Raw genomic sequence first — 47,584 nt, 5'->3', positions numbered from 1 at the left:
GCCCCCCCCCCCCCCCCCCCCCCCCCCCCCCCCCCCCCCCCCCCCCCCCGCGGGGCCCCCCCCCCCCCCCCCCCCCCCCCCCCGCTACGCAGAACCGGGGCTGCGCACCTGCTCCCAATCCAGGCCGAACTTCGCCAGGTACTTGCGCAGGCGGTCGGCGTCGTTGGTACTGGCGCGCTGGGTGCGCGACACCGCGAACAGCTCGCGGCCGGCGGCGGATAGCGACTTGGAGCGTGCGCAGACCCGCACCACTTCTTCCAGCTGCACGCGGTCGAAGCGGTCCAGCTGGTCGGCGGCGTCGCCCAGCAGGGCCTGCAGCGGTGAGGGCGCTTCGCCGCCGCGCCACTGCCGGCGCAGGCGGGCAATCTCCTCGTCCACGCCCTCGGTCTGGATGCGCCCGGCATTGGCCAGCGTGGCCAGGCGCATGATCGATGCGCCCAGGTCGCGGAAATTGCCGCGCCAGGCCGCCTCGGCGCTGGTAGCGAAGGCCAGATAGCGCGCACGTGCTTCCACGTTGAAGCGCACCCGCGCGTGCTGCTGCTGTGACCAGCGCTCCAGCTCGAACTCGATGTTCGGCTCGATGTCCTCGCTGCGCTGGGCCAGGCCGGGCAGGTGGTAGGTCCACAGGTTCAGGCGTGCCAGCAGGTCTTCGCGGAAGCGGCCTTCCAGCACCGATTGCTGCAGGTCGCGGTTGGTGCCGGCAATCAGCTGGAACTCGCTTTCCACTTCGCGATCGCTGCCCACCGGCAGGAAGCGTTTCTCCTCCAGCGCACGCAGCAGCATAGCCTGTTCGTCCAGCCCCAGTTCGCCGATTTCATCCAGGAACAGCAGCCCTTGGTGCGCCGAGCGCAGCAGGCCGGCGCGGTCCGACGATGCACCGGTGTAGGCGCCCTTGGTATGGCCGAACAGTGTGCTCATCGCACCATCGCCACGCAGGGTGGCGCAGTTCACTTCAACGAAGCGACCGGGCAACTGGTGCTTGAGCTTCTTCAGTTCGAACACGCGCTTGGCCAGCTGGCTCTTGCCGGCACCGGTGGGGCCCATCAGCAGCATCGGTGCACGCGAACGCGTGGCCACCGTTTCAATCTGCTCGATCATCGCGTTGAAGGCGGCGTTGCGGGTGGCGATGCCGCTCTTCAACAGGTCGCGGTCCTGCAGCTGCTGCTGGGCGAAGCGTTGGGCGATGTGGTCGTAGCGCGACAGGTCCAGGTCGATGACGGCGTAGCTGCCGGCCGCGCCATCCTGCTTGCGCGGCGGCGAGGTCTGCAGCAGGCGGCCGGGGAAATGCCGGCTCTCGGTGAGCAGGAACCAGCAGATCTGCGCCACGTGCGTGCCGGTGGTGATGTGGACGTAGTAGTCCTCCTCCTCCGGCTGGAACGGGTAGCCGGCCAAGAAGTCGTGCAGGGTGGCGTAGACCCCTTCGAACTCCCACGGATCGGCCAGGTAGGTGTCGTGCCGGCGCACCTGCAGGCCCGGCGCGGCCTGTGCCAGGTCGTCGCACACCACCCGCGCCAGCTTGGCGTAGCGGCGTTCGTCCAGCAGCAGTTCAACCCGGTCGGGCAGGAAATCCTCGTGCATGCCCAGCGATACCGTCGGCCGCCATTTCTGCCACCGGCCCGGTCCTTCGCCCGCGTCGAGCTGGGTGCCGAGCATGCCGAAGACGACCTGTCGCCGAGACATATCCATTCCTATAAAAGACGCGCTGTAACTATATACATTATTCGAGCGCCGCGTCGGCGATTTTTGCTTGAATCCAGTAAAAATGCAGTAAAAACAACGCCTTGATCAAGTCGATCAAAAGTTGGCACGGCCATTGCTCTATTCCAGGCAAGACACGAAGCGGGCAGTTCCCGCCGAGGACACCACGATGGCCAACCTGACGCTCTTCTCCAACATGCGTGCCCCGGCGCTGCCGCCGGCCACCACCGTCAATGAAGCCGGTGGCCTGGCCTACCGCCGCGACCCGCGTGCTGCGCTGGCCCTGTATGCGGCCACCGGCTGCCTCAACAACACCTTCTACAGCAACGCCGACGCGCAGCTGCAGCAGGTGCTGGCGCTGACCGCGCAGGTCGAGCCGGACTTCGTGGCGCGCACCGCGGTGTATGCCCGCCAGGTGGCACATATGAAGGACATGCCGGCGCTGCTGCTGGCGGTGCTCAGCCTGCGCGATGCCGCGGTGTTCGCCCAGGTGTTCCCGCAGGTGATCGACAACGGTCGCCAGCTGCGCATCTTCGTGCAGATCATGCGCAGCGGCCAGGTCGGGCGCCGTTCGCTGGGCTCGCTGCCCAAGCGTCTGGTGCGTGAGTGGATCCAGCAGGCCCCGGTGGAAACGCTGGTGCGTGCAGCCATCGGCCAGCAGCCGTCGCTGGCCGATCTGATCCGCATGGTGCACCCGAAGCCGGCCGATGCCGAGCGCAAGGCGCTGTATGCGTGGGTTGTCGGTCGTCCGTATGACGCGGCGCAGCTGCCGGCGCTGGTACGGGCCTACGAGGCGTTCAAGCGTGACCCGCAGGGGCTGCCGCCGGCGCTGCCGTTCCAGTACTTCAGCACGCTGCCGCTGGATGCGGCGCAATGGTCGGCGCTTGCGCGCAGCGCGTCGTGGCAGTCGATGCGGATGAACCTCAACACGTTCGCCCGCAACGGCGTGTTCGACGATGCGGCGATGGTGGACCTGATTGCCGCGCGGCTGCGTGACCCGCAGCAGGTACGCCGTTCGCGGGTGCTGCCGTATCAGTTGCTGATGGCGTTCCACGCCGGCAAGGGCCTGCCGTTGCCGATCCTGGAGGCGCTGCAGGATGCAATGGAGATCGCCACGGCATCGGTGCCGGTGCTGCCGGGGCGGGTAGTGGTTGCGGTGGACGTGTCCGGCTCCATGCAGTGGCCGCTGACCGGCTACCGCAAGGGCGCCAGTACGTCGGTGCGCTGCGTGGACGTGGCGGCCTTGATCGCGGCCTGCGTGCTGCGCGGTCAGCCGCAGGCCACGGTGCTGCCGTTCGACACCCAGGTGCGGCCGGTGCGGTTGAACCCGCGCGACAGCGTGATGACCCTGGCCGCGCAGTTGGCGATCAACGGCGGCGGCACCTCGGTCAGCGCACCGCTGGAAGACCTCAACCGTCGCCGCGCGCAGGTCGACCTGGTGGTGCTGGTGTCGGACAACGAGAGCTGGCGCGACACCCGCCAGGGTGGTGCGACGGCCACGATGCGGGCGTGGGAGGTGCTGAAGCAGCGTTGCCCGCAGGCGCGCCTGGTCTGCATCGACCTGCAGCCGGTGGCCAGCAGCCAGACCGTGCAGCGCGAAGACGTGCTGCACATCGGCGGCTTCAGCGATGCCGCGTTCGATCTGCTGGGCCAGTACGCGCAGGCACCGGCCGATGGCAGTGGCTGGGTGCAGCGCATCCAGGACATGACGTTGTAAGGCGGCAAGGATGTCGCCAGGGACCGCCCGGCTGGCAATGGGGCCAGCCGGGCAGGGACCCGGAATTCGAGTTTTCGCGGTGAATGCTGGTGGAACTACATTGGTTGTCCCTTCGGGGTCGGGTTCAAGTCCCGCCTTTCCTGCCGGGTGTGGGGAAAGAGACGTTCCACTCCTTTTGTCACCGCACCTGTTTCAACGCCGGCACTGCGAATGCCGGAGGAACTACAGCCTTCTAAGCTCCGGGTCGCGGGTTCGAGCCCCGCCCGCTGTGGCAACACAGCGGTAGCTCAGTGGTAGAGCAGGATGTTCCTCCACCCCTCGTCGTGCTGCCGGCACCTTTGCTTTCGTTGCGCGGGGAATGCCGGCCGAACTACATCGGAAACCCTTCGGGGTCGGGTTCAAGTCCCGGCCACCTGCCACGGCAACGCGGCAGGTGGTGCGTTCGGCCACCTTTGTCACCGCATCTTCTTTGTTTTTGTATTGGATGAAAGGAAACATCACCATGACCACTTTGAACCATGACGTGATCCAGCAGCCCGGCGCTGCACCCATCAAGCTGTGGACGCGCGGCGTGCCGCTGGAAGACCAGGCACGCGAGCAGCTGCAGAACATCGCCAGGCTGCCGTTCATCCACAAGTGGATTGCGGTGATGCCCGACGTGCACCTGGGCAAGGGCGCAACAGTGGGTTCGGTGGTACCGACCGTGGGGGCTATCATTCCCGCCGCGGTGGGCGTGGACATCGGCTGCGGCATGATGGCCGTGCGTACCACGCTCGATGCCAGCGACCTGCCGGACAATCTGTCTGCAGTGCGCAGCGCGATCGAACGAGCGGTGCCGCATGGCCGCAGCGTGACCCGTGGTGGCCGTGACAAGGGCAGCTGGGATACGCCGCCGGAGCTGGCCATCGAAGGCTGGAAGCAGCTGGTGGACGACTTCGCGCTGATCTGCGAGCGCCACCCGCGCCTGAAGAACACCAACAACCTGAAGCACCTGGGCACCCTGGGTACCGGCAACCACTTCGTGGAAGTGTGCCTGGACCAGGACCAGCGCGTGTGGTTCATGCTGCACTCCGGCTCGCGTGGCGTGGGCAATGCCATCGGCACCTACTTCATCGAACTGGCCAAGGAGGAAATGCGCCGCTGGATGATCAACCTTCCTGACCAGGACCTGGCGTACCTGCCCGAGGGCAGCCAGCACTACGGCGACTACGTGTTCGCCGTGGAGTGGGCGCAGCGTTTCGCACGCATGAACCGCGAGGTGATGATGCGCAACGTGGTGGCCGCCGTGCGCACGGTCATCAGCAAGCCGTTCCAGGCCCAGGCCGAGGCGGTGAACTGCCACCACAACTACGTGAACCGCGAGACCCACTTCGGCAAGGAGGTGATGCTGACCCGCAAGGGTGCGGTCAGTGCACGCAAGGGCGAGCTGGGCATCATACCGGGCAGCATGGGCGCCAAGAGCTTCATCGTGCGCGGGCTGGGCAACGAGGACAGCTTCCACAGCTGCAGCCATGGCGCCGGCCGCGTGATGAGCCGTACCCAGGCGCGCAAGCTGATTACCGTGGATGAACACGCCAAGGCCACCGCGCACGTGGAATGCCGCAAGGATGCGGAGGTGGTGGATGAATCGCCGGCGGCCTACAAGCCGATCGAGGCGGTGATGGAGGCCCAGCGCGATCTGGTCGAGATCGTGCACACGCTGCGCCAGGTGGTGTGCGTGAAGGGATGAAGCGGGTCGCGCGCGGCGTACACTGCGCCGCGCGCGGCAGGATGGAGGAACCCATACATGGACATGATTGAACTCGATGGCGGGCAGGGCGGAGGACAGCTGCTGCGCTCGGCCCTGACCCTGAGCCTGTGCACCGGCATTGGCTTCACCCTGCAGAACATCCGCGCGATCCGCCGCAAGCCGGGGCTGATGCGCCAGCACCTGACCGCGGTGAATGCCGCTGCACGGGTGGGCAACGCCTGCACGCATGGTGCTGCGCTGGGTGCCACCTCGCTGCGCTTCGAGCCCGGCGTGGTGAGCGCGGGCGACTACCACTTCGCCACCGGCAGTGCCGGTTCGGCCACGCTGGTGCTGCAGACCGTGCTACCGGCGTTGTGGCGCGCGCAGCAACCCTCGCGTCTGCGGCTGGAAGGTGGCACCCACAACCCGCTGGCGCCCAGCGCCGATTTCATCGCCGACAGCTACCTGCCGTCACTGGGTCGCATGGGCGTGCAGGCCGAAATGCAGTTGCTGCAGCATGGCTTCCACCCGGCCGGCGGTGGCGTGATCGAAGTGCAGGTGCAGCCGTGCGCCGCGTTGCAGGCGCCGCAGCTGGAGCAGCGGCCGGCCCTGGAGTCGATGCAGGCGCAGGTGCTGATGTCCGGCTTGTCCAGCAGCATCGGCCTGCGCGAGCTGCAGGTGCTGGCCGACACCCTGGGCGTGGATCCGCACCCGCGTCACGTGCAGTCGATCCGCCCGGCCTTGGGCCCGGGCAATGTCGTCCTGGTGCGCGTGCAGCACGGCAGCCACGTGGAAGTGTTCGATGGCCACGGCGAGCGGGGGGTGAGTGCCGAACAGGTGGGCGCACGCCTGTCCGCACGCGTGCAGCAGTACCTGCAGGGCAACGCCTACGTGGGTGAATACCTGTCCGACCAGCTGCTGCTGCCGATGGCCCTGGCCGGCGGCGGCGCCTTCACCACCCACGTCATCAGCGATCACCTGGCCAGCAACGCCCGGCTGATCGAGAAGTTCCTGCCGGTGGAATTCGACTGGCAGCCACAGGATGGCGCCTGGCGGGTGACCGTCGAGGCGTAGCTGCCCAGCGCCCCGCCGTGCGATGCCCGGCGGGCGTCAATCCCACGCCGCATTGATCCTGCTCAAGGCACGGCGTGCACATCGGCTGTGTAATGGTGGTGTTCCCATTCGGCAGATCGCCACGGAGCCCCACCATGTACACGCGCATCCTGATCGCCACCGACGGTTCCGAGCTGGCCGACAAGGGCCTGGCCAAGGGTCTGGAGCTGGCCAAGGACCTCAATGCCGAGGTCGATATCGTGACGGTGTCCGAGCCGTGGGCCGTCGGCATGTACGACGCCATGGGCTGGAGCGTGGGCTACATGAACAGCCCCGAGTACAAGGCCGACCGCGAGGAAGGGGCACAGAAGGTGCTGCAGCCGGCGCTGGCCAAGGCCGCCGAACAGGGCATCAAGGCCAACCCGGTGCATGTGCTGGACCGCTACGCGGCTGACGGCATCATCGAAACCGCCGCTGATCGCAACAGCGATCTGATCGTGATGACCTCGCACGGCCGCCGTGGGGTGACCCGCGTGCTGCTGGGCAGCCAGACCGCCGAAGTGCTGGCGCGCAGCTCGCTGCCGGTGCTGGTCATCCGCTGAATTCATGCGTTCCCGGGGAGGGGACCGACGCCGGTGCGCAGGATGCGTACCGGCGTCATCTTTTGTGGCGTTCGGGCGTGATGGGGTCAGAGCCCTTTCCTGCGGAAAGGGATCCGACCCCGCACTTCATCACCAGCTGTACAGCTTCCAGTACACCGGCGACACGCCATCCTTGTCGTTGTCCATGCGGCCGTCGCCGTTCCGGTCATACATGTAGAACGGTGCGCCCCGCGACGGGGTGACCTTGACCATGCGCAGCTGGCCGGACACGCGGTACTCCTCGATGGTATCGCCGTTGTCCATGGTGCGGCTGGACACTTCGGCACCGTTCACGTCCACCGGGGGAGCGCCGGCACCGCCCATGCTGGCGCAGCCAGCAAGCAGGAGCACGGACGCCAGCATCAGGGTCTTCATCGGCAGGGCCTTTGCCTGGAACGGGTCTTGATTATGCCCCATCACCGTGTCGCCGCCGTGCAGGCGCGGGCGCGTAGAATCGCCGCATGAGCAGATTAGTCCTGATCGACGGGTCCAGTTACCTGTACCGCGCGTTCCACGCGCTGCCGCCCCTGTCCAATGCACAGGGTGAACCCACCGGCGCGCTGTTCGGCGTGGTCAACATGCTGCGGTCCACACTGAAGGAGCGCCCGGCCTACGTCGCCTTCGTGGTGGATGCGCCAGGCAAGACCTTCCGCGATGACCTGTACGATCAGTACAAGGCCAATCGCCCGCCCATGCCCGACGACCTGCGCAGCCAGGTGGAACCGATGTGCCGCATCGTCGAAGCGCTGGGCATCAGCATCCTGCGCATTCCCGGCGTGGAGGCCGACGATGTGATCGGCACGCTGGCCCTGCAGGGCGTGGCGCAGGACCTGAAGGTGACCATTTCCACCGGCGACAAGGATTTCGCCCAGCTGGTGCGCCCGGGCATCGAACTGGTGAACACCATGACCGGCAGCCGCATGGATTCGGATGCGGCCGTCATGGACAAGTTCGGTGTGCGCGCCGACCAGATCATCGACCTGCTGGCGCTGATGGGCGACACCGTGGACAACGTGCCGGGTGTGGAGAAGTGCGGGCCGAAGACCGCGGCCAAGTGGTTGGCCGAATACCAGACGCTGGACGGGGTAATGGCCGCCGCCCCGACCATGAAGGGCAAGATCGGCGAAAACCTGCGCGCGGCGCTGGACCGCCTGCCGCTGAACCGCGATCTGGTGACCATCCGCACCGACGTGGAGCTGGAGGCGAGCCCGTCCACGCTGGCGCTGCGCGAGCAGGACGTGCCGGTGCTGACCGAGCTTTACGCGCGCTACGGCTTCACCCAGGCGCTGAAGGAGCTGGGTGCGCCGCTGCCGGCCCCGACCGCCGCCAGCGAAGCCACCCCCAGCCTGCGTGGCACCGCCGCCGGTTTCGCCCGCGGCAGCGCCGAAGCGCCGGCGGCGGGTGAACTGGACCCGGCGCTGGCCGCACCGGGCGAGTACGAAACCGTGCTGACCGACGAGCAGTTGCAGGCCTGGGTGCAGCGCCTGCAGCAGGCCGAGCTGATCAGCTTCGATACCGAAACCGATGCGCTGGACGCAATGCGTGCGCGCCTGGTCGGCATCAGCCTGGCGGTGGAGCCGGGCAAGGCCGCCTACATTCCGGTCGGCCACGACTACCCCGGTGCGCCGGCGCAGCTGCCGCTGCAGCAGGTGCTGGACGCGCTGCGCCCGCTGCTGCAGGACCCGGCGAAGAAGAAGCTGGGCCAGCATGGCAAGTACGACCTGCACGTGCTGCGCCGCCACGGCGTGGAGGTGCAGGGCTACTACGACGACACCATGCTTGAGAGCTTCGTGCTCAATTCCACGGCCACCCGCCACGACATGGATTCGCTGGCCCTGCGCTATCTGGGCTACAACACCATCAAGTTCGAGGATGTGGCCGGCAAGGGCGCCAAGCAGATTCCGTTCTCGCAGGTGGGTATCGACGAAGCCAGCCGCTACGCGGCCGAGGACGCCGACATCACCCTGCGCCTGCACCACGCGCTGCGCCCGCAGCTGCTGGCCGAGCCGAGCCTGGACAGCGTGTACCGCAGCATCGAGATGCCGCTGGTGCCGGTGCTGACCACCATCGAAGCCAACGGCGTGCACATCGACACCGCCGAACTGCGCCGGCAGAGCCAGGACCTGTCCTCGCGCATGCTGGCCGCGCAGCAGAAGGCCACCGAACTGGCCGGCCGCAGCTTCAACCTGGATTCGCCCAAGCAGCTGCAGGCCGTGCTGTTCGACGAGCTGAAGCTGCCGGCGGTGGTGAAGACCCCCAAGGGCCAGCCCAGCACGAACGAGGAAGCACTGGAGGCCATTGCCGACCAGCACGAGCTGCCGCGGGTGATCCTGGAATACCGTGGCCTGGCAAAGCTGCGCAGCACCTACACCGACAAGCTGCCGGAGATGGTGAACCCGGACACCGGCCGCGTACACACCAGCTACCACCAGTCCGGTGCCGCCACCGGCCGCCTGTCCTCTTCGGACCCGAACCTGCAGAACATCCCGATCCGCACCGACGATGGCCGCCGCATCCGCCGCGCCTTCGTCGCCCCGGACGGCTGTCAGCTGCTGGCGGCTGACTATTCGCAGATCGAGCTGCGCATCATGGCCCACCTGTCCGAAGACCCGGGACTGGTGCGCGCCTTCGAGCAGGGCGCCGACGTGCACCGTGCCACCGCCGCCGAAGTGTTCGGCCGCGCGCTGGACGAGGTGACGCCCAACGAGCGCCGCGCCGCCAAGGCCATCAACTTCGGCCTGATGTACGGCATGAGCGCCTTCGGCCTGGCCCGCAACCTGGGCATCGACCGCGGCCAGGCGCAGGACTACGTGGCGCTGTACTTCAGCCGCTACCCGGGCGTGCGTGACTTCATGGAACGCATGCGCCAGCAGGCGCGCGAGCAGGGCTATGTGGAAACCCTGTTCGGCCGCCGCCTGTACCTGAATGACATCAACGCCCGCAACCAGGGCCTGCGCGCCGGCGCTGAACGGGCGGCCATCAACGCCCCCATGCAGGGCACGGCGGCGGACATCATCAAGCGGGCAATGGTGTCGGTGGACCAGTGGCTGCGCGACAGCGGGGCACCGGCGCGGATGATCCTGCAGGTGCACGATGAACTGGTCTTCGAAAGCGCGGCCGGTTTCACAGAGGAATTGCGTAAGCACGTGGTCGAACACATGTCGCAAGCGGCACAGTTGCGGGTGCCGCTGGTGGTCGATACCGGCATTGGCAGCAACTGGGACGAAGCGCACTGAGTCGCATTTCGGCCTGTAGCGACGTGAATTCATTCATTTCAGGGGATTTTCTGACTCGAAGATGAATGTTTCTGGAGGGGCGCACGATTAAATGGGCGCCCTTCACGAACCGTTAGTGTTCGGGGTGTTTCTATAACTCTCGACAGGCGCAACGCCTGTTGTGGATCTCTCCCATCCCCTGGAGCAGATCTCGGAACGGGGGCTCCTCCCCAAGCGCCCGTTCCCCGGCCCCGTTGACCTCCCCCTGGTCAGCGGGGCTTTTTATTTGTCCCCTGCTGAGCCACGCTGGGCCATCGCTCCGCAGGGGAACCGGCAATGCACGACCTGTTCGCACTGGCCATGCCGTGGTGGGAATTCATCCTGCGCGCGGTGGTGGTCTACACCGTGGTGCTGGGCATGGTGCGGCTGGGCGGCAAGCGCGCGCTGGGGCAGATCACCCCGTTCGACGTGCTGCTGATCGTGCTGCTGGGCAACGCTGTACAGAATGCCTTGCTGGGCAGTGATACGTCACTGGGCGGTGGCCTGCTGCTGGCGGCCACGCTGATCCTGCTGAACTACGCCGTGGGCTGGCTGACCACGCGCAGCCGGCGCATGGAGCGGGTGATCGAAGGCGAGCCGGTGGTGATCGGGCGCGATGGGCGCTGGTTCGACAGCGTGCTGCGCCGTGAACAGGTGACCCGCGCCGACGTGGAAGCCGCGCTGCGCCAGCAGGGCTGCCTGGGCGTGGATGAAGTGGCCCTGGCGCTGCTGGAGAACAACGGCCACATCACCATCATTCCACGGCAGAAGACGGCCGCGTGATACCGCGCGATGCAGCGCGTGCGCGACCGTGCGCCCCGCCCTCGCAACATCGCGCGTGCTCGACGCTACGCCCCGCTCCCGCAATGTCGAAAAGCTCCGCTCCGGTAGAGTCGAGCTTGCTCGACTGCGGTTGGCGCAATGCGAAAAGCAGTCGAGCAAGCTCGACGCTACGGGCATTGCGGCGTGGCGTTACACCCAGTCGCGCGGCCCCGACCGCAAGCTCCGCTCCGGTAGAGTCGAGCTTGCTCGACTGCGGTTGGCGCCATGCGAAAAGCAGTCGAGCAAGCTCGACGCTACGGGCATCGCGGCGTTGCGTTACACCCAGTCGCGCGGCCCCGACTGCAAGCTCCGCTCCGGTAGAGTCGAGCTTGCTCGACTGCGGTTGGCGCCATGCGAAAAGCAGTCGAGCAAGCTCGACGCTACGGGCATCGCGGCATGGCGTTACACCCAGTCGCGCGGTACCAGGTAATCGGCCAGGCGCGCCTCGGCGCTGCCGGCTTCGGGGCTGAACCCGTATTCCCAGCGCACGCGCGGCGGCAGGCTCATCAGGATGCTTTCGCTGCGGCCGCCGCTCTGCAGCCCGAACAGGGTGCCGCGGTCGTAGACCAGGTTGAATTCCACATAGCGGCCGCGACGGTACAGCTGGAACTCGCGCTCGCGCTCACCGTAGGCGGCATCCTTGCGCCGCTGCACGATCGGCAGGTAAGCCTGCAGGAAGCCGTCGCCCACCGCGCGCAGGTAGTCGAAATCGCGTTCGAAATCGCCGTGCAGGTCGTCGAAGAACAGCCCGCCCACGCCGCGCGTTTCGTTGCGGTGGCGCAGGAAGAAGTACTCGTCGCACCAGCGCTTGTGTGCGGCGTAGCGTTCTTCACCGAACGGCGCGCACAGGTCGCGGGCCACCCCATGCCAGTGCTGCACGTCCTCGTCCTGCGGATAGAACGGGGTCAGGTCGAAGCCGCCGCCGAACCAGCTGGCCACCACTTCGCCGTCGCGCTGTGCCTGGAAGAAGCGCACGTTGGCGTGGGTGGTGGGCACGTGCGGGTTCAGCGGATGGAACACCAGCGACACGCCCGTGGCGCGCCACGATGCGCCGGCCAGCTCCGGCCGGTTGGCCGACGCCGACGGCGGCAGGCGGCTGCCGCAGACATCGGAAAAGCCGATGCCGGCCTGTTCGAACACCGCACCGTCGCGCAGCACGCGGGTACGCCCGCCACCGCCCTCGGCGCGTTGCCACAGGTCTTCCTGGAAGCGCGCGCTGCCATCGGCGGCTTCAATGGCCGCACAGATACGGTCCTGCAGGTCGGTCAGGTAGGCGCGCACGCGCTCGAATTCGTTCATGCCGCGTACTTTACCGCAGCGGTGGCGCCCTTCAGCGGAACCGCGCGCGGATGTCCGGCCGCAGCAGGCGCCAGCCCAGCCAGCCCTGCAGGCCGGCGAACAGCACCGAGGTGCCCAGCAGCGTGAGCGTCATCAGCAGGCGCTGCACCTGCAGCTGCTGCTGCAGCTCGGCATCGTTGGCGGCCAGCCCGATGAACTGCAGCATCACCACATCCAGCCACCAGGTGATGACGAAGTTGGCCAGTGCGCTCAGGGCCAGCGCCCATACGAAGGCCCACAGGCCCCAGCGGCGCTCGCGCCACAGGCCCCAGCTGGCCAGGGTGGAGCCCAGGCACAGCAGCGCAGCGATCAGGGACGTCGCCACCGGGTGCGCGAGCATCCACAGCAGGCTGCCATCCAGCTGGTTTTCCCAGGCCAGCTTCACCAGCGCCTGCCAGAGCGCGGTCGGCGCCAGCACGGCCGCCACCACGGCCTGGCCCAGGAAGTAGACCACCATCAGCAGGCACAGCCAGAACGAGCCCTGTGCCAGCGGTTTCACCCAGCTGTTGCGCGGGGCCGCGGCCGGCGAGGGAAGATCGGGAATGGAGGAAGACATCCGGTGTCCTTGCGCTGCGATGGCGCCCGCCAGGTCAGCGGGCCGTCGCCAGGGCGGCGACCGCCGGCAGGATATGGTGTTCACTCAAGGGTGCCAAGGGTAGGCCGTGCGGCGGCTGCAGCGGCACCCAGGCCAGTTCGGCAATTTCGGCCTGCGCGCGGGGCGTGCCCGCCACCTGTACCCACCAGGCATCTGCCTGCACCCGGTGGCCGGGTTCGTTCACCGCCCAGTCCTGGAAGCGGCCCAGCGCGATGGCCGAATCACGCTGCAGCTGCACGCCCAGTTCCTCGTGCAGCTCGCGCGCCAGCGCGGTCAGCGCCGCTTCGCCGGGCTCGGGCTTGCCTCCGGGCTGGATGAAGCGCTGGGCGCCGTGCTTGCGCACCACCAGCGCCCGGCCGCGGTCATCAAGGATGACCGCGGCCACGATCTGGATCGTGGCCGCGGCGTCGCTCACTTCAGGTTCTGCTCGAACAGTTTGAGGATGCGCTTGTACTGGTCCAGCCAGGAATCGGCACGGGTGTAGCCGTGGCGCTCCAGCGGGTACGGCGCGATGGACCAGTTGTCCTTGTGCAGCTCGATCAGGCGCTGGGTCAGGTGCACCGAATCCTGGAAGAACACGTTGTCATCCATCATGCCGTGGGCGATCAGCAGGTTGTCCTGCAGGTTCTGCGCGTACTCGATGGGCGAGGACGTGCGGTACGCCTCCGGGTCGATGTCCGGGGTGTTCAGGATGTTGCTGGTGTAGGCGTGGTTGTAGTTGTTCCAGTCCACCACCGGGCGCAGCGCGGCGCCGGCCTTGAACGTGCCCGGCGAACGGAACAGCGCCATGAAGGTCATGAAGCCGCCGTAGGAACCGCCGTAGATGCCGGCGTGGTCGCGGTCACCCTGCTGGGTGTCCACCAGCCAGTCCAGGCCGTCCTTGTAGTCTTCCAGTTCCGGGTGGCCCATGTTGCGGTAGATGGCCGTGCGCCAGTCGCGGCCGTAGCCCTCGCTGCCGCGGTAATCCATGTCCAGCACGATGTAGCCCTTTTCCACCAGCAGGTTGTGGAACATCTGCTCGCGGAAATAGGCCGGGTAGCGCTGGTGCACGTTCTGCAGGTAGCCGGCGCCGTGCACGAACATCACGATCGGGTACTTCTTGCCCGGTTCCTTGTGCTCGGGTTCGTAGTACTTGGCCCAGACCACGCCGGCGCCGTGCTTGGACGGCACCGCCACCAGCTTCGGCTGCACCCACTCACGCGCCTTGTACTCGGCGGTGCGGGTGTCGGTCAGCACGCGGGCCTGGCCATCACCGGTACTCGGCACCACCGCCAGCTGCGGCGGCAGGTAGGCGCCGGAATAGCGCACCAGCAGCTGCTGGCCGTCCGGCGACAGCGAGAAGTCTTCCACGCCGTTCAGGCTGGTCAGTTCGCGCACCTGGCGGCTGCCGGTGTCGACCGCGCAGACTTCGTAGTCGTGCGGGGCCTGCTGGTTGCACAGGAAGTAGAAGCCCTTGCCGTCGGCCGACAGCACCGGCGCGGAGGTTTCCCACTTGCCGCCGGTCAGCGCCTGCGGCTTGGCCGTGCCAGCCTGGGTGTACAGGTGCGAGTAGCCCGACTCTTCCGAAAGCAGCCACAGGGTGCGGCCGTCGGCCATCCAGCCGAAATCGTTGAAGCCCCAGTTGATCCAGGCGTTGTCGGTCAGCCGGTGGCGGTTCTGCACGCGGCCATCGTTGCCCACGCTGACGATCCAGCGGTCCTTGTTGTCGTTGGCGCGCAGCATCACCGCGGCCTGCTGGCCGTCGGCGCTCCAGCGCATGCCGCCGCCCATGAAGTCGCTCATCACCTGCACGCTGCGGTCGCCCTTCAGCGCGTCCTTGCCGGCCTTGCGGCGCAGCTCGGCCAGCGGGTCGGTGCCGATGCCCGGCAGGCCCGACAGCGACAGCTTCTGAGCCTTGCCGGTACGCACGTCGACGAACCACAGGGTGTGCGGTTCAAAGCCGTTGCGGCCGACGCGGGTGCGGGTGTCCTCGGTTTCCTCGTAGCCCGATTCGGTCACGTACAGCGGCATCTTGCTGGTGCGGCCGTCGTCGAAATCCTTGGCCTTGGTGGCCACGATCAGGTGGCCCAGGTCCGGTGACAGCAGGCTGTCGACGATCTCCACGTCGGCGCCCAGGTAGATCGGAGCGGCCGCACGGGTCGGGTCGGCCTGGCGCCAGCGCTGGTCCTGGTCCTTCAGCGCTTCGCGCTGGTCACGGTCGCGGCGCAGGGTTTCCAGGGTGCGCAGCTGCTGGTCGCGCAGCAGGTCATCCTTGGGCTTGCTGGCCGGGTCCTTGTCGGCCTTCAGGCTGGCCACCTGCTGCACGCCGCTGGCGGCGGTCCAGTGGAACCAGTTCTGGCCCACGCGCCAGATCACGCCGTTGTCGGCGGCGAAGTTCACCCCGGTGGCACGCTCGTTGCTGCGGGTCAGCTGGGTCAGCGCGCCACTGCGCAGGTCGCGCACGAACACATCGCCATTGCGCACGAAGGCGCTGCGGCTGCGGGTGCGGTCGTAGACCGGATCGGCCACGTCCAGGCTGCCGCGCTGGTCATCGGCCACCTGCGCGGCGGCGCCACCGGCCAGCGGCTGGCGGAAGGTGTCGCGCACCGGGCTGCCATTGCGCTTGAGCTGGTATTCCACCTGCTGGCTGTTCCACGACCACCAGGCCTTTTCCACCGGCGGACCGATCCAGTCCGGGTCGGCCATGGCCTGTTCGATGGTGATCGGCGTGGGCGCGGCATGCGCGGCCGGTGCGGCCAGGATGGCCGACAGCAGAAGGGACAGGGGCAGCACTCGGGACATGGGCGGACGGCACCAGATGAGGAAACCGGGCAAGGGTAGCAGCCGCCCGCGCCGGGAGAGGGGGCCACAGGTCATGGCAGCGGGATCGGCAAAGCCGTGCAACCGGCAGCCGGTCCTGCGCATCCAATCTCCTGAACCCGCATCATCCACCGAACAGGAGCCCGACCATGCAGGAACTCATTCCGATCACCCTCTTCATCTGCATCGCCTATGCGATCCATGCCCTGGCCGATGCGCGCGCCCGCAGCAAGCTGGTTGCCCCGCACGTGCCGGAGGAGGTGATCCGTTCGCTGGCGGTGCTGGAAGAAGAGCGCCGCCGCCAGGGCGCGCTGCGCTGGGGCATCAGCCTGGTCAGCCTGGCCGTGGCCATGGGCCTGCTGGAGGCGATGGGCGCGCGCGAGCTGACCTTTGGCGCGGCCGCCGCACTGGCCGGCAGTGCCGGTCTGGGCCAGCTGCTGGCCTGGCACTTCACCCGTCCTGCCCTGCGCAAGGGCTGAGGCCGGCATGCCACGGGCACAGGGGGCGCCCCGCGCATGAGCCTGCTGGGCGGAGCACTGGCTGCATTGCGGGGGCGTCGCCACGACGTCCCCGCAGAGCCTCTACCGGAAGCTGACGACGACCGCGCGCTGGTGCGGGCGATCATCGATGGCTCGCAGCCGGCGTTCGCGCAGTTGGTGCAGGCTCACCAGCGCACCTGCGCGCACGTGATCGGACGCATGGTCGGCGACCGTGACCAGGTGGCCGACCTGCTGCAGGAAACTTTCCTGGCGGTATTCCGCCAGTTGCACCGTTTCCGCTTTGAATCCTCGCTGCGTACCTGGGTTTCGCGGGTGGCCTACACCACGGCGCTGCAGTACCTGCGCCGGCGGCGGCTGGAAGCGCAATGGATGGTGGCGGTGGAGGTGCCGGAGGAGCTGGGCGTGGGTGACGAAGGCCCCGGGCCGGCGGAACTGAGCGAGGCACTGCAGGCCGGGCGCCAGCTGGGCGCGGCACTGGAGCGCTTGAGTGCGCCGCAACGGCTGATCGTGGGCCTGCATTACCTGGAGGATTTCGACCTGGCCGAGATCGAGCAGGTGACCGGGTTGCCACGCGGTACCATCAAGAGCCACCTGTACCGCGCGCGGCAGACCCTGAAGCAGGAGCTGACCCGACGCGCCACCGCCGGAGAGCTGCTGTGAGCGAAGCCAACGACCCCCGCGATGCCGATGCGCGCGCGCTGTCGCGGGCGCTGCGCGAGCAGGAAGCAGCGACGCCCGACGTGAGCGAGGCGCTGCAGCAGCGGTTGCAGGCGGAAACCCGCGACAGCGGGGTGGGCTACGTGGTGGTGCAGGTGCTGCTGGTGTGTGCGCTGCTGGCCGCCGGCGCCTGGTATTTCTGGCGGTGAAGCCCCCGCCGGGCATGGCCCGGCGCTACCTCGGCCGATTCCAGGGTAGCGGCGGGGCCGGGCCCGCGCGGCGGCCCCCCCCCCCCCCGCCCGGCCCCCCCCCCGGCGCCCCCCCCCCGGGGCCCCCCCCCCCCCCCCCCCGCGAATCGGCACCAGGCCCAGCGGCAGGGCCCCGCGCATGGCGATGCGTTCGTCGGATCGGCGCCCGCAGGTCATGGGGCGCGGCCATGCCCGGCGGTGTCTGACCGCCCCTGCGACATAGTGAAGCAGCGCGTCACCCGGTCGCATCCCGCCTTAACCAAATCTTCCTAAAGTGGTCCGGTATCCCACCCGTACCCGGCAGGAGGCGTCCCTTGGACGCGTTGTTGTTGTCGCGGATCCAGTTCGGATTCGTCATCAGTTTCCATGTGCTGTTCCCCGCCTTCACCATCGGTACTGCCAGCTGGCTGGCCTTCGTTGAATGGCGCTGGCTGCGCACGAAGTTGCCCATCTGGCGCGATCTCTACTTCTTCTGGCAGAAGATCTTCGCCGTGTCCTTCGGCATGGGCGTGGTCAGCGGCATCGTCATGGCCTTCCAGTTCGGCACCAACTGGCCGCGATTGAGCGAAGTGGCCGGCACCGTGATCGGCCCGCTGCTGACCTATGAAGTGCTGACCGCCTTCTTCCTGGAAGCCAGCTTCCTGGGCGTGATGATGTTCGGCTGGGGCCGGGTCTCGCCGCGCCTTCACTTCCTGTCCACCTGCATGGTGGCGCTGGGCACGCTGTTCTCCACCTTCTGGATCCTGTCGTCCAACAGCTGGCTGCATACGCCGGCCGGCTACGAAATGATCAACGGCATCGTGCACCCGGTGGACTGGTGGCAGGTGGTGTTCAACCCCTCCTTCCCGTACCGCTTGGCGCACATGGCGCTGGGCTCGTTCATCACCACCTGTTTCGTGATTGGTGGCGTGGGCGCCTGGTACCTGCGCAAAGGCACGCACGTCGAAGCCGGGCGGCGCATGCTGATTGCCGCCGTGGCCTTCGCCGCGCTGACCGTGCCGGTGCAGATCTTTGTTGGGGACATGCATGGCCTGAACACGCTGAAGCACCAGCCGATGAAGATCGCGGCGGTGGAGGCGCACTGGCACGAAAGCAAGCAAGGCGAGGGCGTGCCGCTGGTGGTGTTCGCCCTGCCCAACGAGAAAGAGCAGCGCAACGATTTCGAAGTGGCCATTCCCAAGCTGGGCAGCGTGATCCTGACCCATTCGCTGGATGGCACTTTCGATCCGCTGACTTCCGTGCCGGCCAGCGAGCGGCCGCCGGTGACGCCGGTGTTCTTCGCCTTCCGCATCATGGTCGGGCTGGGCACGCTGATGCTGCTGCTGGCCTGGGTCTCGGCGGTGCAGCTGTGGCGGAAGAAGCTGCTGCAGTCACCCTGGCTGCTGCGCGGCTGGAACTGGATGCTGCCCAGCGGCTTCATCGCGCTGGTATCCGGCTGGTTCGTCACCGAGATGGGGCGCCAGCCGTGGGTGGTCTACGGCGTGCTGCGTACCGCCGATGCGGTGGGCCCGCAGAGTGCGTGGATGACCGCGCTGTCGCTGGCGGTGTACGTGGTCGGCTATGCCTTCGTGTTCGGCTGGGGCATCTGGTACCTGGTGAAGATCCTGCGCCACGGTCCGCAGCCGTATGAAGAGGGGCCCTCGCTGGACCATGGCAGCCACACCCCGGCGCGGCCGCTGTCGGCCGCCGACGAACCGCTGGAGGAGCGCTGACATGGACCTGATGACCTGGCTGCCGGTGGCGTGGTTCGCGGTGATCGGCTTTGGCGTGCTGATGTACGTGGTGCTGGACGGCTTCGTCCTCGGCATCGGCATCCTCGCCCCGTTCGCCGAAGACGAGGAACAGCTGGACCTGATGATGAACACCGCCGCGCCCATCTGGGACGGCAACGAGACCTGGCTGGTGCTGGGCGGTGCCGGCCTGCTGGCGGCTTTTCCCAAGGCGTATGCGGTGCTGCTGTCGGCGCTGTACCTGCCGGTGCTGCTGCTGGTGGTGGCGCTGGTGTTCCGTGGCGTGGCCTTCGAATTCCGCTTCAAGGCGCACCGCTCGCGCCGGCTGTGGAGCGTGGCCTTCGGCCTGGGCTCGCTGCTGGCGACCTTCGCCCAGGGTGTCATCCTGGGCACGCTGGTGCAGGGCATCCCGCTGGTCGATGGCCGCTTCAGCGGCGGCGCGTTCACCTGGTTCAGCCCGTTCGCGATGCTGACCGGTGCGGCGCTGGTGGCCGGCTACGCGCTGCTGGGCAGCACCTGGCTGATCCTGAAGACCGAGGGCCGCGTGCAGGCGCTGGCGCGGCAGATGACCCGGCCGCTGGTGGCGGCGGTGATCGCGGCGATGGGCCTGGTCAGCAGCTGGCTGCCGTTCCTCGATTCGCGGCTGATGGATCGCTGGTTCAGTGACGGCAACTTCTGGTGGCTGTCGCCGGTGCCGCTATTGACCTTGGCGGTGGCCGCCGCGCTGTGGCGCAGCGCCACCCATCCGCGTCGCGACCTGCCGCCGTTCCTGCTCAGCCTGGCCCTGTTCGTGCTCGGCTTCGCTGGCCTGGTGCTGGGCATGTGGCCCTACCTGCTGCCGCCGTCGATGACGCTGTGGCAGGCCGCGGCACCGGCCTCGTCGCTGGGCTTCACCCTGGTGGGCCTGGTGGTGCTGCTGCCGGTCATCCTTGGCTACACCGCCTGGTCGTACCGGGTGTTCCGCGGCAAGGTGCGCGCCGACGCCGGCTACCACTGAATCGGGTGAACGGGGAGCGGCCGGTGACCGCTCCCCGTTTCGGTTTGTGAAACATGTATTCCCTGCGCGGGACGTGCTAGCGTTCGCACCTTTCCGGCCGCCAGGGGGGCTGCCGGCGACGTCCTGGACGGACGCACGGCTGCAGGAATGGGGGGCCGCCGCGCGTCGCCATGCTGTTGGCCCGTGCCTGTCTTCCGCCCATCCAAACATCACCGGTAATGATCGAATTTTCCGTAGTCGACTGGGCTGCCTGGGCACCCGGGCTGACCGAACGCAGCCAATGGATGGACTGGGCCCGCACGCCGTTCCTGCCACAGGGCGAGGGCACGCCTGCGCTGGCCGAAATTCCCGCCATGCAGCGGCGCCGCATCGAGCGCCTGGGCCGCATGGCCATCCAGACCGCCTGCTGGTGCGAAGACGGGCAGGGCGCCGACAGCCAGGTGCCGCTGGTGTTCGCCAGCCGCCACGGCGACGTGGCCCGTTCCATGGAACTGTTGGGCTCGCTGGCGGCCAACGAGCCGCTGTCGCCCACCGGCTTCGGGTTGTCGGTGCACAACGCCATCGCCGCGCTCTATTCCATCGCCCGCGGCCACCGCGGCAACTACCTGGCGCTGGCCGCCGGCCAGGCCACCGTGGAAGCGGCCTGCCTGGAAGCGGTGGGGCTGCTGGCCGATGGTGCGCCGGAAGTACGGATCGTGGTCTATGAATCGCCGTTGCCCGACGTTTACGCGGAATTCGCCGACGAACCCGACCCGTTCTTTGCCTGGTGCTGGCGTCTGGCGCCGGCGGACGCGGCCGGTACCGGCCTGCGCCTGGCCTGGCAGGCGGCCGAGGGCGCGCCGCAGACTGCCCCGGGCCTGCTGCCGCATGCGCTGGACCTGCACCGCTTCCTGCTCGGCCAGGGCGCCGGCCTGGAGCACGTCAGCCAGGGCCAGCGCTGGTGCTGGAGCCGCCGTGTCTGAGGCGCTGCGCCGCCTCGATCACGCCTGGCGGGTGTTCGGCACCGGCCTGAGCTTTGCTGCCTTCGGTGTGGGCGGGCTGCTGCTGGGCGTGTTCGTGATGCCGCTGTTGCTGCTGATGCGCGACCCGGTGGCGCGGCGGCGGCGTGCGCGGCGGGTGGTGCAGGGCGCGTTTGCCAGCCACGTCTGGCTGATGTGCCGCCTGGGGGTGATGACCCTGCACGTGGAAGGGCGCGAGCGCCTGCAGCGCGACGGCCTGCTGGTGCTGGCCAATCACCCCACGCTGATCGACGTGGTCTGCCTGATCGCGCTGCTGCCCAATGCCGACTGCGTGGTGAAGCGGGCCGTGGCCTGCAACCCGTTCATGCGCGGCCCGGTACGCGCCGCCGGCTACATCGCCAATGACGATGGCGCCGGGCTGGTGGATGACTGCGTGGCAGCCGTGCATGCCGGCGGCACCCTGGTCATCTTCCCCGAAGGCACCCGCACCGTGCCGGGCCAGCCGCTGCGCCTGCAGCGCGGCGCGGCCAACATTGCCGTGCGCGGCCGGCTGGACATCACCCCGGTGCGCATTACCTGCACCCCGCCCACGCTGACCAAGGGCCAGAAGTGGTATCGTGTGCCCTCACGTCGTTTTCACGTTCAGCTGCAGATCGGCGAAGATATCGCGATCGCGCCGTTCCTGGCCGAAGATGACTCGCCGAGGGGGGATGCCTTGGCGGCCCGTCGCGTCACCGACCACCTCACTCGTTATTTCGACCTGTCTGGAGATCCGACCCGTGCAAGCACTTGAGCACGAGATCAAGGAATTGATCATTTCCTCGCTGTCACTGGAGGACATCACGCCGGAGGACATCGATCCGACCGCGCCGCTGTTCGTTGAAGGCCTGGGCCTCGATTCGATCGATGCGCTGGAACTGGGCCTGGCGCTGCAGAAGAAGTACGGTGTCAGCCTCTCGGCCGACTCTGAAGAAACCCGTCGCCATTTCTCCAGCGTGCGCGCGCTCGGCGAGTTCGTCGCCGCCCGCCAGTCGTAAGGCGCAGGAACAGCCATGACCAAGAATGAACTTTTCGAGCGCATCGTCCGCATCCTGACCGACAGCTTCGAGATCGAGCCGGCCCGGATCACCCCGGAGGCGCGCCTGTATGACGACCTGGACATCGACAGCATCGATGCCGTCGACCTGATCGTGCAGCTGAAGCCGCTGCTGGGCCGCAACCTGCAGCCGGAAGCCTTCAAGGCCGTGCGCACCGTGCAGGACATCGTGGATGTCGTGCATGGCCTGCTGCCTGGTCAGGCTGCCGCCTGACCGCAGCGCAGAAGGCACGGCCATGGCTCGGGCACGCGTGGTCGTGGTGGCAGCGCTTTCGCTGGCCTACCCCGTGCTGGTGTACGCCGCGATGGGCCGCTTCGAGCCACGCTGGCTGTCGCTGCTGCTCTTCGGCCTGGCCCTGCTGCGCGCGCTGACCACCCGGCAACCGCTGTGGTGGGCCGCCGCCGCCGGTGCCGGCCTGCTGGCCGCGCTGGCCACCCTCCTCAACCAGGCGCTGCCGCTGAAGCTGTACCCGGCGCTGGTGAACGTGGTGATGCTGTGCGTGTTCGCCACCAGCCTGCGCTTCGGCCCGCCGCTGGTGGAGCGCCTGGCGCGCCTGCAGGAACCGGACCTGCCACCGTTCGCGGTGGTCTATACCCGTCGCGTCACCCAGGTGTGGTGCGGCTTTTTCGTTTTCAACGGAGGCCTGGCCCTGCTCACCGCGCTGTACGCGTCGGATCGGGTCTGGATGCTCTACAACGGACTGTTGGCGTACGTGATGATGGGCGTGTTGTTTGCAGGTGAATGGCTGGTGCGGCGGCGGGTGAAGGCGGCACATGCGCATGGCTGACTGGATCGCCCTGGACCGCCTGATGGTCGCCGCGCAGCCGGGTCGCCCGGTCGGTCTGTGTGGTGAGGTGGTGCTGGACCACAGCGCGCTGCGCCAGCGCGTGGTGGCCTGGCGTGATGCCTTCGCCGCAGCCGATGGCCGCGACTGGGCGCTGTACTTCGACGATGCCATCGCCTTCGCCGCGGCCCTGTTCGGCGCATGGCATGCCGGCAAGCGCGTGTTCCTGGCCGCCGACAACCTGCCGGCCACCCTGAAGGCGCTGCAGCCGCAGGTCGCAGGCTTTGCCGGCGACGTCTCGGCCGATTACCGGCCGCTGGTTCCCGCTGCTCCCACCGATGGTGCGCTGCACGCGCTGGATGAGCGCGGCTGCGAACTGTGCGTGTTCACCTCCGGCAGCACCGGCCAGCCCAGCGCGATCAGCAAGCGCATGGACCAGCTGGCGCGCGAGGTCGATGCGCTGCAGGCGGCCTTCGGTGCGCAGGTGGAGGGCGCACAGGTGCACGGCACCGTGTCTCACCAGCACATCTACGGCCTGCTGTTCCGCGTGCTGTGGCCGCTGGCGGCGGGGCGGCCGGTGCAGCCGCGGCGGTTCTTCCATGAAGATCTGGTGGCGACCCTGGCCGCGGCCGACAGCGTGCTGGTGGCGACCCCGGCGCACCTCAAGCGCCTGCCCGAACAACTGGACTGGGCCAGCCTGCATGGGCGCCTGCGCGCCGTGTTTTCCTCCGGCGGCCCGCTGCCCGAAGACGCCGCACGACAGGTGCGCGGCTGGCTGGGCGTGGCACCCACCGAGGTGTATGGCAGCAGCGAGACCGGCGGCATCGCCTGGCGCCGCTGGGATACCGACATGCCGCCGTGGCAGCCGCTGCCGGGCGTGCAGTGGCGCATTGAAGAGGGTTGCCTGGCCGTGGCCTCGGCGCACCTGGAGAGCGCCGACTGGTGGCGGACCCAGGATCGGGTGGAGGCCCTGGCCGATGGCCGCTTCCGCCTGCTGGGGCGTGCCGACCGCATCGTCAAGATCGAAGAGCGCCGGGTTTCCCTGGACGCGCTGGAACGCGCCCTGCGCGAAGACCCCGAAGTGGAGGATGCGCGCGTGCTGGTGCTGCAGGGGCACCGTGAACAACTGGCCGCCGTGGTGGTGCCCGCCGATCCGGCGCTGGCCGAGGCCGGTGACGCCGCGCGTCGCGCACTGGGCCAGCGGCTGGGCGCACGCCTGGCGCAGAGCCACGATGCGGTGACCCGCCCGCGCCGCTGGCGGCTGGTGCAGGTACTGCCGATCAATGCCCAGGGCAAGGTGACCCAGGCGGCGCTGGCGGCATTGTTCCAGCCGTCGATGCCGGTGCCGCAGTGGGACCAGCGCGGCGACGCCAGCGCGACCCTGCACATGACCCTGGACCCGGCGCTGCGTGCGTTCCAGGGCCACTTCCCGCAGGCGGCGATCCTGCCCGGCGTGGCCCAGCTGGATTGGGCGGTGCGCTTCGGCCGCCAGGCCTTCAACCTGCCAGGCGGCTTTGTGCGCATGGATGTGGTGAAGTTCCAGAAGGTGGCGCGGCCCGGCGATGAGCTGACCCTGCAGCTGGACTGGGATGCGCCGCGCGGCGTGCTGACTTTCCGCTACACCTCCCTGCACGGCGTGCATGCCAGCGGCAAGGTGATCCTGACCGATGCGCACTGAGCCGGCGCCGACCGGGGGCGCCTTCGCGCCGCTGGTGGTCATTCCCGTGTACGACCACGAACACGCCATCGGCGCCGTGGTGCAGGGCGTGCAGGCCGCGGGCCTGCCGTGCCTGCTGGTGGACGATGGATCATCGCCTGCGTGCGCGGCCGTGCTGCGCGCGTTGTCCACGCAGCCCGGCGTCGATCTGCTGCGGCTGGACCAGAACCAGGGCAAGGGCGGCGCCATGCTGGCCGGCTTTGCCGAAGCGGCCCGGCTCGGCTACAGCCACGTGCTGCAGATCGATGCCGACGGCCAGCATGACACCGGCGATCTGCCGCGCTTCATCGCCGCTGCCCGGGCCCGCCCGCAGGCGGTGATCTGCGGCATTCCCGCCTACGATGCCAGCGTGCCCAAGGCGCGCCTGTACGGTCGCTACGCCACCCATATCTGGGTCTGGATCAACACGCTGTCGCTGCACCTGCGCGACACCATGTGTGGCTTCCGGGTGTATCCGCTGCCGCCGGTGCTGGCCCTGGTCGGCCAGGAAACCATCGGCCGGCGCATGGATTTCGATACCGAAATCATGGTCCGCCTGTACTGGCGGCAGGTGCCGGTAGAGCACCTGGCCACGCGCGTGACCTATCCGGCCGATGGCGTGTCGCACTTCGATGTGTGGCGCGACAACGTGCGCATCAGCCGCATGCACACCCGCCTGTTCTTCGGCATGCTGCCGCGCGCGCCGCGCCTGCTGTGGCGCCGCCTGCGGGGCCAGGGCTGACATGGCGAGCACGCAGGACGCACCGCATTGGGCCGACATCGGCGAATCCACCTCGGTGGCCGGTGTGCTGTTCCTGTGCTGGGTGCACCGCTGGTTCGGGCGCTGGCCGTTCCACCTGTGCGTGTGGCCGGTGGTGGCCTGCCACTGGCTGGTCAACCGTGTCGGCCGCCAGGCGTCGATGCAGTACCTGCAGCGGCTGCAGGCGCACAGCGGCGCGCTGGGCCATGCGCCCACCTGGCGCGACAGCCTGCGCCACTTCTTCAGCTTCGCCGATACGCTGCTGGACAAGCTGCTGGGTCTGGGCGGGCGCTACCCGCCCGAACGCATCCACCTGCAGCGCGACCTGGTGCTGGGCAAGATCGCGCGCCGCGAAGGCGGCCTGATCCTGACCGCACATATCGGCTGCCTGGAACTGTGCCAGGTGCTGGCCGAACAGGTGCCCGGCTTCCGCATTACCGTGCTGGTCCACACCGCCCATGCGCAGCGCTTCAACCGCCTGCTGCAGCGGCTGGACCCGCTGGCCGCGGTGGAGCTGGTGCAGGTGACCGAAATGGGACCGGCCGCGGCAATGCTGCTGGCCGACAAGGTCGCTTCCGGTGGCTTCGTGGCCATCGTCGGTGATCGTGTGCCGGTGCAGGGCGGGCGCAGCGTGATGGCCGATTTCCTGGGCCACCGCGCACCGTTCCCGATCGGTGCCTACGTGCTGGCTTCTGCGCTGGCCTGCCCGGTCTACACCATGTCCTGCCTGCACGATGGCGATGGCTATCGCGTGGCGTTTGAACAGTTTGCCGAACGCGTGGTGCTGCCGCGCGGTTCGCGTGATGCCGCCCTGGCCGAACAGGCGCAGCGCTTCGCGCGCTGGCTGGAACTCCAGGTCATCCAGTCCCCGTTGGACTGGTTCAATTTCTTCCCCTTCTGGGATCAGGCCCCCCATGACGACTGACGCCGTACCCGTATGCCGTTTCGGTGATGCACCGCTGACCATTGAAGACGTGGTGGCGCTGGCCCAGCGCCAGCGCGAGGCCGCGCTGAGCGAAGCGCCGGCCTTCCGCGCGCACATCCAGCGCGGTGCCGATTTCCTCGACCGCCTGCTGCGCGAGGACGGGGTGATCTACGGCGTGACCACCGGCTACGGTGATTCGTGCACGGTGAACATTCCGCCGGCGCTGGTGGCCGAGCTGCCGCACCACCTGTACACCTACCACGGCTGCGGCCTGGGCCGTTACCTGGACCCGGCGGAAACGCGTGCCGTGCTGGCCGCGCGCCTGGCCTCGCTGGTGCGCGGCATGTCCGGCGTCAGCGTGCCGCTGCTGGAAGGCCTGGCCACCCTGCTGCAGCACGACGTGCTGCCGCTGATTCCGGCCGAAGGCTCGGTCGGCGCCAGTGGTGACCTGACCCCGCTGTCCTACGTGGCCGCCGTGCTGTGTGGCGAGCGCGAGGTGCTGTTCGAAGGCCAGGTGCAGGCGGCTGGTCCGGTGCTGGCGAAGATCGGCATGACCCAGCTGAAGCTGCGCCCGAAGGAAGGCCTGGCGATCATGAACGGCACCGCGGTGATGACCGGCCTGGCCTGCCTGGCCTGGCAGCGCGCCGACTACCTGGCCCGCATGGCCACGCGCCTGACCGCGTTCAATGTGTTGTCCAGCGACGGCAACGCGCACCACTTCGATGAAACCCTGTTCGCCGCCAAGCCGCACCCCGGCCAGGGCCGCATTGCCGCGCGCCTGCGCAGCGACCTGCACAGCGAGCGCCCGCCGCGCAACGAACAGCGCCTGCAGGACCGCTATTCGCTGCGCTGCGCGCCGCACGTGATCGGGGTGCTGGAAGACAGCCTGCCGTTCCTGCGCCAGCTGATCGAAACCGAACTGAACAGCGCCAACGACAACCCGCTGATCGATGCCGACGGCGAGCGCATCCTGCATGGCGGTCATTTCTACGGCGGCCACATCGCGCTGGCGATGGATACGCTGAAGAACACCGTGGCCAACGTGGCCGACCTGCTGGACCGGCAGCTGGCGCTGGTGGTCGACGCCCGCTACAACCACGGCCTGCCGGCCAACCTTTCGGCAGCCACCGGCCCGCGCGCGGCCATCAACCATGGCCTGAAGGCACTGCAGATCAGCGTGTCGGCGTGGACCGCCGAAGCCCTGAAGCAGACCATGCCGGCCAGCGTGTTCTCGCGTTCCACCGAATGCCACAACCAGGACAAGGTCAGCATGGGCACCATCGCCGCGCGCGACTGCCTGCGCGTGATCGAACTGACCGAGCAGGTGGTGGCGGCCATGCTGATCGCCGCCCGCCAGGGCCTGGCCCTGCGCGAACGGGTTGGTCTGAACGCGCAGCTGCATGGCAGTCTGGCCGACATGTACGCCGACCTGGGGCAGCGCATCGCCCTGGTCGAAGAAGACCGCGCGCTGGATCGCGAACTGCGGGAACTGCTGGTGGAGATCCGCGCGCAACGCTGGGAACTGTATGCCGGTGAATGAACACACGGAACTGGTCGGGGAAATCACCCTGACCCCCGCCTTCCATGACTGCGATCCGATGAACGTGGTCTGGCACGGCAACTACTTCAAATATTTCGAGATCGCGCGCTGCGCGCTGCTCGGCCGCTACGACTACGACTACCCGCAGATGCTCGAATCGGGCTACCTGTGGCCGGTGGTCGATGCGCGGGTGAAGTACGTGCGGCCGCTGTTGTTCAACCAGCCGCTGCGCGTCGTCGCGCGCATCGTGGAATGGGAGAACCGGCTGAAGATCGAGTACGAAATCTTCGATGCGGGCAGCGGCCAGCGCTTGACCCGTGCAATGACCATCCAGGTCGCGGTGGACGCGGCCAGCAAGGAAATGCTGTACCAGTGCCCGCCGGTGCTGTGGCAGCGCCTGGGAGTGCCTGCACCATGAAGACCCTGTTCACTGTTCCGCGCGCGCTGCTGTGCGCGCTGTTGCTGGCCGCCGCGCCGCTGGCCCAGGCCGCCGACCCGGCGGTGGATGCGATCACCCAGGCGGTGGCGCGGCCAGACGTGCTGCGTGGCCAGTTCACCCAGGAAAAGCAGGTCAGCGGCTTCAAGAACCCGCTGCGTTCGCAGGGCCAGTTCGTGGTCGCGCGCCAGCACGGCGTCATCTGGACCACGCTCAAGCCCTTCCCCTCGGAAGTGGTGGTCACCGCCGACCGCATCCTCAGCCGCCAGCGCGACGGCAGCACCCGGGTCGAACTGGATGCGCGGCAGCAGCCGGCCATGCGCTCGGTGAACGCGATCATGTTCGCGCTGATGAGCGGTGACGTGCAGGCGCTGTCCAGCCAGTTCAACGTGCAGGCCAGCCGCGAAGGGCAGGGCTGGAAACTGAAGCTGACCCCGAAGTCGGCGATGCTGGCCAAGGCCTTCGAATCGCTGACCCTGCAGGGCGACCGCTACGTGCGCCAGGTGCAGATCGTGGAGGCCAACAAGGACCGCACGCAGATCCAGTTCAGCGCGTTGAGCGAAGCACCGGGCACGCTGAATGCCGACGAGGCGCGCCGCTTTGACTGATCTGGGAAGCGCGAACGGAGCGGACCGCCTGCGCCGCTGGTGGCACTGGCTCGGCATTGCCTGGCTGCTGGTGCTGCTGGTGCTGGGCGTGCAACAGTGGCGGCTGTGGAGCGAACAGTCGCGGATCGACACCGACATCCTGGCGCTGTTGCCGCAGGATGCACACGATCGCCTGTTGAGTGATGTCACCCGGCGCATTGCCGATGGCAGCTCGCGCCAGGTGGTGGTGCTGCTGGGCAGTACCGATGGCGCCGCCGCCAAGCGCGCGCAGGCCGCCTTCGCCAAGGCGATGGCCGGCGATGCCGACAGCGGGCTGCTGGTCCCCAGTGGCTCGATCGAAGGTTGGTTCGATGAAGCGCGCGCGTTCTACGCGCCGTACCGCGACCGCCTGCTGACCCCAGGCCAGCGCGAACAGTTGCAGCAGGCCGAACCGGGTGCGCTGGCAGAACAGGCCTTGGGCGCGCTGTACGGGCCGATGGGCGCACCGCGGCTGACCGAGTGGCGGCAGGACCCGCTGTCGCTGTGGCCGCAGTGGTGGCAGCAGCAGGCACAGGGCTCGGGCCTGCGCCTGGGCGATGATGGCCTGCTGGAAGCCGAAGGCAAGCACTGGGCCGCGCTGCAGTTCGATACGCCGGGCTCGGCGTTCCAGCTTGATGGCGAACGTCATATCGATGGCCTGCTGGAACGTGCCGGCCAGGCCGCCAAGGCGGCTGCACCGGATCTGGAGATCCTGCACGCCGGCGTGCCGTTGCATGCCGAAGCCGCGGCCGTACAGGCCAACCAGGAAATCAACACCATCGGCTGGGGCTCGCTGGCCGCCGTGCTGCTGCTGGTCTGGCTGGCGTTCCGTTCGCTGCGCCCGATCCTGCTGGTGGCCGCCTCGCTGCTGATCGGCTGTGGCGTGGCGCTGGCGGTCACCGTGCTGGTGTTCGGCAAGGTACACGTGCTGACCCTGGTGTTCGGTGCATCGCTGGTGGGCGTGGCCGAGGACTACGGCATCCACTGGTTCGCCTCGCGCCAGGCCGAACCGGCGGACCGCCGCTGGAAGCTGCTGCGGCACCTGCTGCCCGGCTTGTGGCTGGCCCTGCTGACCAGCGCGCTGGCCTACCTGGCACTGGGCCTGGCCCCGTTCCCCGGCCTGCGGCAGATGGCGCTGTTCTCGGTGGTGGGCCTGGCCGCCGCGTTCCTGACGGTGATCTTCTGGTTCCCGTGGCTGGACGGCGGTGACATCCGCCAGACGCGTTTCTCGCAGTGGCTGGGCAACACCCTGGAGCGCTTCCCGCGCCTGCATGGCACGCGCCCGGTCACGCTGTTGATCGTGGCCGCACTGGCGCTGTCGGCCATCGGCATCGCGCGTCTGCAGAGCAACGACGATCTGCGCAGCCTGCAGTCATCGCCGCCGGCCCTGATGGCCGAACAGATCCGCCTGAGCCAGTTGCTGGGCATGCCCAGCCCGGCGCAGTTCTACCTGGTGCAGGGCGAAGATGACGCACAGCTGCTGCAGCGCGAAGAAGCGCTGACCGAGCGCCTGCGCGTGCTGGCCCACGACAAGCGCATCGGTGGCTACCGTGCGATCAGCGATTGGCTGCCGTCGCCGGCGCGCCAGCAGGCCGATGCCGCACTGACCGCGAAGGTCGAACCGGGCGTGTTGTCGGCGGTGGGCGAAGCGGTGGGCGAACCGCTGCCGCGCCCGGATTTCGCTGCCGGTCCGCTGACCGCGCAGGCGTTCCTGGCCTCGCCGGCATCCAAGCCGTTCCGCCACCTGTGGGTGGGCAGCGTGGGCGGGCAGAAGGTCAGCGTGGTGATGGTGGACGACCTGTCGCGTGCCGATGCACTGGCTACCCTGCAGGGCGCGGCCGAAGGCCTGCCCGGCGTGCGCTGGGTCGATCGCACCGCCGATTTCTCCAAGCTGCTGGGCCACTACCGCAAGCTGATGGGCGGCCTGCTGCTGGTCGGCATCGCGCTGGTGTTCGGCGCGCTGTGGCTGCGCTATCGCCGCCAGGCTTGGCGGGTGTTCGCACCCACCCTGATTGCCGGTGCGCTCACCCTGGGCCTGCTGGGCCTGTTCGGGCAGCCGCTGCAGCTGTTCAACGTGCTGGCGCTGATGCTGCTGCTGGGCATGGGCATCGACTACGGCATCTTCCTGATCGAGCACCGCGGCGATGCCAGTGCCTGGCTGGCGGTGTGCGTGGGCGCGGCCAGCACCTGGCTGTCGTTCGGCCTGCTTGGCCTGTCGCAGACCCCGGCGCTGCGCGCGTTCGGGCTCACCCTGCTGTTCGGCATCGGCCTGGTCTGGCTGATCTCGCCGCTGTTCCGGCCACCGCCGCACGACCTGCCGCCGGCATGACGCCGGCACCGCCGTATTCCCTTCTTTCCACCTGATCGAGCAACAAGGACGCACCGATGAACACTGCTGTGGATGCTGTCGAACGTACTGAAATCCTGATCATCGGTGCCGGTCCCGCCGGTTCGGTGGCCGCCGCGATGCTGCGCCAGCAGGGGCGCCAGGTGCTGATGCTGGAGCGCCAGCAGTTCCCGCGCTTCTCGATCGGCGAAAGCCTGCTGCCGCAGAGCATGGAATACATTGAAGCGGCCGGCCTGCTGCAGGACGTGGTGGAAGCGGGGTTCCAGTACAAGAACGGTGCGGCCTTCGTGCACGGTGAAGCGCGCACGGCCTTCGATTTCCGCCAGAAGTTCTCGCCGGGCTGGGGCACCACCTACCAGGTGCAGCGCGCCGACTTCGACAACGTGCTGGCGCGTGGCGCCGAGCGCATGGGCACCACGCTGCGCTTCGGCGATGAAGTGCTGGCGGTCGAGCCGGGCGAACAGCCGGTGGTGAGCGTGCGCCGTCCCGACGGCAGCGAGTACCGCATCCAGGCCGACTTCATCCTTGATGCCTCCGGCTTCGCACGCCTGCTGCCGCGCCTGCTGGACCTGGAATCGCCGTCGAACTTCCCGGTGCGCGGGGCGATCTTCTGCCACGTGCGCGACAACATTCCGGCCGAGGCCGATTTCGACCGCAACAAGATCCTGATCACCACCCACCCCGAGCACATCGACGTCTGGTACTGGACCATTCCGTTCTCCAACGGCTGCTGCTCGCTGGGCGTGGTAGCCGAACCGTCGTTCTTCGAACGCTACGAGGGCGACGATCTGCAGAAGCTGCAGGCCATCGTGGGCGAAGACCCGAACCTGACCCGCCTGCTGGCCAACGCCGAATGGGCGGTGCTGCCGGTGCGCCGCATCACCGGCTATTCGGCCAATGTCAGCTCGCTGTGGGGCCCGGGTTACGCGCTGCTGGGCAATGCCGGCGAGTTCCTCGATCCGGTGTTCTCCTCCGGCGTCACCATCGCCTTCAAGTCGGCGCAGCTGGCCAGCGAATGCCTGAAGCGCCGCTACGCCGGTGAAACCGTCGATTGGGAAGCGGAGTTCTCCATTCCCCTGCGCGCGGGCGTGAAGACCTTCCGCCGCTTCGTCGAAGCCTGGTACCAGGGCGGTTTCCAGAAAATCATCTACCACCCCGAGCAGCAGCCTGCCGTGCGCGACATGATCAGCTCCATCCTGGCCGGCTATGCGTGGGATACCAAGAACCCGTACGTGGCCGATGACAGCGGCCGCCGCATGCGTGTGCTGGAGGAATTGTGCAGCGCCTGATCGTCCGTTTCACGGCCGTGCTGCTGTGCGTGCTGCTGGCCGCCTGTGCCAGCCGCATGCCGCGGCCCCTGGTCGAACTGCCGCCGCTGCGCCTGCCGCCGGCCAGTCTGCCGGCGCCGCTGGCGCTGCAGCAGCAGTTGCATTTCCGTTTCGGCAGCCACGAGCGCGACCTGGATGCGCTGCTGGAAGCCGATGCCCAGCAGGTGCAGTTGGCGGTGCAGGCCATGGGCCAGACCGGCGTGCGCCTGCAGTGGGATGGCCAGCAGCTGACCCAGCAGCGCGCGCCGTGGCTGCCGCCGCAGGTGCGTGCCGAACGCGTTCTGGACGACCTGCAGTTCGCGCTGTGGCCGACCGCCGCGATTGCCGCGGCGTTGCCGGCGGGTTGGCAGGTGGCCGACGACGGCCAGCAGCGCACGCTCTCACGCGACGGCACGGTGTGGCTGCTGCTGCAGCGCCGCGCCGATGGCAGCGTGGAACTGGACAACCGCGCCGAGGGTTACGCCCTGCGCATTGAATCGATCGACATGGCCGGGCAGCACGAATGACCGCACCGATTTTCCTGAACGACCTGGGCGTGGTCTGCGCGCTGGGCGCGGGCCGCGCCGAGGTGGCCGCCGCGCTGTTCGCCGATGCCCCGGGTGGGCTCAGCGACAACCACACCCTGCTGCCGGGGCAGACCCTGGCACTGGGTGAAGTGCGCACGCCGTTGCCGGCGCTGGACGATCTGCCGGTCGCCCTGCGCGGCCGCAACAATGCGCTGCTGGACGTGGCGCTGGCACAGATCGCGCCGTCGGTTGCCGCGGCCATTGCCCGCTATGGCGCATCGCGCGTGGCGGTGGTGCTGGGCACCAGCACCTCGGGCATCGGTGAATCCGAACAGGCGCTGCGCACCCGCGCCGAGCAGGGCCACTGGCCCGAAGGTTTCGATTACGCGCAACAGGAAATGGGCACCGCCGCCCAGTTCGTGCGCCAGCGCAGCGGCGCGCAGGGCCCGGCATGGACGCTGTCCACCGCCTGTTCGTCCAGCGCCAAGGCACTGATGTCGGCCGCGCGCATGCTGCGCACCGGTGTTGTCGACGCCGTCATCGCCGGTGGCGCCGATTCGCTGTGCCGTTTCACCGTGGCCGGTTTCAGCGCACTGGAATCGGTATCGGCGCAGCGCTGCAATCCGTTCTCGCAGCACCGCAGTGGCATCAACATCGGCGAAGGCGCCGCGCTGTTCCTGCTGACCCGCGAGCCGGGCGGCGTGCGGCTGGCCGGCTGGGGTGAATCGGCCGATGCGCACCACATGTCCGCACCCGATCCGCAGGGCCTGGGTGCCATCGACGCGCTGCAGCAGGCCTTGCAGCGTGCCGGCTGGGCCGCGCAGGAGGTCGACTACGTGAACCTGCACGGCACCGCCACCGGCCACAACGACGCCATGGAAAGCCGGGCGGTAGCGCAGGTGCTGGGTACCAGCGTGCCGGCCAGTTCCACCAAGCCGCTGACCGGGCACACGCTGGGCGCGTCCGGCGCGATCGAAGCCGCGCTGTGCTGGATCGTGCTGGCCGACAACCCGCAGCAGCAGCTGCCGCCGCACTGGTGGGACGGCGTGGCCGACCCGGCGCTGCCGGCGCTGCCGCTGGTGGCGCCCGGTACGCGCACGGCGCAGGCACCGCGGCGCGCCCTCAGCAATTCTTTCGCCTTCGGTGGCAGCAACGCCGTGCTGGCGCTGGAGCGCCTGTGAGCCGGCCGCTGTACGCCATTGAAGAGGTGGTGCCGCACCGCCAGGACATGTGCCTGCTGGAGCGCATCGTGCACTGGGACGATGAAGGCATCGAGGCCCAGCTGGTCGTGCCCGAGGCAGGGTTGTTCGTCGAAGACGGCGGCATTCCGGCCTGGGTGGGCATCGAATACATGGCCCAGGCCATTGCCGCATGGGCGGGGTGCCGCGCACGCACCGCCGGGCGCCCGCCGCAGCTGGGCTTCCTGCTCGGCAGCCGCCGCTACAGCAGCCAACGCAGCAGCTTCCCCAGCGGCACCTGCCTGCGCGTACAGGCGCGCTGCGAGCTGTTGGGCGACAATGGGCTGGGAATGTTCGCCTGCCGCATCCTGGCAGGCGACGAAGAATGGGCGGTTGCCAACGTGTCGGTGTTCGAACCGACCGACTCGATGGCCTATCTGGAGAGTGGACAGGCATGACAGGGAATCGGAGTGTGCTGGTGACCGGCGCCAGCCGGGGTATCGGCCGGGCCATCGCGCTGCGTATCGCGCGCGATGGCTTCGACGTGGTGGTGCATTGCCGCAGCCGCGTGGAGGAAGCGCAGGCCGTGGCTGCGGAAATCCAGGCGCTTGGCCAACAGGCCCGCGTGCTGGCCTTCGATGTGGCCGACCGGGCTGCCGCGCGTGCGGCGCTGGAAGCCGACGTGGAAGCGCACGGCGCCTACTACGGGGTGGTCTGCAATGCCGGCATCGCCCGTGACGGCGCCTTCCCGGCGCTGTCCGAAGACGATTGGGACCAGGTCATCCACACCAACCTGGACGGCTTCTACAACGTGCTGCACCCGCTGATCATGCCGATGGTGCGCCGTCGCAAGCCGGGCCGCATCGTCACCCTGTCGTCGGTGTCAGGCGTAGCCGGCAACCGTGGCCAGGTCAACTACAGCGCGGCCAAGGCCGGCATCATCGGCGCCACCAAGGCACTGGCGCTGGAACTGGCCAGCCGCCAGATCACCGTGAACTGCGTGGCCCCGGGCCTGATCGAGACCGACATGCTGAATGAAGAAGTGGTCGAACACGCATTGAAGCTGATTCCCGCCGGCCGCGTCGGCCGCCCGGACGAAGTGGCCGCCACCGTGGCCTTCCTGCTGTCCGAGCCGGCCGGGTACATCACCCGCCAGGTCATTTCGGTGAACGGGGGCATGATCTGATGGCCGCCGATCGTCGCGTCGTGGTGACCGGTGCCGCCGCCATCAGCCCGCTTGGCCACGACTGGCCGACCATCCAGGCGCATCTGCGCAGCTGCCGCAATGCGGTGCGCAGCATGCCCGAATGGGATGTCTATGCCGGCCTGAACACCAAGCTGGCCGCGCCCGCGCAGGATTACGACCTGCCGCCGAACTACAACCGCAAGACCACCCGTTCGATGGGCAAGGTCGCCATCATGTCGGTGCGCGCCACCGAAGTGGCGCTGCGCGAAGCGGGTCTGTACGAGCACCCGGTGCTGCGCAGCGGCCGTGCCGGCGTGGCCTACGGGTCGTCGTCGGGCAGCCATGAAGCCACCGGTGAATTCGGCCGCATGCTGCATGAATTCACCACCGATGGCATCAGTGCCACCACCTACCTGAAGATGATGAGCCACACCGCGCCGGTGAACATCGGCGTGTTCTTCGGCCTGTCCGGCCGCGTCTACACCACCTCCAGTGCCTGCACGTCGGGCAGCCAGGGCGTGGGCGCCGGTTACGAGGCGATCCGCAGCGGCAAGCAGACGGTGATGGTGGCCGGCGGTGCCGAACAGCTGGATGCCACCGCCGCGGCGGTGTTCGACACCTTGTTCGCCACCAGCACCCGCAACGACGCCCCGCAGACCACCCCGCGCCCGTTCGATGCCGGCCGCGATGGCCTGGTGCTGGGCGAGGGCGCCTGCACGCTCATCCTGGAAGACCTGGAACACGCGCAGGCGCGCGGCGCCACCATCCTGGCCGAGATCGTAGGTTACGGCACCAACAGCGATGGCCAGCACGTCACCCAGCCCAGCGCCGACACGATGGCCCAGGCCATGCGCCTGGCCCTGGAAGACGCCGGCCTGGAGCCGTCGCAGATCGACTACGTGAATGCCCATGGCACCGCCACCGACCACGGTGACATCGCCGAAACCCAGGCCACCGCCCAGGTATTCGGCAACGCCGTGCCGATCAGTTCGTTGAAGAGCTACGTCGGCCACATGCTGGGCGCCTGCGGTGCGTTCGAGGCCTGGATGAGCATCGAGATGATGCGCGCTGGCTGGTTCGCGCCCACCCTGAACCTGGGTGAGGTCGATCCGCGCTGCGGCCAGCTCGATTTCATCACCGGCCAGGGCCGTGAACTGCAGGCCGAGTACGTAATGAGCAACAATTTCGCCTTCGGCGGCATCAACACCTCGCTGGTGTTCCGCCGCTGGAGCGAGTGACCCGCTGTACCCGCACCCCAACAAGGAGATGTTCCGATGCGCCGCACCCTGCTGATCGCCGCCGCCACCGCGCTGCTGGCCCTGTCCTCCACCGCCTCGGCCCGCGACACCCGCGTCGAGCAGTCCCTGCGTGACCTGGTCAATTCGCAGGCCGCCAAAGATGCCGGCATCGATGGCAGCGTCCGCTTCTACCTGGCCGGCCAGCCGGTCAGCGTGCAGCAGCGCCTGGGCGAGGACGTGACCAACAAGAAGACCAACGCCGCCAACAAGAGCGACGAAGAAGCCTGCCGCTGGGTGGCCCTGTCGGCGCTGCGCGCGCTGCAGGATGGCGCCAAGTCGCGCGGCGCCAACGCCGTGGTCGACATCGTCAGCTACTACAAGAAGAACGAGTTCAAGAGCGCCACCAACTACGAATGCTATGCCGGCACGATCCTGGCAGGCGTGGCGCTGAAGGGCACCTACGCGAAGGTCAAGTAAGGCCCGCGCAGCGCCCGGTGCTGGCTGAACGCCGCCGCCACATTGCTGAACCCCGGTGGGGAAACGCCGTCGATCGCGCCGCCATCGTCGCGTGACGGCTTTCCCCGCCCCCGGCTTTCCGACACAATCATGGCTCTTCCCGGGTTATCGTCCCGCGGACATGCACGCCTACGTCTATAAAAGCCAAAAAAAGCCGGACACCTACGTCTATCTCGCCCGTCGTGATGACTTCAGTGCGCTGCCTGCGCCGCTGGCAGCGTCGCTGGGCGCGCTCACCTTCGTGCTGGATATCGCGCTGGATGCCTCGCGTCGCCTGGCCCAGGCCGATCCGGCCAAGGTCCGCAGCGAACTGACCGAACGTGGTTTCTACCTGCAGGTGCCGCCGTCGGTGGCCAGCCTGATGCCGCGCCACTATGACTGAGCTGTCCCGTTCGCGCGCCCTGACTGCAGCCTTCGGGCTGGGCGCCGTGCTGGCGCTGGGTTCGGCCCTGGGTGGCCTGCCGGGCGCGCTGCTCGCCGCCTTGGCGCAGCCGGCGTTCGCGCTGGGTGTGTCGTGGTGGCGGCGCAGCCGTGCGCTGCTGCCGCTGCAGCAGACCCTGCGCCAGGACGTGCCGGCGCTGCTGGCGCTGTGGTTCGCCGCGCCGCTGCTGCTGGCCCTGCTGTTGGCCTGGCCGCTGGCGGCGCTGCGCGACAGCGGCAGCCTGGCCGCCGTGCTCGGCCTGAGCGTGCTGGTCAGCGCCGCGTTGCTGGCGGCCTGGCGTACCTGGCCGCTGTGGAACGATGTCGAACGTCTGGATGGTGGCCTGGGCCCGCACTGGCAGGCACTGGCCGGGCGCGATCTGAGCGCCTGGCGTGGCCTGGGCGTGGCCGCGATCGTGGTGGCGCTGGCCGCGCTGGTGGTGTTGCCGGCCTGGCCGGAGTTGTTGCCCGAAGGCGCACGCTGGCCGGCCGCGCTGGCCGTGCTGCTGCTGTCGCCGCCGCTGCACCTGCTGCTGCAGAAGGTGCAGCCGGCACCGCTGGTGGCACTGCGCAGCCGTGTGCTGGACACCGCCAGCGACGACGCGGCCCCCCTGTTGACTGCCGTGGCCGACAGCACCCCGCTGGAAGCCATGGCGCCGCAGGAACTCACCCCGTCGCTGTTCGAAGCGGCCCGCCACGGCCGAGTCGACCGCGCGCTGCAGTTGCTGCAGGCCGGTGCCGACGCGCACGCGCTGCCCGATTCGAGCTGGCGCGACCAGCGCAGCCTGGCCGTGCTGGCGGCGGTGCTGCCGGACCTGCGCCTGCTGCGTGAACTGATCGGCCGCGGCGTCGACGTGAACGCTCCGCACCGCGGCATGACCCCGTTGCTGGCCGCCACCCGTGACAGTTGGCATGGCCGCCCCGAAGCGGTGATGACCCTGCTGGCCAACGGTGCCGATTCGCGCGCCACCGACAGCGACGGCAACACCCCACTGCACCATGCCGCACGCAGTTCCGACCCCGGCGTGGCCGCGCTGCTGCGCGATGCCGCTGCCGAAGTGGACGCGCTGAACCATGAAGGCTGGTCGCCGCTGGCGGTGGCCTGCCAGGTCGGCAATTGGCGCCTTGCACGCTTCCTGCTGGAGCGCGGCGCGCGTACCGAACCGGCCGAGGGTACCCCGGTCCTGCTGGCCGCAGCGGCCACCGAAGATGATGACCCGGCCGGTGTGCAGCTGCTGCTGAAGCACAAGGCCCGCGCCGATGCGCGTGATCGCCAGCGCCGCAGTGCGCTGCACGACGCCGCGCTGGCCGGCCACGTGGACATCATCGGCGTGCTGCTGGGCGCCGGTGCCAACCTGGAAGCCCGCGACGCGCTGGGCCGCACCCCGTGGCTGGAAGCAGCCCGTGCCGGCCGCGCAGCGGTGATCGAACACCTGCTGCCGCACAAGCCCGACCTGACCGCCGTCGATGGCGAAGGCCGCAACGCGGTGCTGCTGGCCGCCATGGCCGACGATGTGTCGCCGCTGCTGGTCAAGCGCCTGGTGGACCTGGGCATCGCCGCCGATGCCAGCGATCCCTTGGGCCGGCGCGCCGTCGATTACGCCGCCGAAGCCGGGCGCTGGGCGATCGTGGCCCTGCTCGATCCCAGCTATCCGCTGCCGGCTGCCGTCAGCGATGGCCTGGCCGAACGTGGCGATGCCGCCACCGCCAGCGGCCTGCTGCCGGACCGCCCGCCGCTGACCCTGCTGCGCGAAGCGCTGGGCTTCGGCAATACCGACGGCATGGCCGCCCTGGCCAGGCTGTGCCAGCCTGAAGAACTGGGCAGCCTGCTGCTGGACCCGGAACTGGCCCTGGAACCGCGTGCGGTGGATTGGCTGCTGGGCCATGGCGCCGACCCGTACGTGCGCGATGCCTGCGCCGACACCCCGATGTTCGCCCTGCTGGCGCGTGGCATCGATGCCGTGCCGGCGCTGCAGGTGATGCTGCAGCGTGGCCTGTCCCCGGCCGGCCGGGGTGGCTTGGCGCGCTTCCTGGCCGCCTGCGCACAGCACGACCAGGCCGCCCGTGGCCTGGAACAGCTGTCGCTGGAACTGCTGGAACGCGGCGCCGATCCGTTCGCGCCTTCGCCGGCAGGTGATCCGCCGTTGTCGTTGGCCGTGCGCCTGGGCTGGCTGCGCCTGCAGCAGGCCCTGCTGAACACCGGCGTGGACCGCGAAGCGCGCGACAGCCACGGCATGACCGCCCTGCACCTGGCCACCGCCCTGGCCCGGGAAGGCGCATTGAAGCTGCTGGTGCAGCACGGTGCATCGCCCGAAGCGCGCGCCGCCGACGGCCAGACCCCCTTGGGCGTGGCGCTGTCGATCGGCCGTCGCGACCTGGCCGATTGGCTGGACTGGCGCGTGTGGCCACTGCCGCGCCGCACGCTGCGCGAGAGCGATCTGCCGGCTGCCGCCATGGCCGGCGACGTCGATGCCGTGCGTCGCCTGAACGATCTCGGTTTTGCCGTCGATGCGGTGGATGCGCAGGGCTGCACGGCCCTGCTGCGCGCGGCCGGTGGCGGCCACCTGGCGGTGGTCGATCTGCTGCTGGCCCGTGGCGCCGATCCGCAGCATGGCGCGGCCAGTGGTGCCACGCCGTTGTCGGCGGCCGTCAGCATGCGCCAGGTCGATATCGTGTCGGCCCTGCTTGATGCCGGTGCGCAGCTGGAACACCGCCTGCCCGGCGGCGTGACCGTGCTGATGCTGGCCTCGGCGCTGGGTCTGCCGGACATCGTGGCGCGCCTGCTGACCGCCGGCGCCGACGTACATGCCGGCGATGCCCAGCAGTTGGGGCCGCTGCACTGCGCGGCGCTGTACGGTTTCAGTGCGCGCGACCGTTCGCGCCTGCTGGCCCTGCTGGATACGCTGCTGCTGGCCGGTGCCGAGCCGGACCAGGCCGCTGCCGGTTCGGTCACGCCGTTGCTGTTGCTGCTGGGTGCGCGCGCCGAGCCGGGCACGGCCTGCGACGAACAGGTGGTGATGGCCGCGGTGGAGCGCCTGCTGGATGAAGAGGTGAGCCTGGACGTGCGCGATCCGCGTGGCTTCGGCCCGCTGCATCTGGCCGCCCTGCACGGCCTGCCGCTGCTGGTGCAGCGCCTGCTGCGCGCCGGCGCCGACCCGGAAGCACGCGACAGCTTGAACCGCAGCCCGCGCGAGATCGCGGTCATGCGCGGCTTCATCGACGTGGCCGGCGAATTCGAACCGCGCGTCCCCGGCGTGTCCTCCATGGCCCGCTTCCTGCGCGACAACGGCTGAGGCGCGGGGTCGGATCCCTTTCCGCAGGAAAGGGCTCTGACCCCTGCATGGTGTCATGCACGCTCATCCACGCACGGCGTGGATCTACTTGTCGCGCTCGGCGTCGGCTTCGAACAGGTGCATCAGGTCGTTGCGGGCATCGCGCGAGGTCTGGATCACCGCAGCTTCGTCGTCGTACACCAGGTACTGGTCACGCAGCAGCTGTTCGTCGTGCTCGCGGAAGCGCTGCACATGGCGCTCGGCCACATCGGGCGCCACACCCAGCGCGGTCAGCACGCGGCCGCTCATCTCCAGGCTGGTGCCGAACACTTCGCGGAACGGCTCGGCCGACATGTCCATCAAGCGCCACGCATGCTGTCGGTTGCGCGCACGCGCCAGCACCTTCGCTTCCGGATACAGGCGGCGCACCATGCGCACCGCGCGCAGGTTGGTTTCCGGGTCGTCCACTGTGATCACGAACACATCAATGCGCTCGCCGCCGGCCGCGCGCAGCATTTCCGGCCGGGTCGGGTCGCCGTAGTACAGCTGGTTGCCGAAGCGGCGCAGGTCGGCCACGGTGTCCGGGTTCGCCTCCAGCGCCACGAACGGCACCTTCTGCGCGGTCAGCAGGCGCGCGATCACCTGGCCGAAGCGGCCCATGCCGGCAATCAGCACCTTGGGCTGGTTGTCCGGCGCCACCTTGTCGGCCGGCGCGGCATCACGCGGCGCCACGCGCTCGCGTCCCAGCAGCTTCAACAGCGCGATCATCAACAGCGGGGTGATGGCCATCGACAGGCCGACCACCGCCACCAGCCGGTCGTGGTTGGCATTGCCCAGCAGGTGCGCGCGCTGCGCCTCGTTGAACACCACGAAGGCGAACTCGCCGCCCAGCCACAGCACACTGCCCAGCAGCAGCGACTGCCGCGACGTCAGCCGCGCGACCCGGCCGATCGCGTACAGCACGCTGAACTTCACCAGCAGCAGCACGCCCACGCCGGTGGCGATCAGCCAGGGCTCGGCGGCAATGCGGTCCAGGTCGATGCCCATACCCACGGCAATGAAGAACAACCCCAGCAGCAGGCCCTTGAACGGCTCGATCTGCGCTTCCAGTTCATGGCGGAATTCCGAATCGGACAGCAGCACACCGGCCAGGAACGCGCCCAGGCTGGGGCTCAGCCCAGCTTCCTGCATGAACCAGGCGGTGCCCAGCACCACCAGCAGGGCGGTGGCGGTGAACACTTCGGGGCTGCGCGTGCGCGCGATGACGCCAAACACCCGCCGCAGCACCGGGCGCCCGCACAGGATCACCACCGCCAGCGCACCCAGCGCCACTGCCACATCTTCCCAGCGCAGGGTCTGGTTGCGCGCCCCGCCCAGCAGCGGAATGGCAGCCAGCAACGGAATGGCGATCAGGTCCTGGAACAGCAGGATGGCAAATCCCAGCCGCCCATGGTCGCTGTTCAGCGCCTTATGTTCCGACAGCAGCTGCAGGCCCACCGCCGTGGACGACAGGGCCAGCGCGATGCCCACCACCAGCGCGCTCTTCCACTGGAAATGGTCCAGCAGCAACAGCCCGCCCAGCAGCAGGCCGGACACCGCCACCTGTGCCGCACCGGCACCGAACACCGAACGCCGCATCACCTTCAGGCGTGAGGGTGACAATTCCAGCCCGATCACGAACAGCAGCATCACCACGCCGATCTCGGCCGCGCCCAGGATCCGGTCGGCATCCTGCACGAAGCCCAGCCCGTCCGGGCCCAGCACCACGCCGGCGGCCAGGTAGCCCAGCACCGCGCCGAAGCCGAACTTCTTGAATACCGGCACGGCGATCACCGCGGCCAGCAGCAGCACCAGTGCCAGTTCCAGACCACCGCTATGCATGGGAATACCTGGTCATCGCAGTGGCCGGGGCGCGTCCGTTCGGTTGGGGGAAGGGCGGTGGAGTGCCCTGCGCACATTATGCGCGCCTGCCCGTGCACGAACGACAACGGCACCGCAACCGGCAACCGGCCAGCGCCGGAACCGGGGTTGACCGCGGCAGTGGGCAGGTCCAGACTGCCCGCCGCTGCCGGTGTCTTGCGGCAGTACACCCATCCGGAGTCCCCAACCCATGTCCAGCGACAGTAGAAGTCGACCTCGTTCGACGCCAGCAATGGCAACCGCCTGACATCGGGACGGTCTGCCTGCGTTGGCGTTGCGCGAGGTCGCACCCACGAAAGGCAGATCCATGAACCAGAAGCAATTGCTGCGTCCGGTGGCCGATGCCGCCGCACTGGCCGCCCCCCTGGCCGACTACAACACCGCCGACGCGGTGGAATTCCTCAACACCCTGGAACTCGAGCGCGCCGCTGACACGCTGGCGGCACTGCCGCTGCCGCGCGCGGTGAAGATGCTGGAAGCACCGGAACTGCACCGCAGCGGTGAACTGGTGGCCGCACTGCCGCCGGCGCGTGCGGCCGCGCTGCTGGGCCTGATGGCCGACGACCGTGCCACCGACATCGTGCACGAGCTGGACGAAGACGAGCGCGCCCGGCTGATTCCGCTGCTGGGCAGTGAAGCCCGCCAGGCCATCCAGACCCTGCTCAGCTACCCGCCGAACACGGCCGGTGCGCTGATGACCACCGAATTCGTGGCGGTGCCCGCCAGCTGGACCGTGGCCCAGACCCTGCAGCACATCCGCCAAGTCGAGCGCACCCGCGAAACCGTGTACGCCATCTACGTGCTGGACCCGGCCAGCCAGCAGCTGCAGCAGGTGGTGACCATGCGCCGGCTGATCACCGGCCTGCCGGAGGAATCGATCCTGGACGTGGCCCAGGTCAACCCGCCGGTCACCGTCGATGCCCTGCTGGACCAGGAAGAAGTGGCGCGGCTGATCCGCCGCCACGACCTGCTGGCCATTCCGGTGGTCGATGCGCAGCAGCATCTGCTGGGCATCGTCACCGTCGATGACGTGCTGGACGCCCTGATTGAAGAGTCGACCGAGGACGCGCACAAGTTCGGCGGCATGGAAGCGCTGGACAAGCCGTACATGCAGATCGGCTTCTTCGAGATGCTGCGCAAGCGCGCCGGCTGGCTCAGCGTGTTGTTCCTGGGCGAAATGCTGACCGCCAGCGCCATGCAGCATTACGAGGATGAACTGGCGCGTGCCGTGGTGCTGACCCTGTTCATACCGCTCATCATGAGTTCCGGTGGCAATTCCGGTTCCCAGGCCACCTCGCTGCTGATCCGCAGCCTGGCCCTGCGCGAACTGCGCCTGCGCGACTGGTGGAAGGTGGCCCTGCGCGAAGTGCCCACCGGCATGGTGCTGGGCGCGATCCTGGGCTGCCTGGCTATCGTGCGCATCGTCATCTGGCAGCTGGGTGGCCTGCACGACTACGGCGAGCACTGGGTGCTGCTGGCCATCACCATTGGTGCGGCGCTGGTCGGCATCGTCACCTTCGGTTCGCTGTCCGGTTCCATGCTGCCCTTCATCCTCAAGCGCCTGGGCTTCGACCCGGCCAGCGCCTCGGCTCCGTTCGTGGCCACCCTGGTGGATGTGACCGGCCTGGTCATCTACTTCAGCATCGCCGCGATGATCCTGCACGGCACCCTGCTGTAACTGCTCTGGTAGGTGCCCACCTTGGTGGGCACGCGCAACGGCCACGCCGGGGTCAGAGCCCTTTCCTGCGGAAAGGGATCCGACCCCTACACCAACGCGGGGTCGGATCCCTGCGCGCAGCGCTGGGCTCTGACCCCTTCGCCACGGAATTTCGGTACCGTAGGCGCATGAGTACCTACCATCTGCAGTCCGTGTTCCGCCCGCAGTCGGTTGCGGTGATCGGCGGCAGCCCGCGCGATCGCTCGGCCGGCCGCGCGGTGATGCGCAACCTGCGTGGCACCGGTTTCCCCGGCAAGGTGGCGTGGATCAACCCGCGCCATGCCGAGATCGATGGCATCCGCACGGTGAAGCGGCTGAAGGACCTGGACTGGGTGCCGGACCTGGTGGTGATCACCGCGCCGGCGGCCATCGTGCCGCAGGTGGTGCGTACCGCCGCCGAGCGCGGCGTACAGGCGGCCATCATCCTCACCGCGCACCTGGGCGAAGGCCCGGGCTCGCTGTCCGAACAGGTGGAAACGGTGGCGCGCAAGCACGGCCTGCGCATCCTCGGCCCGCACTGCCTGGGCGTGATCGCGCCGCACGCACGGCTCAATGCCAGCATCGCCGCGCACTTCCCGCAGGCCGGCGACCTTGCCCTGATCTCCGAATCCTCGGCCATTGCGGCGGCGCTGGTGGAGTGGGGCGTGGCGCGCTCGGTCGGCTTCTCTGCCGTGGTGTCGCTGGGCGATACGATGGATGTCGACTTCGGTGATCTGCTCGATTATTTCGCCACCGACTACCGCACCCGCGCCATCCTGCTGTACGTCGAACACATCAAGGACGCGCGCAAGTTCATGTCGGCCGCGCGCGCGGCGGCGCGTGCCAAGCCGGTGGTGGTGGTGAAGTCCGGCCGCGCCGAGCGCGTGCAGCCCGGCAGTGCCGACACCCACGTGCAGGCCCTTGCCCGCGCCGATGATGTCTACGGCGCCGCCTTCAATCGGGCCGGGCTGCTGCGCGTCAGTGCGCTGGACGAGCTGTTCACCGCCGCCGAAACCCTGGGCCGCCTCGGCACGTTCCCGGGCCGACGACTGGCCGTGCTCAGCAACGGTGGCGGCGTCGGCCGCCTGGCCGTGGACCAGCTGGTAGCGCTGCGTGGCACCCTCGCGCAGCTGTCCGACAGCACGGTCGAAACGCTGGATAAGGTGCTGCCGCAGGGCTGGTCGCGCAGCAACCCGGTCGACATCGTGGTCGACGCCGATGGTGACCGCTACGCCGCCGCCATCGAAGCGCTGCTGGCCGACGGCGAGAACGATGCGGTGATGGTGGTCAACGTGCCGACCGCGTTCACCTCCTCGGCCGATGCGGCGCAGGCGCTGACCCGCACCCTGGGCCTGCGCCCGCGCCACCACCGCGACAAGCCCGTGTTCGCGGTCTGGCTGGGCAACGATGACCAGGCCACCGCCACGCTCAATGCGGCGCGCGTGCCGACCTACCCGACCGAAGCCGAAGCCGTGCGCGGCTTCCAGCACCTGGTGCGCTACCGCGAGGCGCAGAACGCGCTGATGGAAACCCCACCCAGCCTGCCGCAGGATTTCAGCGTGGACACGGCGCGGGCGCGCACGCTGGTCGATGCCGCGCTGGCCAATGGCCAGCAGTGGCTCGATCCGCTGGCCACCCATGAACTGCTGAAGGCCTACGGCATTCCTTCCGCGCCAGTGCTGCACGCACGCGATGCGCACGAAGCGATGGACCTGGCCCAGCCGCTGCTGGAACGCGGTGCCACCGTCGCGCTGAAGATTCTGTCGCCGGACATTCCGCACAAATCGGAAGTGGACGGCGTGCGCCTGAACCTGGCTACGCTGCCGGCGGTGCAGAGCGCGGCCAACGCGATCCTTGCCCGCGCGCGCCAGCTGCGCCCCGATGCGCGCATCGACGGTCTACTGGTGCAGCCCACCATCGTGCGGCCCAAGGCGCGCGAGATCATCGTCGGCATCGCCGATGATGCAACCTTCGGGCCGGTGATCGTGGTCGGTCGCGGTGGCACGGCGGTGGAAGTGATCAACGACAAGGCGCTGGCGCTGCCACCACTGGACCTGCGCCTGGCGCACGAACTGATCGGGCAGACCCGCGCCTCGCGCATCCTGAAGGCCTATGGCGATGTGCCTGCTGCCGACGAACGCGCGCTGGCGCTGGCCCTGGTGAAGCTGGCACAACTGGCCGCCGACATTCCCGAAGTGCGCACGCTGGACATCAACCCTTTGCTGGTGGACAGCAAGGGCATCCTCGCCCTTGATGCACGCGTGGCCATCGCACCCTCGCGCATCCTGCACAAGGGCCGTGGCCATCCGCGCTTCTCGGTGTTCCCGTACCCGAAGGAGTGGGAGCGCACCATCGAGCTGTCTGATGGTGGACGTGCCTTCGTGCGCCCGGTACGGCCGGAAGACGATGCACTGTTCCGCGCGTTCTTCGCCCGGGTCAGCGACGAAGACCTGCGCCTGCGTTTCTTCCAGTCGGTGAAGCATTTCAGCCACGAGTTCATCGCGCGCCTGACCCAGCTCGACTACGCGCGCTCGATCGCGCTGGTGGCCATCGATCCGCGCAGTGGCGACATGCTGGGCGCGGTGCGCCTGCATGCCGATGCCGATTACCATCGCGGCGAGTACGGCATCCTGATCCGCTCGGACCTGAAGGGCCACGGCATTGGCTGGCGCCTGATGGCGATCATGATCGAGTACGCCAAATGGCTGGGCCTGGACGTGGTGGAAGGGCAGGTGCTGCGCGAAAACAGCACCATGCTGGCAATGTGCCAGAGCCTGGGCTTCAAGGCGAAGCTGGACCCCGACGACCCCACTGTGATGGTGGTGACCCTGCCGGTGCAGCAGGTTGAGGTGCCCGCGGCGCCGGCATGACCGGCGCCTTGATAGCGCAATCCCGCGCTCCTTACTGGAAGCGCAACTCTTCAGTCACCTTGCTGCAGGATTGATCCAGCTCCACATGGAACGATCTGCGTTCGGCCATGGACAGTGGATCGGCAAGGTCCTCCTCATGCAATACGTCAAAGGCACGACCATCTGCCACGGAGGACGACAGGGCTACAAAGTAGGTCGTGGCTTTCCAAGCCCGGGTGCGCGAGACGTAGGCGTCCACAACACGCACGCAGTCGGGTTGCTCCCTGGCGGCCAGAATATTGGCGCGTGTCTTTTCAGGCAGTGTCTGCAGCGAAACCTTCCCGGAGGCTCCACACGCAGTGGGTGCGCATGTCAGAACAAAGCACAGCGTGATCGTCGACGCTCTGGACATCACTCATCTCCCCGGACAAAGAGTAGCGTCGAGCTTGCTCGACTGCTTTGGATCTTCGTAGAGTCGGGGGGGGGGGGGGGGGGGGGGGGGGGGGGGGGGGGGGGGGGGGGGGGCG

General features: G+C 68.6%; 42 protein-coding genes. 34 read left to right on the top strand and 8 right to left on the bottom strand.

Annotated elements, in window-relative coordinates:
- Nucleotides 1–84: 84 nt before the first annotated feature.
- A complete protein-coding gene (gene rtcR, locus IAE58_RS08685; protein ID WP_199932973.1) occupies nt 85–1,680 on the bottom strand; it encodes an RNA repair transcriptional activator RtcR in 1,596 nt (531 codons plus the stop codon).
- 187 nt (nt 1,681–1,867) lie between these two features.
- Between rtcR and IAE58_RS08680 the strand changes: the two genes are divergently transcribed.
- From IAE58_RS08680 to IAE58_RS08665, 4 genes are all read left to right on the top strand, one after another.
- Nucleotides 1,868–3,415 carry a VWA domain-containing protein gene (locus IAE58_RS08680; protein WP_199932972.1) on the top strand — a complete coding sequence of 516 codons (1,548 nt, stop codon included), beginning with the start codon at nt 1,868–1,870 and terminating at the stop codon, nt 3,413–3,415.
- Between the two features lie 502 nt (nt 3,416–3,917).
- A complete protein-coding gene (locus tag IAE58_RS08675) occupies nt 3,918–5,144 on the top strand; it encodes an RtcB family protein (protein ID WP_199932971.1) in 1,227 nt (408 codons plus the stop codon).
- Nucleotides 5,145–5,201: 57 nt separating this feature from the next.
- Nucleotides 5,202–6,218: an RNA 3'-terminal phosphate cyclase gene (rtcA, locus tag IAE58_RS08670; RefSeq protein WP_199932970.1), complete on the top strand. Its 1,017-nt coding sequence runs from the start codon at nt 5,202–5,204 to the stop codon at nt 6,216–6,218.
- 134 nt (nt 6,219–6,352) lie between these two features.
- A complete protein-coding gene (locus IAE58_RS08665; protein WP_108754591.1) occupies nt 6,353–6,799 on the top strand; it encodes a universal stress protein in 447 nt (148 codons plus the stop codon).
- A gap of 129 nt (nt 6,800–6,928) precedes the next feature.
- Here the strand turns inward: IAE58_RS08665 and IAE58_RS08660 are convergent, their stop codons facing one another.
- Nucleotides 6,929–7,213 (bottom strand): DUF2782 domain-containing protein, encoded by a 285-nt coding sequence (locus tag IAE58_RS08660; RefSeq protein ID WP_199932969.1) that lies wholly within the window; start codon nt 7,211–7,213, stop codon nt 6,929–6,931.
- An 86-nt stretch (nt 7,214–7,299) separates the two neighbouring features.
- Here IAE58_RS08660 and polA point away from each other — a divergent pair, with 86 nt between their 5' ends.
- A complete protein-coding gene (polA, locus tag IAE58_RS08655; protein WP_199932968.1) occupies nt 7,300–10,074 on the top strand; it encodes a DNA polymerase I in 2,775 nt (924 codons plus the stop codon).
- A 315-nt stretch (nt 10,075–10,389) separates the two neighbouring features.
- Nucleotides 10,390–10,875: a YetF domain-containing protein gene (locus tag IAE58_RS08650; RefSeq protein WP_199932967.1), complete on the top strand. Its 486-nt coding sequence runs from the start codon at nt 10,390–10,392 to the stop codon at nt 10,873–10,875.
- Nucleotides 10,876–11,316: 441 nt separating this feature from the next.
- Here the strand turns inward: IAE58_RS08650 and hemF are convergent, their stop codons facing one another.
- From hemF to IAE58_RS08630, 4 genes are read right to left on the bottom strand one after another with little or no spacing between them, the layout of a single operon-like run.
- Nucleotides 11,317–12,213, bottom strand: coding sequence for an oxygen-dependent coproporphyrinogen oxidase (gene hemF / locus IAE58_RS08645; protein WP_108751334.1), 897 nt, complete (start codon nt 12,211–12,213; stop codon nt 11,317–11,319).
- Nucleotides 12,214–12,244: 31 nt separating this feature from the next.
- Nucleotides 12,245–12,808, bottom strand: a complete 564-nt coding sequence (locus IAE58_RS08640) for a hypothetical protein (RefSeq protein ID WP_199932966.1) — start codon at nt 12,806–12,808, stop codon at nt 12,245–12,247.
- Between the two features lie 34 nt (nt 12,809–12,842).
- Nucleotides 12,843–13,262: an NUDIX domain-containing protein gene (locus IAE58_RS08635; RefSeq protein WP_164274942.1), complete on the bottom strand. Its 420-nt coding sequence runs from the start codon at nt 13,260–13,262 to the stop codon at nt 12,843–12,845.
- The gene (locus tag IAE58_RS08630; protein ID WP_199932965.1) at nt 13,259–15,628 is read right to left on the bottom strand and encodes a S9 family peptidase; all 2,370 of its coding nucleotides are present in this window, start codon (nt 15,626–15,628) and stop codon (nt 13,259–13,261) included. The genes IAE58_RS08635 and IAE58_RS08630 overlap by 4 nt, the downstream gene beginning before the upstream one ends.
- 167 nt (nt 15,629–15,795) lie before the next feature.
- Here IAE58_RS08630 and IAE58_RS08625 point away from each other — a divergent pair, with 167 nt between their 5' ends.
- From IAE58_RS08625 to IAE58_RS08500, 26 genes are all read left to right on the top strand, one after another.
- Nucleotides 15,796–16,125 (top strand): hypothetical protein, encoded by a 330-nt coding sequence (locus tag IAE58_RS08625; RefSeq protein ID WP_108754583.1) that lies wholly within the window; start codon nt 15,796–15,798, stop codon nt 16,123–16,125.
- A gap of 36 nt (nt 16,126–16,161) precedes the next feature.
- Nucleotides 16,162–16,806, top strand: coding sequence for a sigma-70 family RNA polymerase sigma factor (locus tag IAE58_RS08620; RefSeq protein ID WP_199932964.1), 645 nt, complete (start codon nt 16,162–16,164; stop codon nt 16,804–16,806).
- Nucleotides 16,803–17,012 (top strand): hypothetical protein, encoded by a 210-nt coding sequence (locus IAE58_RS08615; protein ID WP_199932963.1) that lies wholly within the window; start codon nt 16,803–16,805, stop codon nt 17,010–17,012. Before IAE58_RS08620 ends, IAE58_RS08615 begins: the two co-directional genes overlap by 4 nt.
- Nucleotides 17,013–17,365: 353 nt before the next feature.
- Nucleotides 17,366–18,763 carry a cytochrome ubiquinol oxidase subunit I gene (locus IAE58_RS08610; RefSeq protein WP_199932962.1) on the top strand — a complete coding sequence of 466 codons (1,398 nt, stop codon included), beginning with the start codon at nt 17,366–17,368 and terminating at the stop codon, nt 18,761–18,763.
- A gap of 1 nt (nt 18,764) precedes the next feature.
- Entirely contained in the window at nt 18,765–19,778 is a 1,014-nt protein-coding gene (gene cydB, locus IAE58_RS08605; RefSeq protein WP_108770455.1) for a cytochrome d ubiquinol oxidase subunit II, read from the top strand.
- Nucleotides 19,779–19,996: 218 nt separating this feature from the next.
- The gene (locus IAE58_RS08600) at nt 19,997–20,740 is read left to right on the top strand and encodes a beta-ketoacyl synthase chain length factor (protein ID WP_199932961.1); all 744 of its coding nucleotides are present in this window, start codon (nt 19,997–19,999) and stop codon (nt 20,738–20,740) included.
- Nucleotides 20,733–21,530 (top strand): lysophospholipid acyltransferase family protein, encoded by a 798-nt coding sequence (locus IAE58_RS08595; RefSeq protein WP_108751325.1) that lies wholly within the window; start codon nt 20,733–20,735, stop codon nt 21,528–21,530. The genes IAE58_RS08600 and IAE58_RS08595 overlap by 8 nt, the downstream gene beginning before the upstream one ends.
- Nucleotides 21,517–21,774: a phosphopantetheine-binding protein gene (locus IAE58_RS08590; RefSeq protein WP_005411610.1), complete on the top strand. Its 258-nt coding sequence runs from the start codon at nt 21,517–21,519 to the stop codon at nt 21,772–21,774. The genes IAE58_RS08595 and IAE58_RS08590 overlap by 14 nt, the downstream gene beginning before the upstream one ends.
- A 15-nt stretch (nt 21,775–21,789) precedes the next feature.
- Nucleotides 21,790–22,047 carry an acyl carrier protein gene (locus tag IAE58_RS08585; protein ID WP_108751324.1) on the top strand — a complete coding sequence of 86 codons (258 nt, stop codon included), beginning with the start codon at nt 21,790–21,792 and terminating at the stop codon, nt 22,045–22,047.
- A gap of 22 nt (nt 22,048–22,069) precedes the next feature.
- Complete coding sequence (locus IAE58_RS08580) at nt 22,070–22,621, top strand: hypothetical protein (protein WP_108754899.1); 552 nt, start codon at nt 22,070–22,072, stop codon at nt 22,619–22,621.
- Entirely contained in the window at nt 22,614–24,296 is a 1,683-nt protein-coding gene (locus IAE58_RS08575; RefSeq protein ID WP_199932960.1) for an AMP-binding protein, read from the top strand. The genes IAE58_RS08580 and IAE58_RS08575 overlap by 8 nt, the downstream gene beginning before the upstream one ends.
- Nucleotides 24,286–25,056, top strand: coding sequence for a glycosyltransferase family 2 protein (locus IAE58_RS08570; protein ID WP_199932959.1), 771 nt, complete (start codon nt 24,286–24,288; stop codon nt 25,054–25,056). The genes IAE58_RS08575 and IAE58_RS08570 overlap by 11 nt, the downstream gene beginning before the upstream one ends.
- A 1-nt stretch (nt 25,057) precedes the next feature.
- The gene (locus IAE58_RS08565) at nt 25,058–25,999 is read left to right on the top strand and encodes an acyltransferase (RefSeq protein WP_199932958.1); all 942 of its coding nucleotides are present in this window, start codon (nt 25,058–25,060) and stop codon (nt 25,997–25,999) included.
- The gene (locus tag IAE58_RS08560) at nt 25,989–27,539 is read left to right on the top strand and encodes an aromatic amino acid ammonia-lyase (RefSeq protein WP_199932957.1); all 1,551 of its coding nucleotides are present in this window, start codon (nt 25,989–25,991) and stop codon (nt 27,537–27,539) included. Before IAE58_RS08565 ends, IAE58_RS08560 begins: the two co-directional genes overlap by 11 nt.
- Nucleotides 27,526–27,957 carry an acyl-CoA thioesterase gene (locus IAE58_RS08555; protein ID WP_199932956.1) on the top strand — a complete coding sequence of 144 codons (432 nt, stop codon included), beginning with the start codon at nt 27,526–27,528 and terminating at the stop codon, nt 27,955–27,957. Before IAE58_RS08560 ends, IAE58_RS08555 begins: the two co-directional genes overlap by 14 nt.
- Nucleotides 27,954–28,583, top strand: coding sequence for an outer membrane lipoprotein carrier protein LolA (locus IAE58_RS08550; RefSeq protein WP_199932955.1), 630 nt, complete (start codon nt 27,954–27,956; stop codon nt 28,581–28,583). Before IAE58_RS08555 ends, IAE58_RS08550 begins: the two co-directional genes overlap by 4 nt.
- Nucleotides 28,576–30,930, top strand: coding sequence for an MMPL family transporter (locus IAE58_RS08545; RefSeq protein ID WP_199932954.1), 2,355 nt, complete (start codon nt 28,576–28,578; stop codon nt 30,928–30,930). Before IAE58_RS08550 ends, IAE58_RS08545 begins: the two co-directional genes overlap by 8 nt.
- 56 nt (nt 30,931–30,986) lie before the next feature.
- Nucleotides 30,987–32,237 carry an NAD(P)/FAD-dependent oxidoreductase gene (locus IAE58_RS08540; protein ID WP_108754571.1) on the top strand — a complete coding sequence of 417 codons (1,251 nt, stop codon included), beginning with the start codon at nt 30,987–30,989 and terminating at the stop codon, nt 32,235–32,237.
- A complete protein-coding gene (locus IAE58_RS08535; RefSeq protein ID WP_199932953.1) occupies nt 32,225–32,782 on the top strand; it encodes a DUF3261 domain-containing protein in 558 nt (185 codons plus the stop codon). The genes IAE58_RS08540 and IAE58_RS08535 overlap by 13 nt, the downstream gene beginning before the upstream one ends.
- Complete coding sequence (locus tag IAE58_RS08530) at nt 32,779–33,963, top strand: beta-ketoacyl-[acyl-carrier-protein] synthase family protein (RefSeq protein ID WP_199932952.1); 1,185 nt, start codon at nt 32,779–32,781, stop codon at nt 33,961–33,963. The genes IAE58_RS08535 and IAE58_RS08530 overlap by 4 nt, the downstream gene beginning before the upstream one ends.
- Nucleotides 33,964–34,010: 47 nt before the next feature.
- Nucleotides 34,011–34,418: a hypothetical protein gene (locus IAE58_RS08525; protein WP_199932975.1), complete on the top strand. Its 408-nt coding sequence runs from the start codon at nt 34,011–34,013 to the stop codon at nt 34,416–34,418.
- A complete protein-coding gene (locus IAE58_RS08520; RefSeq protein ID WP_108754568.1) occupies nt 34,415–35,146 on the top strand; it encodes a 3-ketoacyl-ACP reductase FabG2 in 732 nt (243 codons plus the stop codon). Before IAE58_RS08525 ends, IAE58_RS08520 begins: the two co-directional genes overlap by 4 nt.
- Complete coding sequence (locus IAE58_RS08515) at nt 35,146–36,384, top strand: beta-ketoacyl-ACP synthase (RefSeq protein WP_108754567.1); 1,239 nt, start codon at nt 35,146–35,148, stop codon at nt 36,382–36,384. The genes IAE58_RS08520 and IAE58_RS08515 overlap by 1 nt, the downstream gene beginning before the upstream one ends.
- A 36-nt stretch (nt 36,385–36,420) precedes the next feature.
- Entirely contained in the window at nt 36,421–36,861 is a 441-nt protein-coding gene (locus tag IAE58_RS08510) for an excinuclease ATPase subunit (protein WP_108754566.1), read from the top strand.
- Between the two features lie 160 nt (nt 36,862–37,021).
- Complete coding sequence (locus tag IAE58_RS08505; RefSeq protein WP_108754565.1) at nt 37,022–37,282, top strand: YcgL domain-containing protein; 261 nt, start codon at nt 37,022–37,024, stop codon at nt 37,280–37,282.
- Nucleotides 37,275–40,613, top strand: coding sequence for an ankyrin repeat domain-containing protein (locus tag IAE58_RS08500; protein ID WP_199932951.1), 3,339 nt, complete (start codon nt 37,275–37,277; stop codon nt 40,611–40,613). Before IAE58_RS08505 ends, IAE58_RS08500 begins: the two co-directional genes overlap by 8 nt.
- A gap of 84 nt (nt 40,614–40,697) precedes the next feature.
- Here IAE58_RS08500 and IAE58_RS08495 read toward each other — a convergent pair whose 3' ends face one another.
- Nucleotides 40,698–42,473, bottom strand: coding sequence for a monovalent cation:proton antiporter-2 (CPA2) family protein (locus IAE58_RS08495; protein WP_199932950.1), 1,776 nt, complete (start codon nt 42,471–42,473; stop codon nt 40,698–40,700).
- A gap of 346 nt (nt 42,474–42,819) precedes the next feature.
- Between IAE58_RS08495 and mgtE the strand changes: the two genes are divergently transcribed.
- Both mgtE and IAE58_RS08485 read left to right on the top strand, forming a co-directional pair.
- On the top strand, nt 42,820–44,190 hold the full coding sequence (gene mgtE, locus IAE58_RS08490) for a magnesium transporter (RefSeq protein ID WP_108751308.1): 1,371 nt from the start codon (nt 42,820–42,822) through the stop codon (nt 44,188–44,190).
- Between the two features lie 167 nt (nt 44,191–44,357).
- Entirely contained in the window at nt 44,358–47,078 is a 2,721-nt protein-coding gene (locus IAE58_RS08485) for a bifunctional acetate--CoA ligase family protein/GNAT family N-acetyltransferase (protein WP_199932949.1), read from the top strand.
- Nucleotides 47,079–47,109: 31 nt separating this feature from the next.
- Here IAE58_RS08485 and IAE58_RS08480 read toward each other — a convergent pair whose 3' ends face one another.
- Nucleotides 47,110–47,469, bottom strand: coding sequence for a hypothetical protein (locus IAE58_RS08480; protein ID WP_199932948.1), 360 nt, complete (start codon nt 47,467–47,469; stop codon nt 47,110–47,112).
- Nucleotides 47,470–47,584: the final 115 nt, after the last annotated feature.

The organism is Stenotrophomonas sp. S49 (assembly GCF_016624905.1).
In the GTDB taxonomy this organism is placed as follows: domain Bacteria; phylum Pseudomonadota; class Gammaproteobacteria; order Xanthomonadales; family Xanthomonadaceae; genus Stenotrophomonas.
The sequence above is the reverse complement of the archived record's forward strand: the minus strand, read 5'-3'. Positions and strand labels throughout refer to the sequence as shown.

What these genes read in the sequence shown, in the direction of transcription:
- rtcR (WP_199932973.1), bottom strand. Translation starts at nt 1,680, where the DNA reads ATGTCTCGGCGACAGGTCGTCTTCGGCATGCTCGGCACCCAGCTCGAC.
- IAE58_RS08680 (WP_199932972.1), top strand. Translation starts at nt 1,868, where the DNA reads ATGGCCAACCTGACGCTCTTCTCCAACATGCGTGCCCCGGCGCTGCCG.
- IAE58_RS08675 (WP_199932971.1), top strand. Translation starts at nt 3,918, where the DNA reads ATGACCACTTTGAACCATGACGTGATCCAGCAGCCCGGCGCTGCACCC.
- rtcA (WP_199932970.1), top strand. Translation starts at nt 5,202, where the DNA reads ATGGACATGATTGAACTCGATGGCGGGCAGGGCGGAGGACAGCTGCTG.
- IAE58_RS08665 (WP_108754591.1), top strand. Translation starts at nt 6,353, where the DNA reads ATGTACACGCGCATCCTGATCGCCACCGACGGTTCCGAGCTGGCCGAC.
- IAE58_RS08660 (WP_199932969.1), bottom strand. Translation starts at nt 7,213, where the DNA reads ATGAAGACCCTGATGCTGGCGTCCGTGCTCCTGCTTGCTGGCTGCGCC.
- polA (WP_199932968.1), top strand. Translation starts at nt 7,300, where the DNA reads ATGAGCAGATTAGTCCTGATCGACGGGTCCAGTTACCTGTACCGCGCG.
- IAE58_RS08650 (WP_199932967.1), top strand. Translation starts at nt 10,390, where the DNA reads ATGCACGACCTGTTCGCACTGGCCATGCCGTGGTGGGAATTCATCCTG.
- hemF (WP_108751334.1), bottom strand. Translation starts at nt 12,213, where the DNA reads ATGAACGAATTCGAGCGCGTGCGCGCCTACCTGACCGACCTGCAGGAC.
- IAE58_RS08640 (WP_199932966.1), bottom strand. Translation starts at nt 12,808, where the DNA reads ATGTCTTCCTCCATTCCCGATCTTCCCTCGCCGGCCGCGGCCCCGCGC.
- IAE58_RS08630 (WP_199932965.1), bottom strand. Translation starts at nt 15,628, where the DNA reads ATGTCCCGAGTGCTGCCCCTGTCCCTTCTGCTGTCGGCCATCCTGGCC.
- IAE58_RS08625 (WP_108754583.1), top strand. Translation starts at nt 15,796, where the DNA reads ATGCAGGAACTCATTCCGATCACCCTCTTCATCTGCATCGCCTATGCG.
- IAE58_RS08620 (WP_199932964.1), top strand. Translation starts at nt 16,162, where the DNA reads ATGAGCCTGCTGGGCGGAGCACTGGCTGCATTGCGGGGGCGTCGCCAC.
- cydB (WP_108770455.1), top strand. Translation starts at nt 18,765, where the DNA reads ATGGACCTGATGACCTGGCTGCCGGTGGCGTGGTTCGCGGTGATCGGC.
- IAE58_RS08600 (WP_199932961.1), top strand. Translation starts at nt 19,997, where the DNA reads ATGATCGAATTTTCCGTAGTCGACTGGGCTGCCTGGGCACCCGGGCTG.
- IAE58_RS08585 (WP_108751324.1), top strand. Translation starts at nt 21,790, where the DNA reads ATGACCAAGAATGAACTTTTCGAGCGCATCGTCCGCATCCTGACCGAC.
- IAE58_RS08580 (WP_108754899.1), top strand. Translation starts at nt 22,070, where the DNA reads ATGGCTCGGGCACGCGTGGTCGTGGTGGCAGCGCTTTCGCTGGCCTAC.
- IAE58_RS08575 (WP_199932960.1), top strand. Translation starts at nt 22,614, where the DNA reads ATGGCTGACTGGATCGCCCTGGACCGCCTGATGGTCGCCGCGCAGCCG.
- IAE58_RS08570 (WP_199932959.1), top strand. Translation starts at nt 24,286, where the DNA reads ATGCGCACTGAGCCGGCGCCGACCGGGGGCGCCTTCGCGCCGCTGGTG.
- IAE58_RS08565 (WP_199932958.1), top strand. Translation starts at nt 25,058, where the DNA reads ATGGCGAGCACGCAGGACGCACCGCATTGGGCCGACATCGGCGAATCC.
- IAE58_RS08560 (WP_199932957.1), top strand. Translation starts at nt 25,989, where the DNA reads ATGACGACTGACGCCGTACCCGTATGCCGTTTCGGTGATGCACCGCTG.
- IAE58_RS08555 (WP_199932956.1), top strand. Translation starts at nt 27,526, where the DNA reads ATGCCGGTGAATGAACACACGGAACTGGTCGGGGAAATCACCCTGACC.
- IAE58_RS08550 (WP_199932955.1), top strand. Translation starts at nt 27,954, where the DNA reads ATGAAGACCCTGTTCACTGTTCCGCGCGCGCTGCTGTGCGCGCTGTTG.
- IAE58_RS08540 (WP_108754571.1), top strand. Translation starts at nt 30,987, where the DNA reads ATGAACACTGCTGTGGATGCTGTCGAACGTACTGAAATCCTGATCATC.
- IAE58_RS08530 (WP_199932952.1), top strand. Translation starts at nt 32,779, where the DNA reads ATGACCGCACCGATTTTCCTGAACGACCTGGGCGTGGTCTGCGCGCTG.
- IAE58_RS08525 (WP_199932975.1), top strand. Translation starts at nt 34,011, where the DNA reads ATGTGCCTGCTGGAGCGCATCGTGCACTGGGACGATGAAGGCATCGAG.
- IAE58_RS08520 (WP_108754568.1), top strand. Translation starts at nt 34,415, where the DNA reads ATGACAGGGAATCGGAGTGTGCTGGTGACCGGCGCCAGCCGGGGTATC.
- IAE58_RS08515 (WP_108754567.1), top strand. Translation starts at nt 35,146, where the DNA reads ATGGCCGCCGATCGTCGCGTCGTGGTGACCGGTGCCGCCGCCATCAGC.
- IAE58_RS08510 (WP_108754566.1), top strand. Translation starts at nt 36,421, where the DNA reads ATGCGCCGCACCCTGCTGATCGCCGCCGCCACCGCGCTGCTGGCCCTG.
- IAE58_RS08505 (WP_108754565.1), top strand. Translation starts at nt 37,022, where the DNA reads ATGCACGCCTACGTCTATAAAAGCCAAAAAAAGCCGGACACCTACGTC.
- IAE58_RS08500 (WP_199932951.1), top strand. Translation starts at nt 37,275, where the DNA reads ATGACTGAGCTGTCCCGTTCGCGCGCCCTGACTGCAGCCTTCGGGCTG.
- IAE58_RS08495 (WP_199932950.1), bottom strand. Translation starts at nt 42,473, where the DNA reads ATGCATAGCGGTGGTCTGGAACTGGCACTGGTGCTGCTGCTGGCCGCG.
- mgtE (WP_108751308.1), top strand. Translation starts at nt 42,820, where the DNA reads ATGAACCAGAAGCAATTGCTGCGTCCGGTGGCCGATGCCGCCGCACTG.
- IAE58_RS08485 (WP_199932949.1), top strand. Translation starts at nt 44,358, where the DNA reads ATGAGTACCTACCATCTGCAGTCCGTGTTCCGCCCGCAGTCGGTTGCG.
- IAE58_RS08480 (WP_199932948.1), bottom strand. Translation starts at nt 47,469, where the DNA reads ATGTCCAGAGCGTCGACGATCACGCTGTGCTTTGTTCTGACATGCGCA.